Origin of the sequence: Streptomyces sp. NPDC001634 (genome assembly GCF_040298185.1) — a bacterium.
GTDB lineage: Bacteria > Actinomycetota > Actinomycetes > Streptomycetales > Streptomycetaceae > Streptomyces.
The window spans coordinates 11,597-57,988 of the sequence record NZ_JBEOZU010000065.1 but is presented as its reverse complement, the minus strand read 5'-3'; the positions used below and the strand labels follow the sequence as shown (position 1 = coordinate 57,988).

The window sequence follows — 46,392 nt, the reverse complement described above, 5'->3', positions numbered from 1 at the left end:
CCCGGAGTCGTCGATCACGATGACCCCGCCGTCGTGCGGAGCCGTCGCCTGCTGCTCGCGCAGCAGTTCAAGCCGCCGGTCGTTGACCTGCTCGGACTCCCAGGGGGACTCGGACAGGAAGAACTGCAGCCGCTGCACCCCCGGCATCCCTGCGCCGGTCACCGGCTCCGCCCCTGCCAGGCAGGTGAGCGTCTTGTTCCGCTCCCGCGGCGCGAGCAGCCCGGTCAGGTACTCGCGAAAACCCCGCCGCTGGGCCAGGCTGAAGAAGAGGTCGTGGAACCGGGCCGCGTACTCCTCCAGCGGACCGGGCGCGGGCGGACACGGACGGCGAGCGGTCATCTGCAGCCTCCAGCAAGGCGGTTGACTCCTACCACCGGCCTACGGCCAACCCGACCTGCCGTCAACCCACGCCACCGCCGGAATTAACGAACTACCGCTAGAGACCTTTAACTGTGCGGGTTACTTCGGGTCGTGACGGGATGGTGTGCCGCCGGGCGGTGGTAGGCCGTGAGGATCTACGCAGCGGATCTGGCATGGACGAGCACCGTAAGGTCCGACATAACCGATCGACACCCTGATCTTGATCGGATTGGCTGGGTGGCATGCCAGAGTTGCGAACCGATCGTCTTCTGCTCCGCCGGTGGCGGGAGTCCGACCTCGAACCGTGGGCGGCTATGAACGCCGATCCTGAAGTCCGAGAACACTTGGGGGAACTGCTGACGCGGGAGCAAAGCGATGCCGCGGTGGCACTCATGCAGGCCGAGTTTGACGAGCGAGGTTTTGGGTGGTGGGCGCTCGAAGCACGGGAGACTGGTGAGTTCATCGGCCGTGTCGGCTTGGACGAGGTGGGCAAGGACATGCCGTTCACGGGGGTGGATATCGGTTGGCGCTTGATGCGTTCGGCGTGGGGGCACGGTTACGCCACTGAGGCTGCCCTGGCCTGTCTGGCTTTCGGCTTCGAGGTCCTCGGGCTCCCGGAAGTGGTGGCGTCGACGACCGTCCACAACCTTCGTTCCCAGGCAGTGATGCGGCGGATCGGCATGACCCGGGATCCGGCCGACGACTTCGAGGATCCGAGCGTGCCCGAGGGGCCGCTTCGCCTGTGTGTGCTGTACCGGATCCCCCGCAGGGATGCTCACGGCCTGCAACACGCGGCGGGGCACGACCGGTGACAGCTGTCGTGGGCGGCGCTATGCCGGGAGGATGAGGTATCCCGACGGCGGTGGACTGACGGCCGAGGAACGGTCTCAGCGTGAGCAAGTCCGGCTCGCAGCCGCCGATCTGATCGAGGCCGGGGCAAGTGACCGGGAGGTGGCCGGCCGGTTCAGGGTGGTTCGTCGTCGAAGCCGACCCGTTCAGCCCGCCCCAGCGGTCAAGGCCGCGGGGAGGCCAGCCACCACCCCGAACACCAACCAGCACCCCCTTGAGTGTCAATCGGTGTCGCGCAGGGCAGAGGCGAGAGTCAATCTACCTAGGTAGACACGGGTTCTCCTACCTAGGTAGATTGATGCCATGGCAGACCCACAGATGACCCCACACACTCAGACAGTGCTGCGTGCCCTGCTCGGCCAGGGCGCCGACGGCGAACGCCGCACAACAATCCTGAGCGAGGGGCTGTACGGGCTGGAGCTGTCGAGAATGACTGACCTGCCCAACGGCACCCTCTTCCCCCTGCTCGAACGGTTGCGGCAGGCCGGCTGGGTCGAGCGGTACTGGGAACAGGACGAGATCGCCGAGGCTGAAGGCCGCCCCCGACGCCGCTTCTACCGCCTCACCGACAAGGGAGCCGAACAAGCTCCCCTCGCCATCGCTGCCGCCACCGCAGCTGTACCGGCCTCTACCCGACCGGGGGCCGCGCGCCCTGGAGTGGCTGGAGGCGGACTGTGATCCGTCCGGAGGTCCAACGACCCCACATGATCCGCGAGGTGGCCGTTGAAATGGCGTTGGCGAGGTTGCGGGACCAAGGAGTTGCCCCCGCCGGTCGCCCCGGGGTTGAGGTCTTCTATGTCTCCAGCGGTCCTCGCTACGACGTGGTCTTTTGGCTGGGTGAAGAGGAGTTCCGTGTGTCGGTGCCCGCGGCCGAGGTCGAACGGGACGCCGACCATCTCCTGCGGCAAGCGGCGGCCGGGCCCCGCACCGGGGCGCAGCGAGTCCAGGAACGTGGCGCGGGCGGGGACATCGGGGCGCTTCGGCTCATCGCGCTGGTCCTGCCCGCTTCCCAGCGGGCCGACTGGCTGGAGGAACAGCGCGGGTACATTGCGGACCTGCCCAGGCGCAGGAAGCGCTGGGGGTGGATCATCGCACAGACAGTCGCCATGCCGAAGTACGCATACGCGGTACGCACCGGGCGGGAGGCGGAGGCAGCATGACCGCCACGCCGCCTTCATCTCGCCAGTCCGTGCCGAGCAACCCCAAGACCGCCGTACTGGACGGGCAGGAGGCCCCCGTTGGCCCACACGTCAGATGATCCTGACCCCGACCAAGAACTTCTCGAACTCCTGGAAAGCACTCCGAAGGATCCAGCGACGCAGCGCCTTCTGCAGCAGTTCGCCGACCAGACGAAGGGCCCGCGAAGGCAGTCGCCCCTCTGGTGGGGCATCAAGTACAAGGCAAAGCGCATCGCTGCATCAAACCGTCGCCGATTCGGTCCTGGTGGCAAAGTGCTTGAGGTTGTAGCTCAGCTCCTCCCTGAGGGCGAGCGCGCCGAATGGCTGGAAGAGCAGCGCGGCTACCTGGCTGACCTGCCGCGGTGCAGGGCTCGCTGGGCGTGGACCACCGCGCAGGTCATCACGATGCCCCGATACGCGTACACGGTGCGCACCGGGCGAACCGAGGAACCCGTATGAGCACTTCACCGCCAGGCTCTCCCGCTCCGAGCCCCGAGACAGAACCGCTGCTGACCCAACGCGCCGTCCTTGTGCTGCTCACAGCCGCCTTCATCGGTGTCGCCGTCGGCGTACTCACCTACTTCAGCTCCGGCAACGCAGCTGGCGCCGTTCTCGCCGGCCTGACGGGCGCCGGGGCCAGCACTCTCGGCCTGCACAAGCTGATCGGCCGATGACCTGCAGAACCCACGAGGCCAGCGCGCTGCCGAGCAGGCACACGGCGTCGGCGCGCGTGCGGCGCACAGCACCGACGACTGGTGCGTTGCTAAAGGGTCATGGGGTGGAGGTGTGCTGGGTGAGAACGGAGTAGAGGTGCTCTCCGTGAGCCCAGCGCTTGGGTTCGTGGCGCCGACTTCGACGCCGCAACGATGCGCGCCGACCTCGAGCACGACCACGCGGTGCTGGAGGCCGGCGGAATGGCAGCTGCACTACGCCGCCGTAGGCGAACTCCTCCGCGAAGAGACCGAACCAACCGTCGTCCTGCCCGGCGTCACCGTCTACGGCCTCGACATCGGCCGATGGCTCGCCAAACAGCGCGAGCACACCGTCTGGGCAGGGCTGATGGACGGGCAACGCGAGCACCTGGAGCAGCTCGGCATCGTGCCGCTGCCGCCGCAGCAGGAGGCGCCCGCGGCAGCCCGCAAGGGTGCTTCTGGGGCCTTCGAGCGAGGCGTTGCGACACACTGGCGCAGTACAAGCCCCCACCGGGACTGTGACGGTCTCCCCAGGACACAGGTAGAGACCGTTGTGGTCGACGGCCAGGAGCACTCTGTAAGGGCGCTTGCCGCGCTCATCGCACCGCGCCTGGTCCCGTAGACCGGGCGCCCGTCCACGAAGGCCTGCGAAGCCTAACCATGCCCGCGGGTCGGGCCGACCATGAGGCCGACCACGGCGTGGAGGCCCGACCACAGCTACGAGTCGAGCGGCTGGCGCACGTCCAGATAGCAGCGCAACCGTACGCCGGGCTGGCCTGGATCGCGTGTCGTACGGTCTGCCGTCGCCGGAGCCCACTGCGCGGCGAGCGCGGCCTGAACGGCGAGCGCGGTCGCGTCGTCGGCGGCCGCGACGTTGACGATGGCCAGGCCGGGCTCCTTCACGTGCATATCGTGATCGGGTCCGTGTACGGCACTACGCCCGGGCGACCGGGAGGTTCCGCCGACCTGACGTCTTCACCCGACCGAGTTCGGCTGGCGGGTGATCAGGGAGTATCGCCGGACCAGTCCCAGCGGCGCCGGTCGCCCGGGCGCGGGTCGTACACCGCCCGGCTCCCGGAGCCGAACTGGCCGAGCTCCGTCTCGAGGGCAATTCCGGCGTCGACCTCATCCGGCGTCCAGCCGGTGATGTCGAGCTCTTGACTGAACTAAATTTGACATTTTCGCAGTTCAGAAGGTGTTTCTGCTAGCTTCCGGGCATGGGTCAACTCGGTGATCCTGCACGCAGTGTGGAGAATCTTGTCCTGCCCGATACGGGCTGCCTCTTGGAGACTGGCGATCCCTGGGAGCCGTACCGGCTGCTCGATCAGGACGGAGCGGTCATCGAGCCCGCCGCCCTGTACCTCCGGGACCTGCTGGCTGCGGACACCCCTGCCTCCAGTTGCGGTCGTACGGCAATGACCTGCTGCGCTGGTGGCGATTCCTGTGGGTGCGCGCGATCGCGTGGGACCGCGTCGCACGGGAGGACGCCCGCGACTTCATGCTGTGGATGCGCCTGGCCGACAGCCGGTGCGTGTCCACTGGCGCCACCGCGGGCAGCCCGGGGTGGCCGCCTCGCCCGCCCCGGCCCGTACGACTGTTCCGGGTGCATCGAACCCGGTGACGGGGAAACCGACGCCGGGCCGGAAGTATGCCGCCTCCACCCGCGCGCACTGCGAGACGGTGCTAAGGAGCTTCTACGCCTTCCACCTGGAGATGGGCAGCGGAGCATTGCTGGTCAACCCCTTCCCTGGAGACCGGGTGCGCCGCGGTCGGCCAGCGGCCCGGCAAGGTGGGAAGGATTCCGTCCGCGCGGGTCTGTATCGGCCCCGAGTCCCGCAGCGGGTTCCACGACGCATCCCGGATGACAAGTACGCCGAGGTGTTCGCTGGCCTGCGTTCGCACCGTGACCGTGCTCTGCTGGCGGGCTGGGCATCGACCGGCGCCCGCTCCGACGAGCTGCTCACCGCACACGGGCGCGACGCGCTGCCCGGCCAGCAGCTCCTGGGCGTGATCACGCGCACAAGAGCCTCTCCACCACACAGCTTTACCTCACCCCACCCTCGCGGCCTACGGCGGCAAGGTAGAAGACATCACGGTCGGCGACTGTGTCGCAGGTCGTGCACCCTCGCCGCCCTGCCATACGGGCGGCGGCGGCCACTCTCCGTGAGCCATCAGAGTTGAGCGCAGATACCGCAGTAACAGAGATGGGCAGACTCTCCCCGAACGTACAGGCTCTGTGCGCGAGAGGTTGGAACGGCTCATGGACCCCGAGAAAACCAGAGGACAGGGCGAGCAACAGAGGACAGGGACCACATCAATCACAGCGCGAGACGACAGCCTGGATGGACTCATGCGCCGGGAGCAAAGAGCCCTGTCCCGCGGCACGCTCAACTACGGCATGACCTACTACGTAAGCCGCATCACATTGATCGTTGCATCGGCGATCGTCGCAGCAGGCCAAAACCTCAGCCGTAGCAGCGCGGCCTTTCTCGTCGGTTGGGTCCCGGCACTCTCACTTTTGGTCGCGGTCCTTACCGCGCTGGACACCTGGCTCAAGCCCCAGCAGAAGTGGAAGGGGTTCATGGAGTCGCGCGACACCCTCTCCGACCTTCTGGTCCAGGTCGACAACGGGTTGCCGAGAGAAGAAGCCCGTAAGAGATTCGCCGCACTCCGCAAAGAGCACCGCCGACAGAACATCTTCTGACGCGCGTAGCCCCGCCGGCACTCGGCCGGCTATCCGACGAGCCCCTCGGCCGCCAGCTGCTTCGCGGCGGCCAGCACGCAGTCGCGCGGCATTACGACGGCAGTCTCGCCAGTACGGACCGACGCCCCCTGCTCGCGCAGCCTCTCGTGCTTGGGCGGCGACAGGAACAGCAGCTTGCCGATGACGTAGAAGTCGCCGTCGTCCAGCTCGATGACGTCGAGGCAGTTGTTGGCTCCGGTCGACCGCGCTTGGCGGGCGTCGATCCGATGCGGCGCATTGATCCTCCTTGCTGTCCGGTCCCTGAGATGCAGGAGCCGCCGCCGAGAAGCACCCGCTCTACCCCAAGCTGCTCTTGCAAGCATCGGCACACAAAGGAGCCCGACCTTGAAGTGGTGGCTGTCAGACCAGCGAGGACAGATACGGCGACCAGCGCCGCGCTGCTCGCCATCGCCGGTTGGCTGCCACGTGCCGGCCTGATGCTGGCCGGGACGCTGCTCGTGGGCTGCGCGGGCGCGGCCGCCATCGCGCCGGTGCCTACCCTTTGGCACGCCGTCTGACTGTCGCCTCAAGAACCAACAGTTAGGCCCCTGCGTGCAGATACCCAGCCCAGAGAGAAGGAGTCCGGGGAAAGTCGTTGCGCACGGCGAGGAGGGACGCGCGCAGCCCGCAGGCCGGAGGCCGATGTCTCCGCCTCCTCCCCGGCCCGACCACAGGCTCAAGAGCAAGGTCGAGCTGGACACACCGCCTCGGCTGCGTAGGCGGCCCAGTCGCCGGCGGATGCCTGCTGTCACTGGACGGCGACCTTGATGTGGACGCCGAGCATCCGGGCGAGGATCGCGGCGGGGAGCTCGGTCGCGAGGGTGAACAACGCGGTGGACCGGCCCTGTTTGGGCCGAATACCGATCTTGTGGAGGCGATTGCAGATCTGGCTGTCGGTGAGAGGGCGCCCTGGATGGCCTCCCGGGAACAGCCAGGGGACGTCGTCCGGAGTGCCGATCTTGGCCTTGCCTCGGCGGGTCGCGGCGAGCTCGCGGACCAGGCTGGCCAGCGGGGCGGGGAGGACGACCGGCGAGCTGCCGAACGTGATCGTGACGGTGTCGTTGTCGATGTGGACGTCGTCGACGGTGAGTTGGCTGATGGTTGCGATCTTCTGTGCGTAGAGGATCAGCAGCAGTCCGGCAACGCGGTCCGGGGTCGGCAGCGTGTCGTCGTTGAGGAGGCGGCGGGCGTCGGACCAGCGTTTCTCGCTGTCGATGGTGCTGAGCGGGCCGGTCCAGCGGACGGTGCCGTAGGTCAGGCCGTAGGCGTGTCGGTGCTGTACCGACCAGCGGATGAAGTGGCCGGTCTCGTCGCGGTAGCTGACCTTGGGGTCGGCCATCCAGCGTTCCAGGTCCGGCTGGGTGCAGGTTCCCAGCGTGAGCCCTTCGCCGACGAGCCAGGTGAGGAAGTTGTCGGCCGCGGTGATGTGGCAGCGCACGTTCAGGTCTTGGAGCCGGGTGGTGTGGTCTTCGCCGAGGCGTCGTCGGAGCCGACGTAGGTGATGCCAGACCGCGTAGCCGTGCAGGATCCGGCGCTCGGCGAGGTCGGTGCGAGCCTGGACCGTCTCGGTGATGCATTTCTCCAGGGCGACGAGCCGCTCGTCGCGGGGCGGCAGGACCCCGGTCGCGACCAGGACACTGCGCAGGTGGGCCAGCACCTTGCCCGGGGGTAGTTCGTCGAGGACCTCGTGGGTGACGGGCCGCTCGTCCCGTCCTATGCGTTCCAGGAGGTCGCGGGTCTTCGAGCGGGAGATCCAGGCCACGGCAACGTCCGGACGTTCGGCACTCGTCAACGCCTCGTGGAACGGGCCGAGTTCGGGGCGGATGGTCCCGGCGTCGTCACCGTGGAGATCGCGTACTTGCTGGTCGAGGACGCACCGTTGACAGGGGCGGGTGCTGAGCTGCCAGGTGGTGGTGCAGACCGGACAGCGGCCCCAGAGTGTCCCGGCCGGGCCGGGCGGGGTCAACGGGCCCCGAGGGCGGCGTGCTGGTCCTGTTCGGTGGCCGCACCGTCGGCCGGAGAACACCGAGTGAGGCCCCGGAACGGCCGGACGACGATCGATCCGTCGCCGCGGCGGATGGCCACGTTGCGCGGCCCGGCGGCGGGTCGCTGACCGGGCCACTGGAAGTGCAGCCAGTTGCCGGTGACGTCAGGAGCGCGGCGGGCGCAGTACGGGATGACCACGGTGACGGGCTGGCCTCGTTCGAGGTACATCCGGCCGGTCATGGCACTCACGGGCAGGGCGCCGTCTCGGGTGTGGTGTGGGTGTAGCGGATGGGCTTGCCGAGGCTGCGGGCGTAGTTGATCTCGCTGAGGGTGCTTTCGCCGATGTAGCCGCCCGGGTTGACCACGAGAACTTCATCGGCGACGTCGATCTTGCGCAGGTGCAGGTCGTTCAGGACCAGCTTGAGCTGGTCGGCCTGGGCGGGGTCGGCCCACAGCGGGTGGGGCTGCTTGAGGTTGCAGCCGGGCGCCAGGACGATCCGGCCGGCGGCAGTCCCGTACAGGTTGGCCTCTTGAAGCTGCTCCCAGTACCTGGTGGATCCGCACAGCACGACGAGCGTGCGGCCTCCCGGTCGAGTACGTATCCGTCGATGCCGCGGGCAGCCATGTGGAGGACGGTCTTCCAGAATTCGCGGGCACTCATGTGATTCCTCTTCTGTGGAATGCCGGGTTGACGTGCCGGGACAGGTGGCGGTGGGGCTGGTCTAAGTGGTGCTGTGGGGCGGCCGGAGGTGTCGACGGCCGCCCCACAGGCATGGGGGATCCCGGCCGGGCCGGGGTCAGCGGGCGTGCAGGGCGGCGAGGTGCTCCTGGCGGTTGCTCGCGGGCGGCGGGCTCGGCGAGGACCTTGACGTGGTGGGTGTCGCCGACGTCGACGTGGTGCGAGCACACGACGGCATACGCCGTCCGGCCCGTGCAGCCGGAGGCGGGGTCGCGCGGCTTGCCGAACGGCTTCACGTCGTGCTCGCAGCGGCTGTTGTCCTCGTGGCGGGGTTCAACGCGGATGGTGATGCGGGCCATGGGGTGCTGCTCCTTGTCGCAGACGAGAGCACCGCGCCCGGCCGGGAAGGCGGGGCGCGGCGCTCGGGGTGGTGGTGCTAGTTGGTGGTGTGGGTGACCACGAGGAACTGGTCGCTGGGCAGGTCCATCACGACCTGGGCGTCCGGCCTGCCCTGGGTGCGCTGGGCGGCGGCGTACTCTTCCGCCGGCCAGGAGCCGCGGGGGCCTCCGGCGGGGAACCGCTCAAGGACCGTGCGCTGGGGCGGGGTGGGCATCGGGTTCGCCTCCCTTCGGGAGTGGCTGGGGGTCACGGGTCGGTGTCCTCGGGAGCGGGGACGTCGCCGAACATGTCGTCCATCGCCTGCGTGACGGCGGCCCGGTGTTCGGGCCGGGTCGCGTTGAGGACCGCGTTGGTGAGGCCGGTCAGGTCGATGTCCTCGAACAGATCGGTCAGGTCCGCGATGGTCTCCGGGTCCAGGTCGACGACGTCGGGGCGTTCGCTGTCCAGGTAGCAGCTCATGGCGTCGACGTAGTCGGCGAGCCGGTGGGCCATGGCCGGGGTGACGTCGAAGCTGTGGCAGTGCTCCAGGCCCGAACCGAGGGCCCCGGTTGGGCTGATGTGGATGCGGACGCTCTGCCCGGGACCGGGGGCGGCCTCTCCGAAGCCGGTGAGGGCTTCGGCGAGAGCCGCGATGGCACTGTTGCGGTCCGTGTCCGTGTCCGCGTCGGTGGCGGTCACGGTTTCGGTGTCTGCGTCTTCTCCATCCGTGTCCAGCGACGGCGCTTCCCAGAGCACTTCAAGGGTTTCGGCGTGCAGTCGGATGACGCCGTCGGCGGTGTCCGGGAGCGTGAGGTGGCCGATGACGCGCAGCAGGTCGCCGGGCTGCCGCTCGGTGAGCAGGGCGTGCGCGATCTCCGGCTCCATGGGGGTGCAGGGGATGACCTTCCCTGTCAAGTCAGTGTGTTCAGGCTCGGTGGAGGAACTGGCACGGTAGTCAACCTGCCTCGTCCCACCGAGGGGTACAGGCGCTGCCTTCAGTGGATGCTCAGCCCAGTGCATTCAGGAAGACAGCGCCGTGTCCTGGTTAGGAAAATCTCCGCTTCCGGAGGCTCGTCCGCCACTGTTCGATGCGGCGGATCAGTCCACAGGGAGCGGGCTCGCGCCCCGTGCCTGCCCTCCGGTGGCGACTGCCCAAGGGGGCTGACGCCCTGGCGTAGCGGCCTTCAACGATCGGAGAAGCAGCTGACGCAGCATCCGGAATGGTTCTCCAGTGGATCAGAGGTCGAGGACCAGGCGGTCGCCTTTGGCTCGGGAGACGCAGATCATCATGGTGTCGCCTGCGGCGCGCTCCTGGTCGTCCAGGACCGAGTCGCGGTGGTCGATCTGTCCGGACAACACCTTCGTCTCGCAGGTTCCGCAGATTCCCTCCTCGCAGGAGGTCATCACCGGCACACCGGCAGCTTCGACGGCCTCAAGAATGGACATGTCCTCAGAGACGAGCAGTTTCTTGCCGGACTGGGCCAGCTCGACCTCGAAGCTGCCCTGCGGCCCGGCCGTGACATCCTGTTTCGGGGCGAAGCGCTCCAGGTGCAGAGATCCGCTCGGCCACTTCTCGCAGCCGGCCTCGACCGCCGCGAGCAGCGGTTCCGGGCCGCAGCTGTAGACGGCTGTCTTCCGTTGCGGCTTGCCGAGCAGCGAGGGAAGGTCCAGCAGCCCGTATTCGTCCTGGGGCCGCAGGCTCACCCGGTCTCCGTAGGCCCGCTGCAAAGTCTCACCGAATGCCATCGACGCCCGGGTGCGGCCCCCGTAGACGAGGCGCCAGTCGGCGCGGGTGGCGTTGACGGCTGCGACCATGGGCAGGATGGGGGTGATCCCGATTCCGCCTGCGATGAACAGGTAGTTTTTGGCTTTCACGAGCGGAAAGTGGTTGCGTGGCCCGCGGATGCGTACCGACTCACCTTCGGTGAGCACGTCGTGCACGTAGCTCGACCCGCCGCGACTTTCCGGTTCACGCAGCACCGCGACCTGAAGACAGGACCGGTCCCCCGGGTCCCCGCACAGTGAATACTGCCGGACCAGGTCGGCTCGCAGTACCAGATCGATGTGGGCTCCCGGCTGCCATTCCGGCAGCGGACGTCCCTGCGGGTCGCGCAAGGTCAGCAGCACGACACCTTCGGCCATCGTTTCCTTACGTTCCAACACGAGGTCGAGTTCGGCTTCGGTGCTGAGTGTGCTCATGATCGGCCTTCCATTTCTTGCGGTGATGATTCGGTGATGCGTCCTTTTCTGAGCGATCAGGACGGGAAGCAGCGGCCGAAGTCGCGCAGGAGTCGGGGTGAGCCCTGCAGCTTGATCTGCCGGCGCACCAGTGCCCACGCCAGCAGTGATGGCTTGCTGAGGAATCGCAGCCAGGTGCGCGTGTCGGCGGTGATCCTGAGATCCGGCTCACCGTGGTGTCCGTCGGCGACATCGAGTGCGCGGTCGCGGATGGTCACGGTGATCTGCCTGGACTCGTCGCCGGTGAAGGTGAAGTGATAGGTGGCGGACATGTCCTTGGCCTGTTCGCGCTGAAAGATCAGCGGCAGGCCTTCCAGCAGACCGTCGATGCTGTTCGCGCGCAAGCTCATCGCGACATGCTTCGTGCGCTTGTTGGGGAACCGGTCCGCCACGTGCTGCTCGGCGTCGGAACCCGGGACGACGTAGACGGTCTCTTCCTTGTCCAGCAGTGGGCGCACGACCTGGGTCAGATGTGCCTTGCGATCGTCCAGCCAGGGGCCGATGACGTCCTCGCCGGCCGGGCAGACCGACATGCAGTAGGCGGCTTTGTAATTGGCGCCGAAGGAGAGGCTTTGCCACATGGACGCGCTCTCGCTGTCGCTCACTCGCGAACGGTAGTCGTGCGCGTTACGGCTTTCGGCGACCTGTTCGGCCCAGTCGCCGAAGCCACCCATGAACTCGCGGTAGTTGTGTGTGTAGCAGGCGGAGAAGTTGAAGTGACCGTCGGAGGCGATCGCCCCGGTCGGGCAGGCCGTCACGCACAGCTTGCATTCCAGGCAGGGGTTGTACTCGATGGGCTGGGTGTATTCGCTGACCTCGGCGTCGATGAGGATGGTGCCCAGCAGGATGAAGTTGCCGAATTTGGGGTGGATGACGTTGCGGTGGATTCCCATCTTGCCGAGCCCGGCAGCCACGGCAACCGGCTTGTGCGAGACGACCCATGTTTTCCTGGGGAACTTGTCCATCTCCATCGGAAAACCCATCGCGGGGTTGAGGGCGCGCACGCCCATCGCCTCCAGCTTGCCCACCACGTGTCGGCCGACCTCGTTGGAGTGGTCGCCGGTGTGATGGAATTCCAGGTTGGCGACCGAGCGCGAGGGAGTGCGGATGTTCTCCCGGTTCATTCGGGTCACGAAGCTGATCAGCACTCGGACACCCGGCAGCGCGGCTTCCAGGTCTGCTCGCTGGTCGGCGATTTCCGGCCGGTCGATCTCGACGAAACCGACGTCGTCCGCACCCGCGTCGAGACAGAGCTGCCGCAGCCAGGACGCGTCCAGTGGCTCGGCGGGCCGGGTGACGCCGCGGTCGTGCTGCTGGCGGACTTTGACGACGGTGGGATGGTCGTCGAGCTTGTTCTTGCTGGCCATCGTGCATCCTTTCCTGTTTCTAACCTGGTGTCAGGTGTGCAGTGACCGCTTGTGCGACGGTGTCGCGCACCTCGGTATGGGTGGGGGTCGGCAGGCCGCGTTCGGCGGCGAGTTCGGCCAGGGAGGTCATCCGGACGCCGGGTAGGGCACAGGCGGTGAAGGTGGTGTAGACGCTCAGGTCGGGGTCGATGTTGAGGGCGAAACCGTGGCTGGAGACGCTCCCGCTGATGCGCATGCCGATCGAGGCGAGTTTGCGGTGATCGGGGGTCCATACGCCCGCCAGGCTCTCGGACCCCGGCGGCGTCTCGCGGCGGACCGCTGGGAAACCGAGGCTGTCCAGTGCGTCGATGAGCGCCTGCTCGACACGGCGGATCAGCCCACGGGGGCCGAGCTCGCGCACGTTGAGCACGAGGTAGCCGATGAGCTGGCCGGGGCCGTGGTAGGTGGCATGTCCGCCGCGGTCTGTCTGCACCAGGTCGATGGGCGAAGCCGCGTCGGGCAGTTGGTCGTTCGGCGTCCGGGCGGTGTAGGTGATCACCGCAGGATGCGTGAGCAGGAAGAGCCGGTTGGCGGCGAGTTCCTGTTTGCGCTCCTCAACCCAGCGGGCCATGTCCGCCTGCGCCGCCGCGTAGGGTATTTCTCCCAGGTCGACGCGTTCCAACTGCCGGTGTGACGGTTGTTCACCTACGGATCTCGGCAACATCACCCCTCGTCCCCTCCCTCATGACCGCGGTTCGACCTCTCGGCGACTCGGTCAGTCGCCAATTTCTGGATGCGCGGATGGTTCTGCAGCGCCCACCGCACGGTCTTCGGCGGGCGCCCGAGCAGGGTTTCCAATTGGTCGGTGACGCCGCGGTATCCGCCGCCGCCGATCAGCCGGGCGAGGGTCTTTATGTGCTCCGCGGTGTGCGGAAACTCGGCCAGGGCAGGGTCCACGTAGGTCTCGTTCCAGGTTTCGACCTCTTCGGGCACGGAGGTGACCTGGCGTCCCAGCACGGCCCCGAAGTCCTCCGCGAACCCGTGCATGTCCTTCAGTTCCGGACCGGTGAGCTCGTAGATCTTCGAGATGTGCGGCGCCGGGTCGGCCAGGATCTTCGCGCACGCCTCTGCCACGTCGTAGCCCGCGATGGGCGGGAAGCGGTGGTGGCCGAAGGGCAGGCGCAGTTCACCGTTGCTCAGCGGGGCCAGGGCCAGCCAGGTCATCAAGGGGTTCTCGACGAATATGGCCGCCCGTATGTTGACGGTCGGGAGGCCGGACCACTCCAGCACCCGCTCGGCGACCCAGTGGGCGCGCTGCTGCGGCGACCAGTTGGCGACGAGTCCGCCGAGCCACGCACGCCGTTCCTCCGCCGGTGCGGTCATCTTCTCGAACGTCATGAACGACTGCTCGTACTCGGACATGTTGACGAAGACCTCGATGTCGCCCTGGGCCCGCGCCGCCGCGGCCATCAGGCTGACGGCGTCGGTGTAGTACGGCGACAGGCTCATGCTGAAGTAGATGCGCCGGACGCCCTTCAGCGCGGCTGTCACGTCGGCGATGGTGAGCAGGTCTCCGACGAAGACCTCGGCCCCGGCCTGGCGGAGCGACTGCGCGCGTTCGTCGTCCTGCCGGACGAACGCCCGCACCGGATGCCCTTGGTCGAGCAGCATGTCGACGATCGTTCGGCTCACTCCGCCGATATGACCGGCGGCTCCGGTGATCAGGATGGGATGGCGCTCTGACATGGTGATTCCTTTGTCTGGTTGGAGGTGCGGCTGCATGGAATGGCCGATGCGGCCGGCGATCGTTTTGGGTCGGAAGCGGTCGAAGACGGTGAAGCCGCCTGGCTCGATGGCCGCCTCCACGCGTGCCTTGGGCCCTCTGCCCACCGGACTGTGCCGGCCAGGCGGATTCTGCGCAGTGTCATCGGGGCGCGGGGCCGTCGATGTGGGCGAGGAAGTCCAGGAGCGCGGCGTTGGTCTCCGCGGGACGCTCCTGCTGCGTCCAGTGCCCACAGCCCTCAAGCACCACCACGTCGTGCAGGTGCGGGACAGCGCTCAGCGGGTTGTCCGGCCCGCCCTCGCCTCGGAGAATCTCGCCCATCGAGGGGCCCCCGTCCGGGCTGCGAAACGAGGTGACCATGTCGCGGTCTCCCACCACGTACAGCGCGGGAACGTCGATCCCCCGCCCCCGGAATGCGGCGAGCAGTTCGTTGTTGCGCTCGATGTTCCGGTACCAGTTGAAGGCTCCGGTGAACGCCCGCTCGCCGTGGAGGGCGAAGTCCTCGGCGTATGCCTGGATGTCCTCCTCGGTCAGCCAGGCCGGCAGGTCGGGTGAAGCCGGCATGGTGTCCAGCAGGCCCAGACCGTCGGGTATGACCAGCGGGCGGGGCTCCCTGCCGAGCGGGTTGTCGCCCGAGGCACCGACCAGGAGGCGGCGGAAGGATTCCGGGATGTCCTTGGCGAACTCGGCGTCGGCGACTCCCGGCTGCTGGAAGTACACCTGGTAGAAGCCCTCGCCGTACTGGGTGCGGGTGATGGAGGGCGGGACCATCCCGCCGGGCAGGATCGGCGGGACACTGAGCCCGGCCACCGCACGGACCTTGTCGGGGCGCAGCATCGCCGCGGTCCAGGCAACCGGTGCGCCCCAGTCGTGTCCCACGACGACCGCCTGTTCCTCGCCGAGTTCCTCGATCAGGGCGATCACGTCGCCGACGAGGTGAAGCAGGGTGTACGAGGTGACGTCCGGCGGCTGCTCGCTGCGGGCATAGCCGCGCTGGTCCGGGGCGACGACCCGGTACCCGGCCGCTGCCAGCGCCCCGAACTGGTGACGCCAGGAGTACCAGCTCTCCGGCCAGCCGTGCAGCAGCAGGACCAGCGGCCCCTGCCCCTGCTCGGCGATGTGCAGCCTGATCCCGTTCACGTCGACGAAGCGGTGGGTGAGCGAACTTTCCATGAGAATTTCCTCGGATTCGGTGAATGCGTGCTACTTGTTCAACTGCGGGTAGAGGGCCTCCAGACCGGCGGACAGCTGCGACTTGACCCAGCGGGTGGTGTCGTCGGCCAGCACCTCGTGCGCTCCCGCCTCGATGCCGTCGAGGGCGGCTACGGCGACGTCGCGGGGGTCGGCCTTGGGAGCGTCGAGGCCCGCCGTCATGCCGGTGTCCACGTAGGCCACGTGAAGTCCGGTCACCGCGATGCCGCGGGGCTGCAACTCCAGACGCAGGGAGTTCGTCTGCGACCACAGGGCGGCCTTGGAGGCGCCGTAGGGCGTGCCGTCGGCCAGCCAGGACAGGGCGGAATGGACGTTGAGGATGTGCCCCCCGCCATTGCGCTCGATGATCGGCACGAAGGCCCGGGTGACCAGCAGCGGCCCGTAGAAGTTCGTCTCCAGGTCACGGCGCACCTCCTCCATCGGGGAGTCGAGGTACGAGGCGCGGACCGAGGCGCCGGCGTTGTTGATCAGAATGGTGACGTCCTGGGCCTGCTCGGCGGCGGCCGTCACGGATGCGGGGTCGGTGACCTCAAGAGCCAGCGGAACGGCACCGGGGTGCGTCACCGTGCGCGGGTCACGCGCCGTGGCGTAGACCTTGCCGGCCCCGCGCCCGTAGAGCTCCTCGACCAGCATCTTGCCGATGCCCCGGCCGCCCCCGGTGACAAGGACAGTGGCGCCTTCGATTGCTGTCACGACTACCTCCACAAGCTGGAAACCGATCGGTTTCTCTTACCGTAAACTGATCGGTTTCTTCGTGCAAGTCGGGTCATAGTCGTATGAAACGCGTCAGCAGCCATGAGGGAGCGATGACCACACCCGGAGTCCGGCGGAGAGACTGAGGGGTGCCCTGTCGTACGGCTCGGCGTCGCCGGGATGCCCCGCCGGCGGCTTTACGGGCCCACCCGAGTCGGCGATCAGGGGCGACCACCTTCCGGCGGCGCAGGGAAATCAGGGGCGGCAGCCACTCGGGCCGCCGTGACGGCCCCGGCAGCGACGGGGACTCACGGCACGAGGTCACGACTGCAGGGATCGGTTCACCGGTTGGCCCACCGCCTCAGGTGACTGATCGGTGAAGTAGCCGCGTGTCCCAGGCCGTCGTCCAGTCCGTACGGTGGCCAACGGCAAGACAGGCACGGACAGGCCCCACCCTCTGTCTGTCGGATCCCGCACCCTGGGAGCTGCTGGGAGACGGTCAGCCCACATGCTGCGGCTCGACGGTGGTAGCCACTCGGTCGCGTCGAGGTCCCCGTGCGGCTCCGTCCACGAAAAAGGCCGCGGCCTGGCGCAGGCCCGTCTGGGTGAGATGACGTCGGCCATGTCGCCCATGGGCCCTTCGGCGCTTGTTACCGGGCCGGAACCACCGGCATCGTCATGTACCTCTCCTTAGGTCGGCCACACTTGTCTCGGGGCAGTCACGCCACCGCGTTCAACAGGTCGGCCAGTACGTCGGGCCGTTCCAGGGCGATGAAGTAGCCGGCCCTCGGCACCTGCGTGAAGTCGGCGGCCGACAGCAGCTCCTTGTTGGCTTCCCGGTCCGAGGGCCGGGACCAGTCCTTCTCGCCATAGACGAGGCGGACGGGGGCCTTGACCTCGGGATAGCGCGAGCGGGCCGCGATGAGGCTGGGCAGGTTCTGGTACACCGCCGGGCGACGGCTGGGTATCCGGGGCGGCGGCCCACTTGGAGGAGCTCGTCTACGTAGTCCGCCCGCAGCGCGCTCTTGTCGCCGAGGCCACCCTGAAGGATCTTGCTGAGGGCGGTCTTCGGCTCTACCCCGGCGATCACCGGGCCCACTCCCGGCGTGAGGACACCGCTGACCACCACACGGGCGAGGAGACTGGACCGGGCGATTCCACCCCGGAAGTCGTAGGCGTTCACCGCGACGACGCGCCGTACTCGCTCCGGCAGATCGGCTGCGGTGGTCAGGGCGAGCACCGCCCCCATGGCCTCACCGACCAACGTCACGTCCTGGAGGTCGAGTTCGCTAAGGACTGGTAGCAGAAAGAAAGTATGGAATGACTGAGCGTCAGCTGGGGTTCCTCTTGCGTTGACTTGGTTGATGTGGGGGTGTGCGACGGCTACTGGGGCGGGTACGCGCAAGCCGTGGGAGATCGAGGACGCGTTGTGGGAGCGGATCGAGCCGCTGCTGCCGGTTGTGGAGCGGCGCTACCGGTATCCCGGTCGTAGGCGGCTTGACCAGCGCAAAGTGCTGTGCGGGATCTTGTTCGTGCTGTACACCGGGACCCGGTGGGAGTTCCTGCCGCAGGAGCTCGGCTTCGGTTCCGGGATGACCTGCTGGCGGCGGCTGCGGGACTGGAACGAGGCCGGAGTGTGGCAGCAACTGCACGAGCTCCTGCTCGCCGAACTGCGCGCCGGCGACGTGCTCGACCTGTCCCGTGCCTCGGTCGATGGCTCCCACCTGCGGGCGTTGGAGGGGCGGGGATGCCACCGGGCGCTCTCCGGTGGACCGGGGTAAGACAGGCAGCAAGCACCACGTCATCGTCGACGCCCACGGCATCCCGCTGGCCGCCACCGTGACCGGCGGCAACCGAAACGACGTCACCCAGCTCCTACCTCTGATCCAGGCTGTGCCGCCTATCAAGGGCAAGCGCGGACGCCCGCGCCGGCGCCCCGACGTGCTTCTGGCCGACCGCGGCTACGACCATGACATCTACCGCCGCCAGGTCAGCGACCTGGGTATCCGCCTGCTCATCGCCCGACGCGGCACCGAGCACGGCAGCGGACTGGGCAAGAACCGCTGGGTCGTGGAAGCCGCCTTCGCCCTGCTCCACTGGTTCCGCCGCCTACGCATCCGCTGGGAGATCCGCGCCGACATCCACCAAGCCTTCCTCACGCTCGGCTGCGCAATCATCTGCTGGCGACGCCTCAAAGCGTCATTTTGATCTGAGTCCTTAGTCATAGGCATCAACCAGTGGCGCGAGGAGACGGAATGGCCCCTGTCGCGGGCCGTGGACACGGTTTTTCACCTGCGCGCGGACGGACGCCTGACCCTTGAGCCGCCGTCCACCGCCGAACAGGCCGAGGAGTTCACCTACGACCCCATGGATCCGGTACCCACCAGCGGCGGCGCGCTCCTCATGGGCGGTGGGCTCCTCATGACCGACGAGTTCCGCCCCGGGCCGCTCGACCAGGCGGCCGTGGAGGCGCGCGAGGACGTCCTGGTCTTCACCACCGAACCGCTCGCCGAGGACGTCGAGGTGACCGGTCGCATTCGGGCGGTTCTCTTCGCCGCCACGGACGGGCCCTCGACCGACTGGGTGGCGCGCCTGTGCGACGTGGACGAGCACGGCGTCTCCCGCAATGTGGCCGACGGCATCGTGCGGGTGCGGGCGATACCGGGTGAGCCGGCCGAGCACGTCGTGGACCTGTGGTCGACCAGCATCGTCTTCCGGGCAGGGCACCGCATCCGGGTCCAGGTCACCTCGAGCAACTTCCTCCGCTGGGACCGCAACCTCAACACGGGCGAGCCCGAGCAGAGTGCGACCACGGCCCGAGTGGCCCGGCAGCAGATCTTCCGCGACCCCGACCGGCCGTCCCGCATTGTCCTGCCGGTGGTTCCCGTCCGGTAACAAATGCCGAAGGCCCCATGGGCGACATGGTCGACGTCATCTTGCCCAGACGGGCCTTCCCCAGGCCGCGGCCTCTTTCGTGGACGGAGGGTGCGGCCTGTGCGCATGTCCTGCCCGTTGGCCCCCTGCGGACTGGACGACAGCCTGGGACACACGGCTTCTCCCCTGCGCCGCCCGAAGGCGGGCCGCCCTGAACGCCGATCACGGCTGGGCCCGTAAGGCCGCCGGCCGGGCATCCCGGCGACGCCCGAGCCCTCCACATGACTGCTGATGCGTTTCAAACAACTATGACCTGACTTGCGCAGGAAAACCGATCGGTTTACGGTGGATGAAACCGATCGGTTTCCTAACTCCTGGAGGTAGTCGTGACAGCAATCGAAGGCGCCACTGTCCTTGTCACCGGGGGCGGCCGGGGCATCGGCAAGATGCTGGTCGAGGAGCTCTACGGGCGCGGGGCCGGCAAGGTCTACGCCACGGCCCGCGACCCGCGCAGCGTGACGCATCCCGACGCCGTTCCAGTGGCGCTGGAGGTCACCGACCCGGTCTCCGTGGCGGCCGCCGCCGCGCAGGCCGAAGACGTCACCGTGCTGATCAACAACGCCGGTGCCTCGGTCGGTGCGTCCTTCCTCGACTCCCCGGTCGACGACGTACGCCGGGAGTTCGAGACCAACTTCTACGGCCCGCTGCTTCTCGCCCGGGCGGTTCATGCCGGTCATCGAGCGCAACGGCGGCGGCCACATCCTCAACGTGCACTCCGTGCTCTCCTGGCTGGCCCTGGGCGGCTCCTATCTCAGTGGCTGTCGTGCAGTCCACACCTAGCCTCAGATCACTGATGGGACGCGCGACCTGAGGGTCTCGTCTCGCCTTCAACCCCTTCCTCGAGAACACAAAGAGGTGAGCGCATTGGTTGATATTCTGCGATACGGCCTCAAAGAGGCGCTGGGCCCCAGAGAAGTGCCCGACTCTGCGATTGCGCTGATCGACGGCGAGGGGACGCTAGCCGGTTGGACGAACACCGCGCAGAGGCTGTTCGGTTACGCAGCCGGAGAGATGGTGGGCCGGCCAGCCTGGTTCGTGCTGCCGTTTCTCCAGAACGTACTGCACGTATGGGCGGCCAGCGAGCAGCACCATGCCCGTGGCGGCTGGTCCGGCACAGTGACGATCCATCACCGCGACGGCCACACGCTCCATGTAAGCCTGCGTCTCTCGCTGTTGTGGGGGCTCGACGGGGCAGTCCACTGGCTCGTCTCGGGCACCGATATCGCCGCGCTCTCCGCGGTGGAGACCTCCGGATCGGTGCGGGAGTCGCTTCTCACCCGCACACCGATCGGCATCGTGGTTCGTGACTTGGAACTGCGCTGCGTCTGGGTCAACGACGTCGTCGAACGCCAGGACAGCGTCCCTCGTGGCCAGCGGCTCGGACGGCGCCTCGCGGACTCGCTGCCCGGCGCCGAATCCGAGGCGCTGGAAGCGGTGATGCGCCAGGTGCTCAGGAGCGGCAAGACCGCGGTCCATGAATACCGGGCACGGCCGCCGACGGATCCGCGCCGGGAACACGCCTTCGCGGCCTCCCACTTCCGACTGAGCGACGCCGACGGCCGACCACTGGGGGTGTGCTCCATCAGCGTGGATGTCACCGGCAACCAGCTGACCCGCGAGCGGCTTGCCATCCTCAGCGAGGCCAGCACCCGGATAGGCGGCACCCTGGACGTGATGCAGACCAGCCAGGAAATGGCCGACCTCGTCGTGCCCCTCCTGGCCGATTACGCCGTCGTCGACCTGGCGGAGTTCGTCCCGCTCGGCGAAGAACCTGCCGCCCGCATCGGCCCGACGGGGCAGCGCGGCCCAGCGTTGCGCCGCACCGGCCTGGCCTCGATCCATCCGGGGACTCCCGAGTCGCCCTGGACGCGTGGCGAATCCATTTTCGTCCCGCCGACCTCACCCTGGATCAGTGTGCTGGCTTCGGGCGCCTCTCACCTGGAACCCACCCTGGACTCCTCTCCTGGCACGTGGGTCGACAATGACCCCGCGCGGGCGCGGACCATCCGTGAAAACGGGATGCACTCCATGATGCTTGTCCCCATCCGCGCGAGGCACACCACGCTGGGTGTGGCCTTGTTCGTCCGCACTCAGGAACCGATGCCGTTCCAGGAGGACGACCTGCTCCTCGCCGAGGAACTGGTGACCCGGGCCGCACTGTCCCTGGACAACGCTCGCCGATACACCCGCGAGCGCACGGCGGCCCTCGCGCTTCAACGCAACTTGCTTCCGCAGAGCTTGAGGGACAGCGCGGCGATCGAGGTGGCCTCGCGCTACCTGCCGGCCGATGTGGGCAACGGTGTCGGAGGCGACTGGTTCGATGTGATCCCACTGTCCGGTGCCCGGGTGGCGCTTGTCGTCGGAGATGTGGTCGGGCACGGCATCAACGCCGCAGCGACCATGGGAAGTCTCCGAACGGCCGTACGCACGCTGGCGGACATGGACTTGCCCCCCGACGAACTGCTGTCCCACCTCGATGACACGGTCCGGCGCCTGACAGATGAAGACGACGACGGGGACGGCGGCCCCATGGTCATCGGCGCCACCTGTCTCTACACCGTCTACGATCCGGTCACCCGGCGGTGCACGACGGCGCGGGCCGGGCATCCGTCGCCCGCTGTCGTCGGCCCGCAGGGAAAGGTCACGTTCCCCGACCTCCCCACCGGAGCCCCACTCGGCGTCGGCTCGGTCCCCTTCGAGGCCGTGGAGATGGAAGTGCCCGAGGGGAGCCTGCTCGCCCTCTACACGGACGGCTTGGTCGAGACTCGCGACCGCGACATCGACGTCGGCATGCGGAAACTGGGCGCCACCCTGGCCGCCCACCCCCAACGGCCCCTGGACGATCTCTGCTCCTCGGTGATCGAGGCACTGCCGACCCAGTCACCGTCCGACGACGTCACCCTCCTCCTGGCCCGGACCCGCGCTCTCAGTCCGTGCCAGACCGTGTCTTGGGACCTGCCCCGGGACCCGGCCGTCGTACACAGTGCCCGCAACCTAGTAGCCCAGCAACTGGCCCGGTGGGAGTTGCACAGGCTGATCTCGGACACGGAGCTGATCACCAGCGAGCTGGTCACCAACGCGATCCGGCACGGCGCCGGGCCCGTTTCCCTACGTCTGATCAAGCACCGTCAGCTGACCTGCGAAGTGTCAGACGCCAGCAGGTCCTTCCCACGCCTCTGTCACACCCACAGCACCGACGAGTACGGCCGCGGCATCCTCCTCGTCTCCCAGCTGTCGCGCAGGTGGGGCTGCCGCTGGACAACGGGCGGCAAGGTCGTCTGGGCCGAGCAAGATCTGCCCGGGCACGATGGAGAGAATCTGGCATGAACCCCGCATCCCACAGGCTGAGCAGCGCCCTAAGACGTCATCTCATTTGGTGAGTCTGCGGTAGCAGATGAGGGTGCAGGCGATGCTGGTGAAGGCGAGGAAGTGCTCGGCTTTGCGCTCGTAGCGGCGGTGCAGTCGACGGCATCCGGCGAGCCAGGACATCGTGCGTTCTATGGTCCAGCGGTGGCGGCCCAGGCGGGTTGAGGACTCGATGCCCTTGCGTGCGATGCGGTGGGTGATGCCCCGCTCACGTAACCATCGCCGCAGGTGGGAGTAGTCGTAGCCCTTGTCGGCGTGGAGCTTTCCCGGTTTGCGTCGTCGGCGTCCACGGCGGGAGCGGATCGGCGGTATGCCCTTCACCAGTGGGATCAGGGCCTGGCTGTCGTGCAGGTTCGCCCCCGAGATTTCGGCGGAGAGGGGCAGACCGGTCCGCTCGGTGATCAAGTGGATCTTCGAGCCGTACTTGCCCCGGTCGACAGGATTCGGACCTGTCAGATCCCCCTTTTGAGGGCCCGCATGTTCACCGAGTCGATCGCACAGCGCGACCAGTCCAACTCGCCGCGGGAGCCGAGTTCGTCGAGGACCAGGCGGTGGAGCTTGGCCCACACCCTGGCCTTCGTCCACTCGGTGAAACGCCGGTGGGCCGTCGCCCCCGACGGCCCGAACGACGCTGACGGCAACTGCTGCCACGTGCAGCCCGACGTGGCCACAAACACGATCGCAGCCAGCACCTCGCGGTCACCATGCCGACGCCGTCCACCACCCTGAGGCCGCGAGGGAGCCTCCGGCACCACTCGCTGGAACAGTTCCCACAACTCGTCCGGCACCAGCCGCTCAACGATCCCCACCACGAGCGACAGCCTACCGAGTCAGCCAAATGAGATGACGTCTAACTCATCGGGGTCGCGCCACGCTCCGTCCCGGGGACGCCGCGGTCTCCTATCGCACGCTCAACCAGGGCAGTGCCCGCATGGCCGACCTGCTCCACAACCGTGGAGTAAGGCCCGGTGACCGAGTTTGCGATCATGCTGCCGAACGGCCCGGAGTTAGCTCTCGCCTACTTCGTCGTACTTCGGGCCGGCGGCATCGCCGTCCCGATCAACCCCCTGCTCAAGTCCCGTGAGGTCGCCCACTACAGCGACTCGGCTGCCGGCTCCTGTTCGCCTGGCACGCCGCCGCCGTCGAGGCCGCCACGCGCGCGGCGCGCGTGGCGGTCACCGCATGGGCGTCCTGTGGGAGGAACTGCTCGACCATCTGCCGGCCGCCGATAAGCGCGTCGAAGTCGTCCCGGCCGTAGACCACCGTCTCACCGTGCTGGAAGCGGAGCAGGAGAGGGTGGTCGGACAGGGGTGGGACGAGGTTGCCGCGCTGGATGCCGGGCGGCCAAACCGCTGCGGTCGGCGCGAGAGCCGCGTTGCGCAGATGCAGATTGCCGCCGCCCAGCCGTTCGGCGGGTTCATCACCGTCAAAGACAGCTTCCGCAAATACTCTCGGCGTCCTCGGCGCACAGCACGTCACCCCGCCGGGCGCCCGGTGGTACGAGGCGGCCGTCGCGGGTGTCCGACGTGGCGTTCGTCTGGACGATGGTGAGAGCCGTGTCGTGCAGGGCGCTGCCCGACGGCATGGCCACGTACTGGGCCTTGCAGAACCAGAGCATCTCGTCCTGCGCGCAGGTCTGGATCTGCCTCAGGTGCTGGCGCAGGGCCTCCGCCCCGGTGATGACCTCGAGCAACTGGCCGGCGTCGTGCCTGCGCATCGTGTCCTGGTAGGCCTGGATCAGACGAGTGGCCTCGAGCCTGGCCAGCTCCAGCGTGTCGGCGCTGCGCTTGAGCCGGGGAAGCAGCGCCACGTCCGGGGGAGCGGCCCGGAACAACCGGGGTGTGCCGTCCGTATGACTTGCGAGGCCTTTGAGGGCCAGTGAGTCGAGAATGCGCGCCGCGTCCGCGTCGGTCAGACCCGCGCACCGGGCCAGGTCCTCCGTGGTGGCCCGGCCGGACGTGACGAGCAGCCGGTAGACGGACTCCTCCTCGTGCGAGACACCGGCGACCTCCAGCACCACCGACGCCTCCCGGTTCCTGGGCTTCAACTGTTGAAAGCCGGACTACATGGGAGGTGTGGCACAAGGGGCCATCGATGCGGCCGGCCCGGACGGGACATGCCGCGACGGCGCGCCGCCCCGCCCCGGCGGGCCCGCGCCGGCGGCCATGAGGCAGCGGGGGCTACGCCGCCTCCACGGTGTCCATCTCGAACCACACCGTCTTCCCCCGGCCGCTCGGCGAGTTCCCCCAGGAGGAAGCCAGGGCGGACACGATCACCAGCCCCCGTCCTCCCTCCGCCTTGTCCTCGTCGGGACCGAGATCCACGAGCATGGCGGGGTGGGAGTCACTGTCCCGTACCTCCACCCGGAGATGGTCCGGGTACCTGCGCAGACACAGGTCGACGTCGCTGTCCCCGTGGACGAGCGCGTTGGTGACGACCTCCGACGCCAGCACCTCGGCGGAATCGGACAGTTCGGCCAGATGCCAGTTGTCCAGGGACGCGGTGAGGAAATGCCGGGCGCGCCGGACGCCCTGGTAGTCGTGGCGGTGCAGGTGCAGCCGTCTGATGTACTCCTTCACCTCCACCGAGGGGCCTTCGTACCGCAGCAGCAGAAGCGCGGCGTCGTCCGCCCGCGGGGTCCCCCCGACACCGGAGCCCATCAGCCGGTCACCGAGCAGTTCCAGCTCGTTCCCGGAGGCCGCGACAGCCGCTTCCAGCGTCTCCCGGGTCAGCTCGCCACCCCTGCCCGACAGCCCGTCCGTGTACAGAACCAGCAGCGTCCCCGGTTCCAGAGTGAGGATGCCGGCCTGATACGACGGACTCGCCTCGACTCCCAGCGGGACGCCGATGTCGGCGACGGCCGCCGGATACGCGCCGTCAGCGGTTCGGATGACCGGGCGCGGATGACCGGCGCTGACGATCTGGGCCGTGCCGGTGTCGGGGTCGAGCCAGACGCAGCAGCAGGTCGCGAAGTGATCCGTCTCCAAGTCGACCATCAGGCGATTCGCGCGATACAGCACCGTGCTCGGGTCGTGGCCCTCCAGCGCATAGCTGCGTACCGCACTGCTGAGCTGCCCCATCACCACGGCTGCCGCGGTGTTGTGGCCCTCGACGTCGCCGACCACCGCGGCCACGCCGCCGGAGGGGAGCGTGATCAGGTCGTACCAGTCGCCGCCCAGCTCGATCGCGCCACTGGGCGGCTCGTACCGGCTCGTGGTCACCACACCCGCGAGCTGGGGAAGCATCCGAGGCAGCAGGGCCTGCTGCAACTTCTGCGCCAACGCGTGGCCGACGTCGTACAGCTGGGTGCGTTCGAGTGTCTGGCCGAGCAGCGTCGACAGAGTGGGCAGGGGCGACAGGTGCGTGGCCACCGGGCGCTGCTCCGGTGCGAGCCCGATCGAGCACGTGCCCAGTGCGTGGTCGCCCGCCAGCAGCGGGAGCACGACCCACACGTATTCGTCACGGCCGTCCCCTGTCAGGCGGCCCTGCCCGGACGGCCGGCCCCGCTCTCCGGCCTCGTGGATGATCTGCTGCTTGTGCGCGATGGCCTCGGTTTCCGGGGACTTCGTGCTGACAGAGATTCCGTTGACGGCTTTCAGGTACTCCTTCGAGCAGCCCGACGCGCCCACCACATGGAGCCGATCGCCCTCGATCAGGCTGATGGCCACCGCTCGGGCGCCGAATCCGGACATCAGGCGCTCGATCGTCCGCGCCACCGCGTCCCTCGTATGCACGACCGACATCAGGGAAACGGCCAGCTTGTGCAGGTGAAAGATGAAGGGTGCGCTCCACTCTCCTTCCATCGGGGCGGCCTGGCCGGTCTCCGCAGCGGCAGCGCTCTCAGGAGAGACGACCAGCGGAAGCTTCGGAGGAGACAGAGAGACACCGCGGTGGGCAAGGCGGTCCAACTCGAACGAAAGATGTCGGGCTGCTCGGCGCAGGTAGTCCGTCTCCTCCGTCGACGGCTCCTGAACGTCGCGCGGCAAGAACACCACCAGCACACCGAACCGCCGCGCTCCTGCCGCCAGCGGTGCGGCGGCCACGAGGTGCGGAGCAGCCGCGTAGACCCCGAAATCGAGATGCTGTGCCGCTATGTCGTAGGCGCGGTCCGTGCAGATCCGCCCCGTTCGATGGGCCCGGACGGAGGGAAGGGTCAGGTCGTCGAGGGGCAGACGCTCGGGTGCGATCAGGCCCAAGGGCGAGGCGACGACCACCGCGGCCGCCAACACCTGATCCCCGGGCGCCGCGAGATAGACGGAGGCGGCCGACGCGTGCAGGTCGCGCATGCAACGGCGAGCCACCGACACGAACAGGTCGTCGCGGCCCGCCGCGTCGGTTGTGGTGCCGGCGCCGGACGACGGCTGAGAAGGGGATGCCGGAGACCGCATGTCACTCGCCCCAGTGCTTCGCAACACCTTCGTTCACGGTACTACGGGCCACACTGCCGGGCCTGCCGGCGTTGGACAGAGGGTCGAGCGGCGTCCGGTCGAGTCGAGCGGTGTCCGGTCGCGCGGTGTCAGCCGCGCGGGTCGGCCGTGCTGCGCAGTGTGTCGAGGACCGAGGCGTACATGCGTGCTTGATGGTGCCGAGGGTCTCGCCGGCCTTGCTCAGCTGGGACTCGGCGATCTCCACGGCGGTGGAACGTACGGCGTCCTCGTCCACCGCCCGGTCGACGATGCCGGCGGCCGTGGCAGCCGACCCGCCGTAGCGGCGGCCGGTGACCATGGCCTCGTGCGCGGTCCCCGGCGCCAGCCGGGTCCGGATCAGGGCGGCCATGCCGGGCGGGAAGGGGATGTTGATGTCGGCCTCGGGCAGACACCAGAAGGCGCGGTCGGCGCGCATGACACGGAAGTCGTATGCGAGGGAGAGCATCGCGCCGGCGGCGAAGGTGTGCCCCTGCAGGGCGGCCACAGTGATCACCGGCTGGGACAGCACGCGGGCGAAGAGCTCGTGGACGGAGCCGCGGTAGCTCTGCTGCTGGTCGGCGTGGGCGGACAGCCACTCCAGGTCCAGGCCGCTGGAGAAGAACTTGCCCGTCGCGGCGGTCACCAGCGCCCGCGGCCCCTCCGCCTTCTCCACCTCTTCCAGCGCGGCGTTGACAGACGCGAGCCAGTCGGGATGGAAGCGGTTCTCACCGTCTCCGAGATCGAGCACGAAGACGTTGCCGTGGCGGTCGAGGGTGGGAATGTGCGCTCCTGGGGGCTGTGCCGATCTCCCGTCCGGGTCGGACGTCGATGTATCAAGCCTGTGCGGTCGTGGCGGGGAACGGAATAATCGACTGGCTCCCATCGGTATGACCGCAGCGGTCACACCGTCGCGGGCGAGGTCTTCTTGCGGGCGCGGTACGCGGCAGCCTTGATCCTGATCGGCGGCGAACACATCGTGGAACTTGTCCGCCTTGACGTTTGCGCTGGCCTGCGTCACGCACAGCCACCGTGAGTTCATGAGCGGGCGCACCGACTGGGCACAGACCGTGGCCGACGGCCGGGACGCCGCCGACTACCGCTCCCGGGTCACCGATTCAGAGGGCGCCTCCATGTGGCAAGCCTGGCCTCTCCTCCCGACTACAAGTCCGGCTACTGCGTGGCCGTCTGCCCTGCCGGCGAGGACGTCCTGGGCCCGTACCTGGACGACCGCAAGACCTTCATGGACACCGTGCTGCGACCGCTCCGGGACATCGAGTTCGAATATGGAAACCGATCGGTTTACGATGAGAATGAAACCGACCGGTTTCCCGTGTCGATGATGCCCTGAACGTGATCTAGGAGCCATCGCCCGCGGTAGACGGTCAGGCGCGCACCGCCTGAGTCGGCCGTGCGCGCCGAGGTTTCCGAGGGACGCCGGCCTGCGATGGCACTGTCCGGTCTCCTCTCGATATGGCTGTGCTGTCGAGACCGGAGTAAGTCATGAGTGGCATTCATCCCTTCCGCGTGCTGCGGGCCAAACCTCTGTGGGTCGCCAACGGCGTCGTCACAGGTGCACTCGCGCTGCTGTTCACCGTGTTCTACGTCGGCGCGAACATCGATCCGGTCGATCACCTGACCAAGCTGCCTGCCGGCCTGGTCAACGCCGACAAGGGAGCCGCGGTCGGCGGCAAGCAGGTCAACCTCGGGGCGCAGATCACCAACTCCATCAAGAAGTCGACCGCGGGCGGGGACAGGATCGACTGGAAGTCGATGGACGAGAAGGAAATGAAGGAGGAACTCGGCAAAGGCAAGCTTTACGGCGCGCTCGTCGTGCCCGCCGACTTCACCTCCTCCACCACCGCACTGACCCGCACCGCGCCCACCGGAACCCCGGCCCGCCCGACACTGATGGTGCTCACCAACCAGTCCGCCGGTAGCCTGGGCTCCGGCCTGGCCCGGACGGCGACGACCCAGGCGGCCGAGAACGCCTCGCACCAGGTGGGCAAGGAGCTGACCGCGCAGACCGACGCCCAGCATGCGAAGCTGCCCGCTGCGGCACGCGTCCTGCTCGCCGACCCGGCCGCCGTCACGGTCGAGGACGGCCATCCGCTCGACTCGCACAGCGGACTGGGCATGACGGCGTTCTACAACGCGCTCACCCTGGTGGTCGTCGGCATGCTCTCCGCCAACGTCATCAGCGGGCAGGTGGACCACGCCCTCGGTTACACCCACAACGACATGGGCCCGCTGCGCCGGCACCGCCCGCTGATCCGGGTCACCCGGGTGCAGACCCTCGCCATCAGCAGCACCCTCATGGTCGGCCTCTCCCTGCTGATGGGCACCCTGGTCACCGTGGGCGCGGTCGGCATCATGGGGATGGCCGCCTCCCACCTGCCGCTGCTGTGGCTGTACTCCGTGTGCGCCATCGCGGTCTCCGGGATCGGCGCGCTCACCCTCCTCGCCGTCTTCGGCACGCCCGGCATGCTGGTGGTGACGCTGGTCTTCATCGGGATGGCGGTGCCAACGGCCGGCGCCACCACCCCCATCGAGGCGCTGCCCGGCTTCTACCGCTTCCTGGCAGAGTTCGAACCGCTGCGGCAGATCACCGGCGGCGTCCGCTCGATCCTCTACTACGACGCCCAGGCCGACGCCGGTCTGACCCGGGGCTGGGTGATGATGGCCGCCGGCCTCATGGCAGCCGCGCTGTTCGGCTTCGGCGTGACGGGCTGGTACGACCGCAGGGGGCTGTACCGCATCCCCGCGGCAACGAAGCCCGAGAAGACCGCCGCCCTGGCGTAGCGGAACTCCAACCCACCCCCGGACGGGGCCACGGTGCGGAGTGGCCCCGGTGTGCGTCACCCTGCGGGACGGCAGGCGCGCACACCATCAGGGCTCGGCGACGGTACCTTTCCCCCGGGTGCCGTCGCCGAGCCTCTGTACGGCCTTCGGGTGTCCACTACGTCGCGTAGGCAGCGCCAGCCGTCCCGCCCAACCCGGAAACCGATCGGTTTATATTTCACCCGACTCGAGTTAACCTCACACTATGAGCACAGAAGTAAAGGCAAGTCCCCGAGCGCGACTCCTGGAAGCGGCGGCCACACTCACCTACCGAGACGGCGTCAGCGTCGGCATCGAGGCGCTGTGCAAGGCGGCGGGGGTGTCGAAACGCTCCATGTACCAGCTGTTCGAGAGCAAGGACGAGCTGCTGGCAGCGAGCCTGGAGGAACGGGCTTCCGCCTTCGTGGCGACACTTCTGCCCGCGGCGGACGATGGCCGTTCACCCCGCGAGCGGATCCTGCACGTCTTCGAGCAGGTGGAACTGCAGGCGGGTGCGCCCGAGTTCCGGGGCTGCCGGTATCTGGCGGTGCAGATCGAGCTCAAGGACCGGAGTCACCCGGCGAGCCGGGTGGCCCACCGGGTCAAGGGAAACCTGAGGGCCTTCTTCCGGGCCGAGGCCGAACAGGGCGGAGCGGATGATCCCGACCTGCTGGCCCGACAGCTCAGCCTGGTCTTCGACGGCGCCAGCGCCCGCGCGGGGATCGGAGCCGACAACCTCACCGGACTCATCGCCCCCACGGTGGCCACCCTGCTCGATGCGGCAGGCGTGCGCTGACGCACCACCTTTTCGAGCAGGCCCGGCGACCGATGCGCAGGGCTGACGCCGGTCTCCGGCAATCCGAGCAACTGTGACGGATTACGGCTTTGCTTCCCGGCGGTCGAGGGGAAGCCCGATGACCGTGAGGGTATTGATCAGCATGCCGTGCGCGAGGAAGGCCGTGGCTTCCTCGGCATCTGCGCCCAGCGGCAGGCGCACGGTTTCCCAGCCTGATCCAGCCGGCCCGGACGAGTTCACCGATCTGGTCATCGCCCCGTGCCTCGGCGGCTGCCACGAGGGCGTATCCCTGCATCTGCATCAGCAGCGTTTCCGGGTGCTCGGAGATCAGTCGCGCGTAGGCGTTCGCCATGGCCTGGAGGGCCTGCTCGCTGCCCTCCACCCCTTCGGCGGCGCGCTCGAAAGCCAGCCGGGTGTCTTCCATGCTCCGCGTCAAGGCGGCGGCGAAGATCGCCCGCTTGCCCGGAAAGAGCCGGAAGACGTACGGCTGCGCGACACCGGCGCGCTTGGCGATCGACTCGGTGGAGGTGCCGTAGTAGCCCCTGAGGGCGAACTCGGCGACGGCTGCGCGGATGACACTCTGACGTCTCACCTGCGCGCTGATCCTGCCCATGCCGCCATTCCTGTCTCGCGCCGGTCGGGGGTGCTCCCTGGACTTGCAGCCGGAAACCGATCGGTTTACAGTTGTAGAAACCGATCGGTTTCTCAGTGAGTCGGGAATCCATGATGAGTACACATCGGCCGGTGGCACTCGTGACGGGTGCGTCATCCGGCATCGGGAAGGCAGCAGCGCTCGCGCTGGTCGAAGCGGGGTTCGACGTGGTCGGCACAAGCCGCGACACCTCCCGCGTCACCCCGCCCGACGGCGTGACCTTCCTCGACCTCGACGTGGCCAGTGACGCGTCGGCCACCGCCGTGGTCCAGCAGGTGCTCGACCGGTTCGGGCGGATCGATGTCCTGGTCAACAACGCAGGTACGGGCTTGATGGGCGCGGCCGAAGAGAACTCCATCGCGCAGGCCCAGGCCGTCTTCGACGTCAACGTCTTCGGCGTGATGCGCATGGTGCAGGCGGTCCTGCCGCACATGCGGGCCCGTGGACGCGGACGCATCATCAACCTCTCCTCCGTGGTCGGCTTCCTCCCTTCGCCGTACATGGCCGTCTACGCAGGGTCTAAGCACGCGATCGAGGGGTACTCCGAGTCCCTGGACCACGAGATCCGCGAGCAGGGTGTTCGGGCACTTCTTGTCGAACCCGCCTACACCAGCACCGGTTTCGAGGCCAATAGCCCGCGGCCCGACACGCCCCTACAGGTCTACGCTGCCCAGCGGCGCGCCTTCGACGACATGTTGGAGACAGCGATCAAGAACGGCGACGACCCTGCCGTCGTCGCCAAGGTAATCGTCGCGGCGGCGACGGACCCGAAGCCGAAGCTGCGCTACACCGCAGGTCCCCTGGCCGGACGCGCCAGCGCACTGCGGCGGCTCGCACCTGCCAGGGTCTTCGACAAGCAGATCCGCAAGCTCAACCGGATGGCCGGCTGACGTCTGCCCGCACCCAGCTCACCCACGAGAAAGAGACGCACAGGGCCTGGGCCAGCAGGGCACGGTTCTTGGGCCCCTGGATCCGTGATCACGCCCAATCCGCGACACGATCTGGGTGGGACACGGCCTCTGCCGACACAACTGCGCTCTCCCGGCCCGCTACCTCGACCACGAGCTCGGCAACCGGTCCGTCGACATCTCCGCTCGCGTCCAGTCTTCCCGAGCCGAGGACTACGTCCGAGAGTTCAACACCGCCCATGCCCCCCCCTGACGACGCGAGCCCGCTGTCCGCGAGTTCATCCAGCGGACCCGCAAGGAGCTTGGCGTCGCCGCGTGACGGCCTGCTCTCTTTAATCGCCGGACGGGCGGAGCGGGATGACATTGCCGGAGGCAGGCTGGCCCTGGCTCTCGGGTTGCCGGAGGATGAGGACGGCTGCCGCGAGGGCCATCTGCTCCGCTCGATGCCGGGACGCGGCCTCGGCAGCCCGGGAGTCCCTGAGAGCTTCCTTCAGGCGGACGACCTCTTTGCGAAGCCGCCTTTCGACTTCCGGCGTCTGGTGCGTTTCCGTACGCACCCGCGCGTAGAACTCCTCCTTGAGGTCGGCGTGGCGCTTTTGGAGAGCCATGCGGTGGACACCGGCCTCTGAGGCGAGCGCGACCACTGTGAGGCTGCCGTTGGACCTGGTGGGCTGGCCGGCCAGGAGGCGGTCCATGGCCGCGCGGATGCGGGAGCGTTCGTCCTCGTGCTGGTGGTTCATGCGATGGCCTCCTCGGCGGACTGGGCAGCGGAATCGTGGGCGTCGGCGAGAGCGCGGAAGCGGTTGGCGGTCCTGCGAAACCGCTCACCCAGGGGCTGGGGCACGAGGGCTGCCTTCGCATCGAGCCGATCAGCGTGCTCTCGCGCCGCCTGCGCGTGGCTGTCGGTGCGGACCGCGTTGCCGCAGCCGAGCTGGCAGGCGAACTGGTTGGGTGCCGTCGCCCCTGGGTCCGGATCGCAAAGGGCCGTGTCGCGCTTGAAGGCGCAGATCAGGAACGCGTCTGGGTTGTCGAACAGGACGATGCCCGTCGCGGGCCAGGTAGGCGGTGGCCTTCTTGGCGAAGGTCTTGGGGACCATGCGGCCCTCGAAACGGGGGGCATGGAAGGTAGCGGTGATGGCCCGGCGGGCTGCCGGGCCAGAGATTCTTTCGCCAGCGGCGATCCGGTCGCGCAGGTGGGCGGCTGTGTCGGCAGCGGCGAGGGCGGTCTCGACGTCGAGTTCGCTGTGAATGCCGCGGCGGCTGCGGGTGCCGTAGCCGCTGGAGGTGCGGGCGTCGAGGACGGTGCGCATGTGGCCGTACTGGATGGCGAGAGCGATCAGTCCACCCGGGCGACGCGCGATGTGCCAGGCCAGGCTGCGACGGAACCTGGACAGGCCGATCGGTCCGTGGGGGTCCCCCGGGATGACCTGGTTCGGCAGGCCCTGGAGAAGGGCTTCATGGTTCGCCCAGGCCACGAAGTCCTCGATCTTCCGGCTCAGGGCTCCGTACTTCAATGCGCCGCGATAGCCGCGGGAGTGGGGGAAGTCGTGGTGCGTCGCGCTGAGAAGGAGTTCGCCCTCGGGGACCATGCGTTCCAGGACGCGGATGGCGTGGACGACGGGCGTGATGGCGACCCAGGGGACTTCGCGCTCTTCTCCGCCGGAGACGTGATGGCCATCGTCGTCCGTGACGTTCTTGTAGTGGTGGCTGCGGATCAGGTGCCGTCTCGGAGTGCCGTCGGGTGCGGGGTCAGGGTCCGGGCAACAGCCCGAGCGCAGGCCCTGGATCTCCTGCGGACGCATGCCGGTCAGATAGAGACAGACGATCATCGCCGCTGTGCCGAGGTGCCGCATCAGGGTGGCTGTCTCCCTGTAATCCATGTGCTCACGCCAGGGCCGCCCGTCGATGCGTCCGGTCACGGGCGCGTGCAGGGGGCAGGGCCCCGGTCGCTGGAGTGCCAGCGAGACGAGTCCGTAGCGCTGTGTGAGTTTCATGACCTGGTGGCGGCTGGCGCCGGTGGTGCCGGCGATGAACGTGCGGGCTATCCCGGCCTTGCGGCGGGTCACGGTGAAGGGGATAGGTGTGTCTGTTTCGAGAAGGGGCAGCAGGTATGCCTTGAGGGCGGCCAGGCCCTCGGGGGTGGCAGGGTTGCTCCGGGCGCATTCGGTCAGGCGGCAGGTCTCTGCCCAAGCGGCCAGGATGTCGTCGGCGAAGTCCTCGACCATGCGGATCGCCCATACCAGCAAAGGCCCAATGACCTGTGGGGCCAACGGCTCGGTCAAGTTCTCTGCACCGCCGTCACCATCGCGGGAGGCGGGGAGGAAGTCGTCAACGCCTTCGGTGTCCCACGGAGGTCGGCTGATCCCCGAGGGGTGGGCGGAGATCCGATCGAACGCCCACAGATCGGTCAACCGGCTCATGATCTTCACGGCCTGGCGGCGGCTGACGTCGTTCGCCCAGCGCACTTCGGCGTAGTCGCGCCACACGTCCTCGGTGCAGGCGGCGAGTTCAGTGACGCCGCGTTTGCGCAGCCAGCGTGCCAGCCGCATCCATTCTCGGCACGTGCCTCCCATGTCTTCAGCGGAGCGTCGTGCCCGGGCCGCGGATCCACGTTCCTTGAGCAGGGTGGGCCGAAGCCGGCCGTTGATCATGGTCCAGGCCGCCAGTTTCAAGGAACAGCGCAGCCCAGACGGCCGCTTGGCCGTCTACCACCTGTTGCGCGACGCTGATGTGCACGAGGGCGGCGCCATGGCTGTCGACACCACGTTCCCAACGACCCCGGCGGCCGGACGGCCCCCGGGGTCCGCTGATCCAAGCGGTCAGGACGCCGTGCGCTTGCCCAGCGGGATGCCCTGCCGTACTCAGGGAAGGTGCTGCGGCTGCCGGGGAAGGACCCGGACCTTGGCTGCCTCCGTGTCTCGTCCGGCCAAAGCGGCGTGCTCCAGGGACAGGAGGTTGAGGGCAGTGGCGTAGATCTGGAGCCGTTCCTCAAGGAACCGGCAGTGGGCCTGGACCTCGGCATGCTGCTTCTTCAGCGCCTCGTAGGCGTCTGCGGACCGCACGGGTGAGGCTCGCCCTCCCTCCTCCTCGGCGGCCTTGGCCTGGAAAAGATCTTTGAGGTCGGGGTGCTGGTGGGCGAGGTGCCAGCGTTTGACATCGGCCTCGATGGCCAGCTGGGACACGTTCAGTCTCCCGTTCGACCGCTGCGGGGTGCCGGCGAACAGCCGGTTCATCGCGGCGAGGATGGCTGGGCGGACGGTGTCCGTCTCGTTGTCGAGCCGGAAAGCGGCTGTCATCGGTCTGCGGCTCCTCGCTCGTGGGCGTCGATGATCGACTTCAGGCGGCCCGGTTCGTGCCGCTCGCGCTCGTGACGGATCGGTGGAGCCAGCGGATCGTCGACGATCTCGGCCAGCTCGGCCGCCGTGCGCCTCACGCACTCGATGTCGCGATCAGTGCGGGCGATGTTCGGGCATTTCGGGCGGCAGTCGTCGGTGTCCGGGGTGACCAAGGTGTCGTCGGCGTCGCCGCGGAGCTGGCAGGCGGCGGCGGCCGGGTTGAAAACGCAGGTCATGCCCTCGCCGCGGTAGATCTGCAGCAACGGGTTGCCGAGCAGGTCGCGGGCCTGACGTTCCTTGGTGAGCACGCGGCCGGCGAACTCCCGGCTGGCGGCGCTCACCCGGTAACGGTAGACATCGGCGGCGGGGCCGCTGACGTGTTCCCCGGCGACGACGGCCTGCTCGTCGTCAGCCAAGCATTCGATGCGGTAGAGCCAGTCCTCGAACGCGTACTCATCGGGGAAGCCGGATTCGTAGGTCCCCGCGTAGCCCTGGAGCATTCGCGTAAGGCATGGCCGTACTGAACCGAGGCGGCGATCAGACCCCGGGGACGGCGTCGGATGAACCAGGCCGATGTGCGTCTGAACCGGCTGGGAGCCAGCGGGCCCCGTCCATCGTCCGGGATGCTGCCCAAGCGGCCGAGGCGCTCACATTGGGTGTTCACCCAGGTGACGAAGGAGGCGAGGTCGCCAGCGATCACGCGGTCGCTGCGGGCTTCTCCGTGCCGCTTGGCCAGCTGGCGGCGGCCCGGAAGGGGGCCAATCGCGTTGGGGAAGAGCAGGCGGCTGGAGTGCAGCCGTTCGAGCACGCTGACCGCCCCGGCGACGATCTCGATGACGACCCAGGGGTCCGGCCTCGGCTGCCCCTCGGGGATCTTGTTGCCGTACTCGTCCTCCGCGCCCTTGAAGTAGAGCCCCTCCATCAACCACAGCCCCGTGGCCGCGTCGAACGTCATGCAGCCCCGCCTCAGGTTGAGCACTTCACCGACTCTCGCGCCTGAGAGGTAGGCGACGACAATGAAACACGCCGTGCTCAGCAGGCGGGCGAGGTCGGGGGCTTCCTCGCGGGTGATTCGGGCCGACCGCCAGGGGGCCGCACGCCGGCGGCGACGGCGTTCCTCGCCGTTCTTGACATCGTGACAGAAGATCGACACGACTCGCGATGCCACTTGGGGCCGTCCGTCACGGTCGGGCCGGTTCGGCCCACGTGGTCCTTTTCCTCACCGCGCTGCTCCTGTGTGATTCGGCAGGCCCGCGCTGTCTGCCGCGTCGGACTCCGCAGTTGAGAAAATTGAGTCAGCGGTACCGGGTGGAACCAGGTCTTCACCCCCGTGTAAGTCTTCGGCGGCCGCCTTGACCATGTCGGCTGCGATCGTCCTGCAGGCGGCCTCTGACATGCGGGGTGATCCCGGCGTGATTTCGGGGCCGGGCCAGGGGGAGGGGGTGCTTCCGTTTTGCCTGCCGGACGGGCGGCGTAAGAGCATGTCCGCGTCACACTGGTCCAGCAGGGAGACACCGGTTCATGAAGCACGCTGCACGCCACAGATGGATGGCATTCGTCGTGCCCGCCGCGGCTCTCGCGGCAGCGGTCCCATTCTTCGTCCCGCCTCTGGCGGGCGCTTCCCCTGCGTCGGGCGTACGGACAGCCGCGCGGATCGACGAGCGCCAGCAGGTCCTCGACGCCGTCGCCGGTCAGATCACTGAAGGGTTGTCCGAGTCCGACCGGGCGCACATACCCGGCTTCGCCGACATCGTGGTGGACCCCGATCACAATCACCTGCGCCTGTACTGGAAGGGCGCCCCGCCCCAGCGGGTCCGGCGTATCCTCGCCCGTCTGCCTCACGGGGTGACCGCCGAGGTCGATGCCGCCCGCTATTCCAAAGCAGAACTCCATGCGGCCCGTGCGAAGTTGCTGCGCCGCCTCACCTCGATGAACCTGCGGATCGCAGGAGTGCCGACCCCCGTCCGCGTCACCAGCATCGGTCCGGCGGTGGACGGCAGCGGTCTGGAGGTCGGTTACGAGAGCGGAGCCGGTCGGGCGAACAGCCCCATGGCGGTCAAGCAAGGAAGCGTTGGGCAGCAGGTCGCGGCGGCCGCCGGCCGGCTGGCGGGGGTGCACACCGCCGCGATCCACCGGCTGCAGAGCGTGGACCTGGCCTCCCGGCAGCACGACCACTCGCCCTGGACCGGAGCCTCGGCCCTGCACAACCCGGGAGGCGGTATCTGTTCCGGCTCCTTCAGCGTGAAGAACGCCAAGGGTCAGTACATGCTGACGTCGGCTTACCACTGCGGCTCGGACGCCGGCGGCCGGTGGACGACCTGGTGGGGCGGTGACCTCGTCGGCACCACCGACGCCTCCCAGGAGTCCCCGCAGGACGATGTGGTGGGTATCAACCTGCCGTCGCAGCAGGCCCGCGGCTGGCTCTACGACGGTCCCGCAAGCCGCACCGACGGTTACGCCAAACCCCTCGTCGGCTGGGGGCACAACAATGTCGGGGATTACGTGTGCACCGACGGCGCCAACGGCGGCGTGCACTGCGGTGTGCGGATCGCTCAGACCGACATCGGCGTCACCGGACCGAACCACATCTACCGTCCCGATGTCGACCTCGCTTACGCCACCTCTGCAACTCCGGGCGGTGTCGCGGCGATCAACGGCGACAGCGGCGGCCCCGTCTTCGCCAGCGTCCGCAACCATACGGCCGATGAGGCGCGCGGGATGATCACCGCGCTCGACCGGACGGTCACCTGCCCGCCCGCTTACAACGGGGACACCGTGCTCGACGGCCACCTCAGGACGCCGTGGTGCCTGGCCGGCGTGTACTACGTGCCGATCGGGCAGACCTTGCATGACATGCACTGGACCCTGGTGACCGGTTGACCATCCATGGGTCGGCGGCGCCGTGGTCGTGGTCGCCGCGGCCGACGTGGAGGACCGGCGCATCGCCGCCTTCGAAGCCCATCTGACACCGTGGACGCAGGCGCAGCCCGTCACTTCCCCCGTAGTGACGGGCCCGGCCTCGGGTGGGGCGAGGGGTGACGGGACGTCAGCTTGCGGCCGGCAGGCGCCGCTTTCTCCACCCCGGACGCGATGCCCAGTAACTCCGGGTTCGCTGTGGGTGCAGGGTGGGCAGCGCGGTGTGTTCGTCCGAACAGCTCGCCGTGCTGGAGACATTGACAGAACCTCAGGTGGGGGCAGTCGGGCTCGGCCTCCAGCTCGCCGCGCGGATCCTGCCTGAGATCGGGGACGACTGCACCCGCTGTGTCGAACGCATAGGGCACCGCCGGATACGGAAGACCGTCAACGCTGCGGGTCTCGGTCTTCACGTCCGAGATGTGCACCATCGCCCCGCCGGGCCGGAGCATGTCGCGGATGGTTGCTGCCACCAGGTCGCGGTTCATCCAGTGGAAGGACTGGCCGAAGGCCGCCACAGTGAACGTGCCGAGACCTGCCGGAAGATCCTCGGCTCGGGCCTGTACCCACTTCAGCCTGCCGGTCACTGCAGCATCGGCGGCCTGGCGCCTGGCTTCGGCACGCCGGTCCAGGCGCACAAGGCAGCCGCCCCCGCTCGTAATAGGCGGCTGCGGCACTGCGTGTGCAGTGCGCGCCGACGGCTGCCGTGAGTCGACGATGCGTCGCAGGAACACCGGGCTCGTGCCCGCCGGCCTGGCCCCGCAAGCTGAATTCCACCACGGCCGTGCCGTGGCAGATCTGCGATGCGCATTCGCCTGCAGATGCTTCTGGCCCGCACACTGCGCGGCACCGAGCCCACTGGCCCGTCCGCCTGGGACGCTTCGCCGCGACCGTCATCCCGGACGCCACCGTCGAGGCCCTGCACCTGCGAGCGCCCCACCCCGTACGACTTCCCCACGGAGCCCCGGGACCTCGACTCACCACCCGCAGGTCGCCGGGCGAGAGGTCCCTGACGCCGGGCCGTCGGGTTGCACGACTGCCGGCCCGTAGGGGCGGATGACGAGGTGGAAGGCGAAGTCGGCCCGCGAGGGTGGGTAGCAGTGGGTGGCGTATTCGATGACGCGGCCGATGTGGTCGACCATCGTGCGCCGCAGTGTCAGCAGCGTGCTTCCCTCGGTGACACCGAGCAGCTTGCGCTCCCCGGCGGTGGCGTGGCGCGCCCCGATCGTCTGTTGGGCGCTGTGCACGTCGATTCCGGCCGCCTGTAGCATTTCGAACAGAACGGCGGACTCCAACCGGTCGTTGTCCGACCTCAGGAAGCCGGCGGGCAAGTAGGAGCGCCAGTACGCGATGCGTATGCCGTCCGCGTGCCGCAGCCGCTCCAGCACCGTGACCTCGCTGCCCTCTGCGATGGCAAGGGCAGCCGCGACTTCGGCCGAGGCGGGCTCGGTCTCGTTGCGCAGCACCTCGACTCCCGAACCTCGCCCTGTTGGTTGCAGGTCGTCGTGGAGGTCGGCGAGGTCCAGCGGACGCTCGGTTCCGCCGTGTGCCACCAGTGTCCCGATACCGCGGCGGCGCACCAGAAGCCCTGCGTCCGCCAGCGACTGGATGGCCCGCCGGACTGTGAGGCGTGACAGGCCGCTCTCCTCGGCCATTCTGTTCTCGCTGCTCAGCAGGGTGCCCGGAGCAAGATGCCCCTGCTCGACGGCGCGCTTCAACTGCTGGGAGAGCCGGTGATGGAGCGGTTCCCGGCTCGAGCGGTCCAGGACGAATCCGAGAGGCGTCGAGCCAGGGGAGTGGACATCCGGCATTGCACCGTCCTGACCGCCTTTTCGTGGGTGCGGGCGTGTGACCGAGAGGGTGCTCCCACGGTCCGTGCGGGTGCACCCCCTTGCTGTCGCCCGCTGTCAGGTGTCGGCCTGGGCCTGGAGTTGCATCTCCGCCAGTTCGGCTTCGAGGTGAGCCATGGCCTCGCCGCCGGCCATGAGGTCGGTGATCTCCTCGCGGGTGCGTTCGCCCTTGCGGAAGTCGTCGGCTTTCTGGCCGCGGATGAGGACGGCGAAGTGGTCGCCGACCATCATGGCGTGGCGGACGTTGTGGGTGACGAGGATGACCGCAACGCCCTTGGCGCGGGCCTGCATGATGATCCGCAGGTCGTGGGCGGCTTCCTTGACGCCGAGGGCGGCGGTGGGTTCGTCGAGGATGAGGACGTTGGCGCGAAGTAGACGGCGCGGGCGATGGCCAGGGCCTGGCGTTCGCCGCCGGAGAGGCTGCCCACGAGGCGGTTGCCGTCGGTGACGCGGGTGATGCCCAGGGACTGCATCTCGCGTACGGCGATCTCACCGGCCAGTTTCTTGTCGAACAGTTGGAACGGGCCGAATCCCTTGGTGGGTTCGGCGCCGACGAAGAAGCAGCGGCCCACGCCCATCAGCGGGAAGGTGCCGCCGAACTGGTGCACGGTGGCGATGCCGTGGGCGGATGCGTCGCGGGAGCTGTCGAAGACGACAGGCTCTCCGTTGACCTCGATGGTGCCGGTGGTGGGCTTGAGGAACCCGGAGAGGATCTTGATGAGGGTGGACTTGCCGGCGCCGTTGTCGCCGAGCAGGCACAGCACCTTGCCGGCGTCGACTTCGAGGGAGATGTCCTGCAGCGCGTTGGTGCCGAGGAACGACTTGCTGATGTCGGTGAGGCGCAGAAGGGGCTCGGTCATGGTCAGGCCTTCTTCGCGGTGCGGGGCTTGTAGGACAGGGCGAGTCGGCGGAAGGTGTTGTTCATCAGCACGGCGGTGAGGATGAGGATGCCGAGGATCAGGCTGGCCCAGTCGGAGTTCCAGCCGGTGTAGTAGATGCCCTGGTTGACGATGGCGAAGGTCAGCGTGCCCAGGACGATGCCGAACACGGAGCCGTAGCCGCCGGTGAGCAGGACGCCGCCGATGACCACGGCGATGATGGAGTTGAAGACGAAGGACTGGCCGTTGGCGACCTGGGCTCCGTTGTAGAGGATGGTCTGGATCACGCCGACCAGGGCGGCGCCGAAGCCGCTGGCCATGTACAGGGCGATCTTCACCGGCCTTCAGTACGCGTCGTCGGGTGCGTTCACTCGGTCCGGGAACGTTGCGCAGGACCAGCGAAACCGATGCCGTGGACATGCCCACGTGAGCGGCGACGTCCTCCAGACGGGGGCGCGGGACCATGCCGTTGCCCCCTGTGGAGGCGGCGGAGTCCGGTGTGTCCACATGCTCTCCCCTCCGAATTCCCCCCACATTCTTGACACATGTCTGTGGTCGCGTTGATAGTACCCATCGTTTAAAGCGCTTTAACTTGCGTACGGCCGGCTCGGGACACAGCCGGGACGCGACGCCCGACGAAGCGTTCCCGGACCCGTCCGGAACCCGCTGGGGGTCCCTCGCCCACCCCCTTGACCACGGCGCCCCGCGCCGGAGAGGAGCCGCAGTGAGTAGCAAGCCGATCGGGGTGGCCGTCATCGGCGCCGGCATGGCCGGCCGGGCCCATCTGGCCGGATACCGGGCCGCGTCCACCCTGTACGAGGCCGGCCTCCCCGAGGTGCGGCTGGTGGCCGTGGCCGACGCGCATGAGCCGTTCGCCGTCGATGCCGCACGCCGCTACGGCTATGAGCGGGCCGAGACCGACTGGCGCGCCATCGCCGAGGCGCCGGACATCGACGCGGTCAGTGTGGTGGTGGCCAACCACCTGCACCGCGAGATCGTCGAAGCCCTGCTGGCAGCAGACAAGCATGTGCTGTGCGAGAAGCCGCTGGCGCCGTCCGTGGCGGACGCGGAGGCGATGGTGAAGGCCGCGGAGGGTACCGGCCTGGTGGCGGCCACGGGGTTCACCATGCGCCGTTCGCCTGCCATCAACGCCATCCGGCAGCAGGTGACGGACGGAGCGCTGGGGCGGGTGCAGCACTTCAACGGGCACTACTGGTGCGACTACGGGCACAATCCGGATGCGCCGATCAGCTGGCGTTACCGCGGCCCGCTCGGCTCGGGCGCGCTGTCCGACATCGGCAGCCACCTCATCGACCTGGGCGAGTACTTCTGCGGCCCGGTACAGAGCGTGCAGGGCGCGGTGCTGTCCACCCAGGTGACCGAGCGGCCCGTGCCGCTCGGCACCGCCGTCGGGCACTCGGCGGCCGTGCAGGTCAGCGACGAGCGCGAGACCGTGGAGAACGAGGACATCGCCACCTTCACCGCCACCTTCGCCTCGGGCGCGGTGGGCACCTTCTCCGTCTCCCGGATCGCCGCCGGGCTGGCCAACTCCATCGGCTTCGAGGTCTTCGCCCAGGGCGGCGCGGCCACCTTCGACATGGCCCGCCCCGCCGAGTTCACCCTGGCCGACGCCTCTCCGCCCCCGGCGACCAGTGGCTACCGGCAGGTCGTCGTCGGGCCCCAGCACCCCTACGTCGCCGGGGGCATGCCGATGGACTTCCCCAGCGTCGGCCACGGACAGAACGACTTCTTCGCCTGGCAGGCCCGCGCCTTCCTCGAACAGATCGCAGGGCTGAACAGCCTGCCGCACTGCCCCACCCTGGCGGACGGCTTGCACAACCTCCGCGTCATCGACGCGATCGTCACCTCCGCCAACGCCGACGGCACAGCTGTCACCCTCTCGTAAGGACACATTTCAATGAAGCTCGGCGCCTACACCGCCTGTCTGCACGACCGGCCCCTGACCGAGGCCCTCGACATCCTCAAGGAGAACGGTCTGACCTCCGTGGAGGTCAACACCGGCGGCTTCATCCCCTCCCCGCACTGCCCGGTCGACCTGCTGCTGTCCTCGGCCACCGCCCGCCAGGAATACCTGGCCACCTTCGCCGACCGCGGCATGGAACTGACCGGCCTCAACTGCAACGGCAACCCGCTCAACCCGCTGCCCGGCGTCGGCCCCAAGCACGCCGACGACCTGCGCCGCACCATCCGCCTCGCCGGCCTGCTCGGCGTCAAGAACATCGTCACCATGTCCGGCACCCCCGGCTCCGATCCCGACGCCAAATACCCCTCCTGGGTCGTAAACCCCTGGGACGGCGTCTACATGGACGTCCTGGACTACCAGTGGGCCGTGGCCGTCGACTTCTGGAAGGAGATCGACGCCCTCGCCAGGGAGAACGACGTCCGCATCGCCATCGAGATGCACCCGCACAACCTCGTCTTCTCCCCGGTCACCCTCAAGCGCCTGGCCGACGAGGTCGCAGCGACCAACATCGGCGCCGAGATGGACCCCTCCCACCTGATGTGGCAGGGCATGGACGTCATCGCCTCCATCAAGTGGCTGGGCCCACTCGTCTTCCACGCCGCCGCCAAGGACGCCACCCTCTGCCCCGGCGCCGACATCCGCGGCGTCCTGGACACCTCCTTCACCCGCATCCCCGCCGACGCCCCCGGCAAGGTCCCCACCGGCTACGGCTTCTGGTGCAACGCCTGGCCCGACAACCCGGCCTGGAAGTTCGTCGCCGTCGGCCTCGGCAACGCCATCCCCTTCTGGACCGAGTTCCTGCGCGCCCTCGCCGAGATCGACCCCGACATGGCCGTCAACATCGAACACGAGGACGCCGCCTACTCCCAGACCGAAGGACTCGCCCTGGCCGCCAAGAACCTCCACAACGCCGCGGCCGGCCTGTAACCCAGCACGGGGCCACGGCCGTACTCGCACGGCGCCTCCTCGTTTCCCACCGGAGAACAGCAATGAAGCTTGCCCTTGACCCGCAGATGTTCTACTCGGCGCACTCGGTACTGGAACTGCCCGACATCGTGGCGCGCGCCGGCTATTCCTGGATGGAGCTCTCGCCCAAGGACGATTTCATCCCCTTCTTCAGTCACCCGCGTGCCGACGACGCCACCGTGGCCCAGTTGCGCAGGCGCGCCGCCGACGCCGGGATCGGCATTGCCTCGGTACTGCCCGTGCTGCGCTGGTCCGGCCCCGGCGAGGAGGAGCGGCAAGCCGCGGTGCGCGCCTGGAAGCGGGCCATCCAGATCACCGTCGACCTCGGTGTCGACACCATGACCTCCGAGTTCAACGGCCGCCCCGAAGGCGCCGAGTTCGCCGAGAGCCAGTTCCTGCGCTCCATGGACGAGTTGATCCCCGTCTTCGAGCGCGAGGGCGTCAAGCTGGTCCTCGAACCGCACCCGGACGACTTCATCGAGAACGGTCACGCCGCCGTGAACATGGTGCGCGGGCTCAACCGGGACTGGATCTCGTTCCTCTACTGCACCCCGCACACCTTCCACCAGGGCAACGACGCCACCGGCATCATTACTCACGCAGGCGAGAAGGTCACCTACGTCCACCTCGCCGACACCCTCGACCACACCGCCTCCAACGGGCTGCGCTACATCGTCAACCCGCCCGGCTCGACCGCCCGCGTCCACCAGCACGCCGAGATCGGCCGCGGAGAGGTCGACTTCGACGAAGTCTTCGCCGCCCTCGCCTCGGTCGGCTTCGACGGCGTGGTCTCCTCGTGCGTGTTCGGCTGGGAGGAGTACGCCAAGGAGATCAGTGTCCGCCAGCGCGAGAAGGCCACCGCCCTGATCGACAAGCACTTCGGCGCCGGCACGCTGGAAGGTCGCCGCTGACGAGGCACATTGCCGGTCGGCGGACCTGGTCGTGGAGTGCCCGGTGGCTCCCGGCGGAGTCCGAGGGTTCGTCAACTACCGGGCTCTGGGGCGAGGTCCGCACAGCGGAACAACAGTTTCTGGGGCGTTCTGCCGAAGCGTCCGGTCAGGGACGGCATGTGATGTGCAGGTGAGCCGCGGCATTGTTGGCGTATCCCCTGGGATTCCACACGGCAGCCGGGGATTCGGGCTGCAGGGCCGCGGTGGAGTCCCAGGCACGTGCGATGAGCTCGGCCTCGCCAGGGGGCAGGCTCAGCGTGGCGCGCCAGTGCTGCCACGTCCAGGGATTCTCCGGTGGGTCGAGATCCGCGTGGGTCCAGGTGCTGCCGTGGTCTGCGGAGACGTCCACGCGTGCCACGGTTCGGTCGTCCCCGGCGAAGGCGAACCCGCTGACCTCGGTCGGTCCCGAGGTCAGGTGGGCGTCCTTTGCGGGCCGCAGGATGGCGCAGTGGATGGCGATCGGGCCCAAAGTGATGCCGTCGCCCGGTCCGACTGCCTCGGAGTCGGCTTCCGAGGGCAGGATGCTGTATTCGGCCTGGAAGTAGTTGTCGGTCGGTTCGGCCTGTGCGCTGATGCGCTGGAGCCATTTGATGCTGCGGGCGCCGATCCAGCCGGGGACGACCACGCGCAGGGGAGCGCCGTGCGCGGCGGGCAGCACCTGATCGTTCATGGCCCAGGCCAGGAGCACCTCGCCGGAGGTTGCCTTGGCCACCGGTATGGAGCCGCCGAAGGGCTGGGGCGGGTCGGCCTGCTGTGACACGTCGGCGCCGGTGAAGGCGATGTGGGCTGCTTCCGGGTGCAATCCGGCCTCGGTCAGCACATCTGCCAGACTCGCCCCGCTCCATCTCGCAGTGGAGATGGCTCCAGGGCCCCAGGGGACCTGGCCGGGTATGTCACGGACCTCGATGAGATCGGCGCGGCGGTTGCCTGCACACTGCAGCGTCGCCACCACCGTCCGCTCGGGGAAGCGCCTGCGCAGATCGTCCATCGACAGCTCCAGCGGACGATCGACCAGACCTTCCACTCGCAGCCGCCAGGCCGCGGAGTCGATGCGGGGGATCGGTGCGTGGTTGCGGCCGTAGAAGGTGTCCAAGGAAGTGATCTGAGCTACGAGGGCGCCAGGAGGCGTTTCTGCGTTGTAGGGCTCGTCCTGGTGTACGAGCATGTCGTCGCGTTTGTTCCATATGCCCATGAAGCCACCTTTCATCACGTTTGGTGATTGCGCCAGGCCGGACACCAGGAGTGGGGGCCGGTGGCGTATCGATGGCGCGGGGGGCTCGCAGGTGCTGAACGGCAGAGATTCGCGACGTCTCCTAGCCTGATGAAACGCGGCACATCCCGCGCGCACGGGAAGGGGTGCGGTCGATGAGCTTCTGGCCGATTCGGCGCCGGGGGGGGCCCCGGGGGCGGGGGGGGCCGCCGGGGCGGGGCGCGCGCGTGGGGGTGGTGGGTGCAGTCATGACGTCTTCGATCCTGCCATGCGAGGGGCGCCGGGGTGGG

General features: G+C 68.4%; 47 protein-coding genes and 6 pseudogenes. 22 read left to right on the top strand and 31 right to left on the bottom strand.

Annotated elements, in window-relative coordinates; genetic code table 11:
- A partial coding sequence (locus ABT186_RS33590) for a transposase (RefSeq protein ID WP_351928290.1) occupies positions 1 to 339 on the bottom strand: 339 nt, incomplete at its 3' end.
- Between the two features lie 263 nt (positions 340 to 602).
- Between ABT186_RS33590 and ABT186_RS33585 the strand changes: the two genes are divergently transcribed.
- The 7 genes and pseudogenes from ABT186_RS33585 to ABT186_RS33560 all read left to right on the top strand — a co-directional run bounded on the left by ABT186_RS33585 (position 603) and on the right by ABT186_RS33560 (position 3,701).
- A complete protein-coding gene (locus ABT186_RS33585; RefSeq protein WP_351234843.1) occupies positions 603 to 1,172 on the top strand; it encodes a GNAT family N-acetyltransferase in 570 nt (189 codons plus the stop codon).
- Between the two features lie 31 nt (positions 1,173 to 1,203).
- Positions 1,204 to 1,338, top strand: a pseudogene (locus ABT186_RS48085) (IS630 family transposase); the annotation flags it as partial.
- A gap of 174 nt (positions 1,339 to 1,512) precedes the next feature.
- Entirely contained in the window at positions 1,513 to 1,887 is a 375-nt protein-coding gene (locus tag ABT186_RS33580) for a PadR family transcriptional regulator (RefSeq protein ID WP_351234845.1), read from the top strand.
- Between the two features lie 176 nt (positions 1,888 to 2,063).
- Positions 2,064 to 2,369, top strand: coding sequence for a hypothetical protein (locus ABT186_RS33575; protein WP_351234847.1), 306 nt, complete (start codon positions 2,064 to 2,066; stop codon positions 2,367 to 2,369).
- Between the two features lie 78 nt (positions 2,370 to 2,447).
- The gene (locus tag ABT186_RS33570) at positions 2,448 to 2,846 is read left to right on the top strand and encodes a hypothetical protein (protein ID WP_351234849.1); all 399 of its coding nucleotides are present in this window, start codon (positions 2,448 to 2,450) and stop codon (positions 2,844 to 2,846) included.
- Entirely contained in the window at positions 2,843 to 3,061 is a 219-nt protein-coding gene (locus ABT186_RS33565; protein ID WP_351234851.1) for a hypothetical protein, read from the top strand. The genes ABT186_RS33570 and ABT186_RS33565 overlap by 4 nt, the downstream gene beginning before the upstream one ends.
- A gap of 145 nt (positions 3,062 to 3,206) precedes the next feature.
- Positions 3,207 to 3,701, top strand: coding sequence for a helicase associated domain-containing protein (locus tag ABT186_RS33560; RefSeq protein WP_351928288.1), 495 nt, complete (start codon positions 3,207 to 3,209; stop codon positions 3,699 to 3,701).
- A 95-nt stretch (positions 3,702 to 3,796) separates the two neighbouring features.
- On the opposite strand, the gene ABT186_RS33555 is transcribed toward ABT186_RS33560, so the two are convergent.
- The gene (locus ABT186_RS33555) at positions 3,797 to 3,988 is read right to left on the bottom strand and encodes a DUF6207 family protein (RefSeq protein WP_351234855.1); all 192 of its coding nucleotides are present in this window, start codon (positions 3,986 to 3,988) and stop codon (positions 3,797 to 3,799) included.
- A 1,351-nt stretch (positions 3,989 to 5,339) separates the two neighbouring features.
- Between ABT186_RS33555 and ABT186_RS33550 the strand changes: the two genes are divergently transcribed.
- Positions 5,340 to 5,783 carry a DUF4231 domain-containing protein gene (locus ABT186_RS33550; protein WP_351928286.1) on the top strand — a complete coding sequence of 148 codons (444 nt, stop codon included), beginning with the start codon at positions 5,340 to 5,342 and terminating at the stop codon, positions 5,781 to 5,783.
- Positions 5,784 to 5,812: 29 nt separating this feature from the next.
- Here the strand turns inward: ABT186_RS33550 and ABT186_RS33545 are convergent, their stop codons facing one another.
- Entirely contained in the window at positions 5,813 to 6,145 is a 333-nt protein-coding gene (locus tag ABT186_RS33545; protein ID WP_351928285.1) for a hypothetical protein, read from the bottom strand.
- 30 nt (positions 6,146 to 6,175) lie between these two features.
- Here ABT186_RS33545 and ABT186_RS33540 point away from each other — a divergent pair, with 30 nt between their 5' ends.
- Positions 6,176 to 6,340: a hypothetical protein gene (locus ABT186_RS33540; RefSeq protein ID WP_351234884.1), complete on the top strand. Its 165-nt coding sequence runs from the start codon at positions 6,176 to 6,178 to the stop codon at positions 6,338 to 6,340.
- 230 nt (positions 6,341 to 6,570) lie between these two features.
- On the opposite strand, the gene ABT186_RS33535 is transcribed toward ABT186_RS33540, so the two are convergent.
- The 13 genes and pseudogenes from ABT186_RS33535 to ABT186_RS33475 all read right to left on the bottom strand — a co-directional run.
- Positions 6,571 to 7,788, bottom strand: a complete 1,218-nt coding sequence (locus ABT186_RS33535; RefSeq protein WP_351928283.1) for a site-specific integrase — start codon at positions 7,786 to 7,788, stop codon at positions 6,571 to 6,573.
- A complete protein-coding gene (locus ABT186_RS33530) occupies positions 7,785 to 8,057 on the bottom strand; it encodes a hypothetical protein (protein ID WP_351234862.1) in 273 nt (90 codons plus the stop codon). The genes ABT186_RS33535 and ABT186_RS33530 overlap by 4 nt, the downstream gene beginning before the upstream one ends.
- Positions 8,054 to 8,377: a hypothetical protein gene (locus ABT186_RS33525; RefSeq protein WP_502973397.1), complete on the bottom strand. Its 324-nt coding sequence runs from the start codon at positions 8,375 to 8,377 to the stop codon at positions 8,054 to 8,056. Before ABT186_RS33525 ends, ABT186_RS33530 begins: the two co-directional genes overlap by 4 nt.
- A gap of 88 nt (positions 8,378 to 8,465) precedes the next feature.
- Positions 8,466 to 8,846 carry a hypothetical protein gene (locus tag ABT186_RS33520; protein ID WP_351928281.1) on the bottom strand — a complete coding sequence of 127 codons (381 nt, stop codon included), beginning with the start codon at positions 8,844 to 8,846 and terminating at the stop codon, positions 8,466 to 8,468.
- A gap of 77 nt (positions 8,847 to 8,923) precedes the next feature.
- Positions 8,924 to 9,100 (bottom strand): DUF8839 family protein, encoded by a 177-nt coding sequence (locus ABT186_RS33515; protein ID WP_351234868.1) that lies wholly within the window; start codon positions 9,098 to 9,100, stop codon positions 8,924 to 8,926.
- A 32-nt stretch (positions 9,101 to 9,132) separates the two neighbouring features.
- Positions 9,133 to 9,750 (bottom strand): hypothetical protein, encoded by a 618-nt coding sequence (locus ABT186_RS33510; RefSeq protein ID WP_351928279.1) that lies wholly within the window; start codon positions 9,748 to 9,750, stop codon positions 9,133 to 9,135.
- A gap of 351 nt (positions 9,751 to 10,101) precedes the next feature.
- Positions 10,102 to 11,064, bottom strand: a complete 963-nt coding sequence (locus ABT186_RS33505) for a PDR/VanB family oxidoreductase (RefSeq protein ID WP_351234872.1) — start codon at positions 11,062 to 11,064, stop codon at positions 10,102 to 10,104.
- Between the two features lie 56 nt (positions 11,065 to 11,120).
- Positions 11,121 to 12,470, bottom strand: a complete 1,350-nt coding sequence (locus ABT186_RS33500) for an SCP2 sterol-binding domain-containing protein (protein ID WP_351928277.1) — start codon at positions 12,468 to 12,470, stop codon at positions 11,121 to 11,123.
- Between the two features lie 19 nt (positions 12,471 to 12,489).
- Positions 12,490 to 13,173, bottom strand: coding sequence for a lipoyl(octanoyl) transferase LipB (lipB, locus tag ABT186_RS33495; protein WP_502973398.1), 684 nt, complete (start codon positions 13,171 to 13,173; stop codon positions 12,490 to 12,492).
- Complete coding sequence (locus ABT186_RS33490) at positions 13,173 to 14,195, bottom strand: NmrA family NAD(P)-binding protein (RefSeq protein ID WP_351234878.1); 1,023 nt, start codon at positions 14,193 to 14,195, stop codon at positions 13,173 to 13,175. Before ABT186_RS33490 ends, lipB begins: the two co-directional genes overlap by 1 nt.
- A gap of 178 nt (positions 14,196 to 14,373) precedes the next feature.
- Positions 14,374 to 15,405: an alpha/beta fold hydrolase gene (locus ABT186_RS33485; RefSeq protein WP_351928273.1), complete on the bottom strand. Its 1,032-nt coding sequence runs from the start codon at positions 15,403 to 15,405 to the stop codon at positions 14,374 to 14,376.
- 30 nt (positions 15,406 to 15,435) lie between these two features.
- Positions 15,436 to 16,137 carry an SDR family oxidoreductase gene (locus ABT186_RS33480; protein WP_351928271.1) on the bottom strand — a complete coding sequence of 234 codons (702 nt, stop codon included), beginning with the start codon at positions 16,135 to 16,137 and terminating at the stop codon, positions 15,436 to 15,438.
- Between the two features lie 719 nt (positions 16,138 to 16,856).
- Positions 16,857 to 17,434 (bottom strand): annotated as a pseudogene (locus ABT186_RS33475) (alpha/beta fold hydrolase); the annotation flags it as partial.
- 67 nt (positions 17,435 to 17,501) lie between these two features.
- Between ABT186_RS33475 and ABT186_RS33470 the strand changes: the two are divergent.
- From ABT186_RS33470 to ABT186_RS33455, 4 genes and pseudogenes are all read left to right on the top strand, one after another.
- A protein-coding gene (locus tag ABT186_RS33470; protein ID WP_502973396.1) for an IS5 family transposase occupies positions 17,502 to 18,345 on the top strand; the annotation gives its coding sequence in 2 pieces (ribosomal slippage) (positions 17,502 to 17,876 and positions 17,878 to 18,345; 843 coding nt in all).
- A gap of 15 nt (positions 18,346 to 18,360) precedes the next feature.
- Positions 18,361 to 19,032 carry a CocE/NonD family hydrolase gene (locus tag ABT186_RS33465; RefSeq protein ID WP_351928298.1) on the top strand — a complete coding sequence of 224 codons (672 nt, stop codon included), beginning with the start codon at positions 18,361 to 18,363 and terminating at the stop codon, positions 19,030 to 19,032.
- A 365-nt stretch (positions 19,033 to 19,397) separates the two neighbouring features.
- Positions 19,398 to 19,821 (top strand): annotated as a pseudogene (locus ABT186_RS33460) (SDR family NAD(P)-dependent oxidoreductase); the annotation flags it as partial.
- A 114-nt stretch (positions 19,822 to 19,935) separates the two neighbouring features.
- Entirely contained in the window at positions 19,936 to 22,398 is a 2,463-nt protein-coding gene (locus ABT186_RS33455) for a SpoIIE family protein phosphatase (protein ID WP_351928267.1), read from the top strand.
- Between the two features lie 42 nt (positions 22,399 to 22,440).
- Here the strand turns inward: ABT186_RS33455 and ABT186_RS33450 are convergent.
- A protein-coding gene (locus tag ABT186_RS33450) for an IS5 family transposase (protein WP_351928296.1) occupies positions 22,441 to 23,240 on the bottom strand; the annotation gives its coding sequence in 2 pieces (ribosomal slippage) (positions 22,441 to 22,902 and positions 22,905 to 23,240; 798 coding nt in all).
- A gap of 183 nt (positions 23,241 to 23,423) precedes the next feature.
- Here ABT186_RS33450 and ABT186_RS33445 point away from each other — a divergent pair.
- Positions 23,424 to 23,669: a hypothetical protein gene (locus ABT186_RS33445; protein ID WP_351928294.1), complete on the top strand. Its 246-nt coding sequence runs from the start codon at positions 23,424 to 23,426 to the stop codon at positions 23,667 to 23,669.
- A gap of 194 nt (positions 23,670 to 23,863) precedes the next feature.
- Here the strand turns inward: ABT186_RS33445 and ABT186_RS33440 are convergent, their stop codons facing one another.
- From ABT186_RS33440 to ABT186_RS33430, 3 genes and pseudogenes are all read right to left on the bottom strand, one after another.
- A complete protein-coding gene (locus ABT186_RS33440) occupies positions 23,864 to 24,457 on the bottom strand; it encodes a TrmB family transcriptional regulator (protein ID WP_351928265.1) in 594 nt (197 codons plus the stop codon).
- Between the two features lie 160 nt (positions 24,458 to 24,617).
- On the bottom strand, positions 24,618 to 26,825 hold the full coding sequence (locus ABT186_RS33435; RefSeq protein WP_351231491.1) for a SpoIIE family protein phosphatase: 2,208 nt from the start codon (positions 26,823 to 26,825) through the stop codon (positions 24,618 to 24,620).
- A gap of 128 nt (positions 26,826 to 26,953) precedes the next feature.
- Positions 26,954 to 27,624: pseudogene (locus tag ABT186_RS33430) on the bottom strand (enoyl-CoA hydratase-related protein).
- Between the two features lie 351 nt (positions 27,625 to 27,975).
- On the opposite strand from ABT186_RS33430, the gene ABT186_RS33425 reads away from it, so the two are divergent.
- The 3 genes from ABT186_RS33425 (at position 27,976) to ABT186_RS33415 (ending at position 30,456) form a co-directional block, all read left to right on the top strand.
- Positions 27,976 to 28,191, top strand: a complete 216-nt coding sequence (locus tag ABT186_RS33425; protein WP_351231493.1) for a hypothetical protein — start codon at positions 27,976 to 27,978, stop codon at positions 28,189 to 28,191.
- A gap of 152 nt (positions 28,192 to 28,343) precedes the next feature.
- On the top strand, positions 28,344 to 29,642 hold the full coding sequence (locus tag ABT186_RS33420; RefSeq protein WP_351928263.1) for a DUF3533 domain-containing protein: 1,299 nt from the start codon (positions 28,344 to 28,346) through the stop codon (positions 29,640 to 29,642).
- 244 nt (positions 29,643 to 29,886) lie between these two features.
- Positions 29,887 to 30,456: a TetR/AcrR family transcriptional regulator gene (locus ABT186_RS33415; RefSeq protein ID WP_351928261.1), complete on the top strand. Its 570-nt coding sequence runs from the start codon at positions 29,887 to 29,889 to the stop codon at positions 30,454 to 30,456.
- An 81-nt stretch (positions 30,457 to 30,537) separates the two neighbouring features.
- Here ABT186_RS33415 and ABT186_RS33410 read toward each other — a convergent pair.
- Positions 30,538 to 31,069, bottom strand: a pseudogene (locus ABT186_RS33410) (TetR/AcrR family transcriptional regulator).
- Positions 31,070 to 31,182: 113 nt separating this feature from the next.
- Between ABT186_RS33410 and ABT186_RS33405 the strand changes: the two are divergent.
- Positions 31,183 to 31,998 (top strand): oxidoreductase, encoded by an 816-nt coding sequence (locus ABT186_RS33405; protein WP_351231525.1) that lies wholly within the window; start codon positions 31,183 to 31,185, stop codon positions 31,996 to 31,998.
- A gap of 350 nt (positions 31,999 to 32,348) precedes the next feature.
- On the opposite strand, the gene ABT186_RS33400 is transcribed toward ABT186_RS33405, so the two are convergent.
- The 4 genes from ABT186_RS33400 to ABT186_RS33385 all read right to left on the bottom strand — a co-directional run bounded on the left by ABT186_RS33400 (position 32,349) and on the right by ABT186_RS33385 (position 35,851).
- A complete protein-coding gene (locus ABT186_RS33400; protein WP_351928259.1) occupies positions 32,349 to 32,756 on the bottom strand; it encodes a hypothetical protein in 408 nt (135 codons plus the stop codon).
- A gap of 129 nt (positions 32,757 to 32,885) precedes the next feature.
- Complete coding sequence (locus ABT186_RS33395) at positions 32,886 to 34,589, bottom strand: integrase (RefSeq protein ID WP_351231500.1); 1,704 nt, start codon at positions 34,587 to 34,589, stop codon at positions 32,886 to 32,888.
- Between the two features lie 288 nt (positions 34,590 to 34,877).
- Positions 34,878 to 35,312, bottom strand: a complete 435-nt coding sequence (locus ABT186_RS33390) for a hypothetical protein (protein WP_351231502.1) — start codon at positions 35,310 to 35,312, stop codon at positions 34,878 to 34,880.
- Positions 35,309 to 35,851 (bottom strand): hypothetical protein, encoded by a 543-nt coding sequence (locus ABT186_RS33385; RefSeq protein WP_351928257.1) that lies wholly within the window; start codon positions 35,849 to 35,851, stop codon positions 35,309 to 35,311. The genes ABT186_RS33390 and ABT186_RS33385 overlap by 4 nt, the downstream gene beginning before the upstream one ends.
- Positions 35,852 to 36,872: 1,021 nt before the next feature.
- On the opposite strand from ABT186_RS33385, the gene ABT186_RS33380 reads away from it, so the two are divergent.
- A complete protein-coding gene (locus tag ABT186_RS33380) occupies positions 36,873 to 38,231 on the top strand; it encodes a chymotrypsin family serine protease (protein ID WP_351928255.1) in 1,359 nt (452 codons plus the stop codon).
- 389 nt (positions 38,232 to 38,620) lie between these two features.
- On the opposite strand, the pseudogene ABT186_RS33375 reads toward ABT186_RS33380, so the two are convergent.
- The 5 genes and pseudogenes from ABT186_RS33375 to ABT186_RS33355 all read right to left on the bottom strand — a co-directional run.
- Positions 38,621 to 38,941 (bottom strand): annotated as a pseudogene (locus ABT186_RS33375) (class I SAM-dependent methyltransferase); the annotation flags it as partial.
- A 300-nt stretch (positions 38,942 to 39,241) separates the two neighbouring features.
- Positions 39,242 to 40,075, bottom strand: coding sequence for a GntR family transcriptional regulator (locus ABT186_RS33370; RefSeq protein WP_351231509.1), 834 nt, complete (start codon positions 40,073 to 40,075; stop codon positions 39,242 to 39,244).
- Positions 40,076 to 40,171: 96 nt separating this feature from the next.
- Entirely contained in the window at positions 40,172 to 40,345 is a 174-nt protein-coding gene (locus ABT186_RS33365; RefSeq protein ID WP_351928253.1) for a hypothetical protein, read from the bottom strand.
- The gene (locus ABT186_RS33360) at positions 40,342 to 40,974 is read right to left on the bottom strand and encodes an ATP-binding cassette domain-containing protein (RefSeq protein WP_351231513.1); all 633 of its coding nucleotides are present in this window, start codon (positions 40,972 to 40,974) and stop codon (positions 40,342 to 40,344) included. The genes ABT186_RS33365 and ABT186_RS33360 overlap by 4 nt, the downstream gene beginning before the upstream one ends.
- A 2-nt stretch (positions 40,975 to 40,976) precedes the next feature.
- Positions 40,977 to 41,330 (bottom strand): ABC transporter permease, encoded by a 354-nt coding sequence (locus ABT186_RS33355; RefSeq protein WP_351231515.1) that lies wholly within the window; start codon positions 41,328 to 41,330, stop codon positions 40,977 to 40,979.
- A gap of 386 nt (positions 41,331 to 41,716) precedes the next feature.
- On the opposite strand from ABT186_RS33355, the gene ABT186_RS33350 reads away from it, so the two are divergent.
- The 3 genes from ABT186_RS33350 (at position 41,717) to ABT186_RS33340 (ending at position 44,853) form a co-directional block, all read left to right on the top strand.
- Positions 41,717 to 42,898, top strand: coding sequence for a Gfo/Idh/MocA family protein (locus ABT186_RS33350; RefSeq protein WP_351231517.1), 1,182 nt, complete (start codon positions 41,717 to 41,719; stop codon positions 42,896 to 42,898).
- 6 nt (positions 42,899 to 42,904) lie between these two features.
- On the top strand, positions 42,905 to 43,903 hold the full coding sequence (locus ABT186_RS33345) for a sugar phosphate isomerase/epimerase family protein (RefSeq protein WP_351928292.1): 999 nt from the start codon (positions 42,905 to 42,907) through the stop codon (positions 43,901 to 43,903).
- A 62-nt stretch (positions 43,904 to 43,965) separates the two neighbouring features.
- Complete coding sequence (locus ABT186_RS33340) at positions 43,966 to 44,853, top strand: sugar phosphate isomerase/epimerase family protein (RefSeq protein ID WP_351231519.1); 888 nt, start codon at positions 43,966 to 43,968, stop codon at positions 44,851 to 44,853.
- A 145-nt stretch (positions 44,854 to 44,998) separates the two neighbouring features.
- Here the strand turns inward: ABT186_RS33340 and ABT186_RS33335 are convergent, their stop codons facing one another.
- Positions 44,999 to 46,084 (bottom strand): sulfite oxidase, encoded by a 1,086-nt coding sequence (locus ABT186_RS33335; RefSeq protein ID WP_351231521.1) that lies wholly within the window; start codon positions 46,082 to 46,084, stop codon positions 44,999 to 45,001.
- Positions 46,085 to 46,392: the final 308 nt, after the last annotated feature.

Bases quoted from the DNA above. Each gene is read 5' to 3' on its own strand.
- ABT186_RS33360 (WP_351231513.1), bottom strand. From the start codon at position 40,974: ATGACCGAGCCCCTTCTGCGCCTCACCGACATCAGCAAGTCGTTCCTC.
- ABT186_RS33515 (WP_351234868.1), bottom strand. From the start codon at position 9,100: ATGCCCACCCCGCCCCAGCGCACGGTCCTTGAGCGGTTCCCCGCCGGA.
- ABT186_RS33485 (WP_351928273.1), bottom strand. From the start codon at position 15,405: ATGGAAAGTTCGCTCACCCACCGCTTCGTCGACGTGAACGGGATCAGG.
- ABT186_RS33380 (WP_351928255.1), top strand. From the start codon at position 36,873: ATGAAGCACGCTGCACGCCACAGATGGATGGCATTCGTCGTGCCCGCC.
- ABT186_RS33445 (WP_351928294.1), top strand. From the start codon at position 23,424: ATGCTGCCGAACGGCCCGGAGTTAGCTCTCGCCTACTTCGTCGTACTT.
- ABT186_RS33550 (WP_351928286.1), top strand. From the start codon at position 5,340: ATGGACCCCGAGAAAACCAGAGGACAGGGCGAGCAACAGAGGACAGGG.
- ABT186_RS33555 (WP_351234855.1), bottom strand. From the start codon at position 3,988: ATGCACGTGAAGGAGCCCGGCCTGGCCATCGTCAACGTCGCGGCCGCC.
- ABT186_RS33520 (WP_351928281.1), bottom strand. From the start codon at position 8,846: ATGGCCCGCATCACCATCCGCGTTGAACCCCGCCACGAGGACAACAGC.
- ABT186_RS33385 (WP_351928257.1), bottom strand. From the start codon at position 35,851: ATGCTCCAGGGCTACGCGGGGACCTACGAATCCGGCTTCCCCGATGAG.
- ABT186_RS33505 (WP_351234872.1), bottom strand. From the start codon at position 11,064: ATGAGCACACTCAGCACCGAAGCCGAACTCGACCTCGTGTTGGAACGT.
- lipB (WP_502973398.1), bottom strand. From the start codon at position 13,173: ATGTTGCCGAGATCCGTAGGTGAACAACCGTCACACCGGCAGTTGGAA.
- ABT186_RS33335 (WP_351231521.1), bottom strand. From the start codon at position 46,084: ATGGGCATATGGAACAAACGCGACGACATGCTCGTACACCAGGACGAG.
- ABT186_RS33545 (WP_351928285.1), bottom strand. From the start codon at position 6,145: ATGCTTGCAAGAGCAGCTTGGGGTAGAGCGGGTGCTTCTCGGCGGCGG.
- ABT186_RS33365 (WP_351928253.1), bottom strand. From the start codon at position 40,345: ATGATGGTCGGCGACCACTTCGCCGTCCTCATCCGCGGCCAGAAAGCC.
- ABT186_RS33490 (WP_351234878.1), bottom strand. From the start codon at position 14,195: ATGTCAGAGCGCCATCCCATCCTGATCACCGGAGCCGCCGGTCATATC.
- ABT186_RS33565 (WP_351234851.1), top strand. From the start codon at position 2,843: ATGAGCACTTCACCGCCAGGCTCTCCCGCTCCGAGCCCCGAGACAGAA.
- ABT186_RS33405 (WP_351231525.1), top strand. From the start codon at position 31,183: ATGAGTACACATCGGCCGGTGGCACTCGTGACGGGTGCGTCATCCGGC.
- ABT186_RS33370 (WP_351231509.1), bottom strand. From the start codon at position 40,075: ATGCCGGATGTCCACTCCCCTGGCTCGACGCCTCTCGGATTCGTCCTG.
- ABT186_RS33390 (WP_351231502.1), bottom strand. From the start codon at position 35,312: ATGACAGCCGCTTTCCGGCTCGACAACGAGACGGACACCGTCCGCCCA.
- ABT186_RS33400 (WP_351928259.1), bottom strand. From the start codon at position 32,756: ATGAACCACCAGCACGAGGACGAACGCTCCCGCATCCGCGCGGCCATG.
- ABT186_RS33585 (WP_351234843.1), top strand. From the start codon at position 603: ATGCCAGAGTTGCGAACCGATCGTCTTCTGCTCCGCCGGTGGCGGGAG.
- ABT186_RS33510 (WP_351928279.1), bottom strand. From the start codon at position 9,750: ATGGAGCCGGAGATCGCGCACGCCCTGCTCACCGAGCGGCAGCCCGGC.
- ABT186_RS33395 (WP_351231500.1), bottom strand. From the start codon at position 34,589: ATGGGAGGCACGTGCCGAGAATGGATGCGGCTGGCACGCTGGCTGCGC.
- ABT186_RS33500 (WP_351928277.1), bottom strand. From the start codon at position 12,470: ATGGCCAGCAAGAACAAGCTCGACGACCATCCCACCGTCGTCAAAGTC.
- ABT186_RS33420 (WP_351928263.1), top strand. From the start codon at position 28,344: ATGAGTGGCATTCATCCCTTCCGCGTGCTGCGGGCCAAACCTCTGTGG.
- ABT186_RS33415 (WP_351928261.1), top strand. From the start codon at position 29,887: ATGAGCACAGAAGTAAAGGCAAGTCCCCGAGCGCGACTCCTGGAAGCG.
- ABT186_RS33580 (WP_351234845.1), top strand. From the start codon at position 1,513: ATGGCAGACCCACAGATGACCCCACACACTCAGACAGTGCTGCGTGCC.
- ABT186_RS33340 (WP_351231519.1), top strand. From the start codon at position 43,966: ATGAAGCTTGCCCTTGACCCGCAGATGTTCTACTCGGCGCACTCGGTA.
- ABT186_RS33435 (WP_351231491.1), bottom strand. From the start codon at position 26,825: ATGCGGTCTCCGGCATCCCCTTCTCAGCCGTCGTCCGGCGCCGGCACC.